56 protein-coding genes, 2 tRNA genes and 1 pseudogene (1 of these 59 only partly in view) are annotated in these 56688 nt (G+C 54.0%); 18 read left to right on the top strand and 41 right to left on the bottom strand.

The features are described 5' to 3' along the window. From Q8W24_RS09785 to Q8W24_RS09765, 5 genes are all read right to left on the bottom strand, one after another. A protein-coding gene (locus Q8W24_RS09785; RefSeq protein ID WP_305452381.1) for a GGDEF domain-containing protein crosses the window boundary here: on the bottom strand, positions 1–668 show its 5' portion. It extends 256 nt beyond the left edge of the window; 668 of the gene's 924 nt are visible here — the first part of the coding sequence; it begins with the start codon at positions 666–668; its stop codon lies off the left edge, out of view. A 310-nt stretch (positions 669–978) separates the two neighbouring features. Beyond that, positions 979–1734 carry a YciK family oxidoreductase gene (locus Q8W24_RS09780; RefSeq protein ID WP_303434063.1) on the bottom strand — a complete coding sequence of 252 codons (756 nt, stop codon included), beginning with the start codon at positions 1732–1734 and terminating at the stop codon, positions 979–981. 91 nt (positions 1735–1825) lie between these two features. Next, positions 1826–2485, bottom strand: a complete 660-nt coding sequence (locus Q8W24_RS09775) for an HAD family hydrolase (protein WP_305415507.1) — start codon at positions 2483–2485, stop codon at positions 1826–1828. Further along, positions 2482–3210 (bottom strand): bifunctional 2-polyprenyl-6-hydroxyphenol methylase/3-demethylubiquinol 3-O-methyltransferase UbiG, encoded by a 729-nt coding sequence (gene ubiG / locus Q8W24_RS09770; RefSeq protein WP_303434061.1) that lies wholly within the window; start codon positions 3208–3210, stop codon positions 2482–2484. Before ubiG ends, Q8W24_RS09775 begins: the two co-directional genes overlap by 4 nt. A gap of 33 nt (positions 3211–3243) precedes the next feature. Further along, positions 3244–4548 carry a TRZ/ATZ family hydrolase gene (locus Q8W24_RS09765; protein ID WP_305475186.1) on the bottom strand — a complete coding sequence of 435 codons (1305 nt, stop codon included), beginning with the start codon at positions 4546–4548 and terminating at the stop codon, positions 3244–3246. Between the two features lie 470 nt (positions 4549–5018). Here Q8W24_RS09765 and gyrA point away from each other — a divergent pair, with 470 nt between their 5' ends. From gyrA to pyrF, 11 genes are all read left to right on the top strand, one after another. Continuing rightward, complete coding sequence (gene gyrA, locus Q8W24_RS09760) at positions 5019–7712, top strand: DNA gyrase subunit A (protein ID WP_305415506.1); 2694 nt, start codon at positions 5019–5021, stop codon at positions 7710–7712. A gap of 59 nt (positions 7713–7771) precedes the next feature. Continuing rightward, positions 7772–8854, top strand: coding sequence for a 3-phosphoserine/phosphohydroxythreonine transaminase (serC, locus tag Q8W24_RS09755; RefSeq protein ID WP_303434058.1), 1083 nt, complete (start codon positions 7772–7774; stop codon positions 8852–8854). Positions 8855–8919: 65 nt separating this feature from the next. Then, the gene (gene pheA / locus Q8W24_RS09750) at positions 8920–10011 is read left to right on the top strand and encodes a prephenate dehydratase (RefSeq protein ID WP_305415505.1); all 1092 of its coding nucleotides are present in this window, start codon (positions 8920–8922) and stop codon (positions 10009–10011) included. A 112-nt stretch (positions 10012–10123) separates the two neighbouring features. Beyond that, a complete protein-coding gene (gene hisC, locus Q8W24_RS09745) occupies positions 10124–11236 on the top strand; it encodes a histidinol-phosphate transaminase (RefSeq protein WP_305415504.1) in 1113 nt (370 codons plus the stop codon). Further along, positions 11233–13482 (top strand): bifunctional prephenate dehydrogenase/3-phosphoshikimate 1-carboxyvinyltransferase, encoded by a 2250-nt coding sequence (locus tag Q8W24_RS09740; RefSeq protein WP_305415503.1) that lies wholly within the window; start codon positions 11233–11235, stop codon positions 13480–13482. The genes hisC and Q8W24_RS09740 overlap by 4 nt, the downstream gene beginning before the upstream one ends. Continuing rightward, a complete protein-coding gene (cmk, locus tag Q8W24_RS09735; protein WP_303434054.1) occupies positions 13475–14191 on the top strand; it encodes a (d)CMP kinase in 717 nt (238 codons plus the stop codon). The genes Q8W24_RS09740 and cmk overlap by 8 nt, the downstream gene beginning before the upstream one ends. 157 nt (positions 14192–14348) lie before the next feature. Then, on the top strand, positions 14349–16031 hold the full coding sequence (gene rpsA, locus Q8W24_RS09730) for a 30S ribosomal protein S1 (RefSeq protein ID WP_303434053.1): 1683 nt from the start codon (positions 14349–14351) through the stop codon (positions 16029–16031). A gap of 337 nt (positions 16032–16368) precedes the next feature. Beyond that, positions 16369–16680, top strand: coding sequence for an integration host factor subunit beta (ihfB, locus tag Q8W24_RS09725; RefSeq protein WP_303434052.1), 312 nt, complete (start codon positions 16369–16371; stop codon positions 16678–16680). A gap of 23 nt (positions 16681–16703) precedes the next feature. After that, on the top strand, positions 16704–16988 hold the full coding sequence (locus Q8W24_RS09720) for a LapA family protein (protein ID WP_303434051.1): 285 nt from the start codon (positions 16704–16706) through the stop codon (positions 16986–16988). Between the two features lie 9 nt (positions 16989–16997). Continuing rightward, positions 16998–18182, top strand: coding sequence for a hypothetical protein (locus Q8W24_RS09715; RefSeq protein ID WP_305415502.1), 1185 nt, complete (start codon positions 16998–17000; stop codon positions 18180–18182). Then, complete coding sequence (pyrF, locus tag Q8W24_RS09710) at positions 18179–18913, top strand: orotidine-5'-phosphate decarboxylase (RefSeq protein WP_305415501.1); 735 nt, start codon at positions 18179–18181, stop codon at positions 18911–18913. Before Q8W24_RS09715 ends, pyrF begins: the two co-directional genes overlap by 4 nt. A gap of 280 nt (positions 18914–19193) precedes the next feature. On the opposite strand, the gene Q8W24_RS09705 is transcribed toward pyrF, so the two are convergent. The 5 genes from Q8W24_RS09705 to purM all read right to left on the bottom strand — a co-directional run bounded on the left by Q8W24_RS09705 (position 19194) and on the right by purM (position 22582). Next, positions 19194–19269: transfer RNA gene (locus Q8W24_RS09705), tRNA-Asn, on the bottom strand. Positions 19270–19412: 143 nt separating this feature from the next. Next, positions 19413–19994, bottom strand: coding sequence for a dCTP deaminase (gene dcd, locus Q8W24_RS09700; protein ID WP_303434048.1), 582 nt, complete (start codon positions 19992–19994; stop codon positions 19413–19415). A gap of 26 nt (positions 19995–20020) precedes the next feature. Further along, positions 20021–20836, bottom strand: coding sequence for a DUF3108 domain-containing protein (locus Q8W24_RS09695; protein ID WP_305415500.1), 816 nt, complete (start codon positions 20834–20836; stop codon positions 20021–20023). Positions 20837–20864: 28 nt separating this feature from the next. Beyond that, the gene (gene purN / locus Q8W24_RS09690) at positions 20865–21533 is read right to left on the bottom strand and encodes a phosphoribosylglycinamide formyltransferase (RefSeq protein ID WP_303434046.1); all 669 of its coding nucleotides are present in this window, start codon (positions 21531–21533) and stop codon (positions 20865–20867) included. Next, positions 21530–22582, bottom strand: a complete 1053-nt coding sequence (purM, locus tag Q8W24_RS09685) for a phosphoribosylformylglycinamidine cyclo-ligase (RefSeq protein ID WP_305415499.1) — start codon at positions 22580–22582, stop codon at positions 21530–21532. The genes purN and purM overlap by 4 nt, the downstream gene beginning before the upstream one ends. Before the next feature lie 440 nt (positions 22583–23022). On the opposite strand from purM, the gene Q8W24_RS09680 reads away from it, so the two are divergent. Together Q8W24_RS09680 and hda are read left to right on the top strand one after the other, a co-directional pair. Further along, positions 23023–24033 (top strand): DUF2066 domain-containing protein, encoded by a 1011-nt coding sequence (locus Q8W24_RS09680; RefSeq protein WP_305475184.1) that lies wholly within the window; start codon positions 23023–23025, stop codon positions 24031–24033. Then, the gene (gene hda, locus Q8W24_RS09675) at positions 24033–24734 is read left to right on the top strand and encodes a DnaA regulatory inactivator Hda (protein ID WP_303434043.1); all 702 of its coding nucleotides are present in this window, start codon (positions 24033–24035) and stop codon (positions 24732–24734) included. Before Q8W24_RS09680 ends, hda begins: the two co-directional genes overlap by 1 nt. Before the next feature lie 239 nt (positions 24735–24973). On the opposite strand, the gene Q8W24_RS09670 is transcribed toward hda, so the two are convergent. Further along, a complete protein-coding gene (locus tag Q8W24_RS09670; protein ID WP_303434115.1) occupies positions 24974–26161 on the bottom strand; it encodes a pyridoxal phosphate-dependent aminotransferase in 1188 nt (395 codons plus the stop codon). A gap of 125 nt (positions 26162–26286) precedes the next feature. On the opposite strand from Q8W24_RS09670, the gene uvrB reads away from it, so the two are divergent. Both uvrB and Q8W24_RS09660 read left to right on the top strand, forming a co-directional pair. Continuing rightward, on the top strand, positions 26287–28317 hold the full coding sequence (gene uvrB, locus Q8W24_RS09665) for an excinuclease ABC subunit UvrB (protein WP_303434042.1): 2031 nt from the start codon (positions 26287–26289) through the stop codon (positions 28315–28317). A 99-nt stretch (positions 28318–28416) separates the two neighbouring features. Next, a tRNA-Val gene (locus Q8W24_RS09660) sits at positions 28417–28493 on the top strand. A 235-nt stretch (positions 28494–28728) separates the two neighbouring features. Here the strand turns inward: Q8W24_RS09660 and Q8W24_RS09655 are convergent. From Q8W24_RS09655 to Q8W24_RS09520, 28 genes and pseudogenes are all read right to left on the bottom strand, one after another. Then, entirely contained in the window at positions 28729–29442 is a 714-nt protein-coding gene (locus Q8W24_RS09655; protein WP_305475183.1) for a hypothetical protein, read from the bottom strand. Continuing rightward, a complete protein-coding gene (locus Q8W24_RS16915; RefSeq protein WP_370693319.1) occupies positions 29390–29596 on the bottom strand; it encodes a Com family DNA-binding transcriptional regulator in 207 nt (68 codons plus the stop codon). Before Q8W24_RS16915 ends, Q8W24_RS09655 begins: the two co-directional genes overlap by 53 nt. A gap of 176 nt (positions 29597–29772) precedes the next feature. Further along, positions 29773–30000 (bottom strand): hypothetical protein, encoded by a 228-nt coding sequence (locus Q8W24_RS09650; protein ID WP_305475181.1) that lies wholly within the window; start codon positions 29998–30000, stop codon positions 29773–29775. Continuing rightward, positions 29997–31763 (bottom strand): hypothetical protein, encoded by a 1767-nt coding sequence (locus tag Q8W24_RS09645; RefSeq protein WP_305475180.1) that lies wholly within the window; start codon positions 31761–31763, stop codon positions 29997–29999. Before Q8W24_RS09645 ends, Q8W24_RS09650 begins: the two co-directional genes overlap by 4 nt. Next, on the bottom strand, positions 31760–32494 hold the full coding sequence (locus Q8W24_RS09640; protein WP_305475178.1) for a hypothetical protein: 735 nt from the start codon (positions 32492–32494) through the stop codon (positions 31760–31762). Before Q8W24_RS09640 ends, Q8W24_RS09645 begins: the two co-directional genes overlap by 4 nt. Continuing rightward, positions 32491–33498, bottom strand: a complete 1008-nt coding sequence (locus Q8W24_RS09635; RefSeq protein ID WP_305475177.1) for a hypothetical protein — start codon at positions 33496–33498, stop codon at positions 32491–32493. The genes Q8W24_RS09640 and Q8W24_RS09635 overlap by 4 nt, the downstream gene beginning before the upstream one ends. Then, positions 33498–37031 (bottom strand): hypothetical protein, encoded by a 3534-nt coding sequence (locus tag Q8W24_RS09630; protein ID WP_305475176.1) that lies wholly within the window; start codon positions 37029–37031, stop codon positions 33498–33500. The genes Q8W24_RS09635 and Q8W24_RS09630 overlap by 1 nt, the downstream gene beginning before the upstream one ends. Next, a complete protein-coding gene (locus Q8W24_RS09625) occupies positions 37031–37417 on the bottom strand; it encodes a hypothetical protein (RefSeq protein ID WP_305475175.1) in 387 nt (128 codons plus the stop codon). Before Q8W24_RS09625 ends, Q8W24_RS09630 begins: the two co-directional genes overlap by 1 nt. After that, a pseudogene (locus tag Q8W24_RS09620) lies at positions 37414–40530 on the bottom strand (tape measure protein). Before Q8W24_RS09620 ends, Q8W24_RS09625 begins: the two are co-directional and overlap by 4 nt. 307 nt (positions 40531–40837) lie before the next feature. Beyond that, the gene (locus Q8W24_RS09610; RefSeq protein ID WP_305475169.1) at positions 40838–41614 is read right to left on the bottom strand and encodes a hypothetical protein; all 777 of its coding nucleotides are present in this window, start codon (positions 41612–41614) and stop codon (positions 40838–40840) included. Further along, positions 41614–41841: a hypothetical protein gene (locus tag Q8W24_RS09605; RefSeq protein WP_305475167.1), complete on the bottom strand. Its 228-nt coding sequence runs from the start codon at positions 41839–41841 to the stop codon at positions 41614–41616. The genes Q8W24_RS09610 and Q8W24_RS09605 overlap by 1 nt, the downstream gene beginning before the upstream one ends. Before the next feature lie 27 nt (positions 41842–41868). Next, on the bottom strand, positions 41869–42300 hold the full coding sequence (locus Q8W24_RS09600; RefSeq protein ID WP_305475165.1) for a hypothetical protein: 432 nt from the start codon (positions 42298–42300) through the stop codon (positions 41869–41871). After that, entirely contained in the window at positions 42293–42715 is a 423-nt protein-coding gene (locus Q8W24_RS09595; RefSeq protein WP_305475164.1) for a gp436 family protein, read from the bottom strand. The genes Q8W24_RS09600 and Q8W24_RS09595 overlap by 8 nt, the downstream gene beginning before the upstream one ends. Further along, the gene (locus Q8W24_RS09590; RefSeq protein WP_305475163.1) at positions 42715–42981 is read right to left on the bottom strand and encodes a hypothetical protein; all 267 of its coding nucleotides are present in this window, start codon (positions 42979–42981) and stop codon (positions 42715–42717) included. The genes Q8W24_RS09595 and Q8W24_RS09590 overlap by 1 nt, the downstream gene beginning before the upstream one ends. A 78-nt stretch (positions 42982–43059) precedes the next feature. Beyond that, positions 43060–43980 carry a Mu-like prophage major head subunit gpT family protein gene (locus Q8W24_RS09585; protein WP_305475162.1) on the bottom strand — a complete coding sequence of 307 codons (921 nt, stop codon included), beginning with the start codon at positions 43978–43980 and terminating at the stop codon, positions 43060–43062. Then, positions 43980–45197: a phage protease gene (locus tag Q8W24_RS09580; RefSeq protein WP_305475160.1), complete on the bottom strand. Its 1218-nt coding sequence runs from the start codon at positions 45195–45197 to the stop codon at positions 43980–43982. The genes Q8W24_RS09585 and Q8W24_RS09580 overlap by 1 nt, the downstream gene beginning before the upstream one ends. A gap of 46 nt (positions 45198–45243) precedes the next feature. Continuing rightward, on the bottom strand, positions 45244–45603 hold the full coding sequence (locus Q8W24_RS09575; RefSeq protein WP_305475158.1) for a hypothetical protein: 360 nt from the start codon (positions 45601–45603) through the stop codon (positions 45244–45246). 253 nt (positions 45604–45856) lie between these two features. Beyond that, positions 45857–46738: a hypothetical protein gene (locus Q8W24_RS09570; RefSeq protein WP_305475157.1), complete on the bottom strand. Its 882-nt coding sequence runs from the start codon at positions 46736–46738 to the stop codon at positions 45857–45859. 125 nt (positions 46739–46863) lie between these two features. Next, positions 46864–47322: a phage virion morphogenesis protein gene (locus tag Q8W24_RS09565; RefSeq protein WP_305475156.1), complete on the bottom strand. Its 459-nt coding sequence runs from the start codon at positions 47320–47322 to the stop codon at positions 46864–46866. A 38-nt stretch (positions 47323–47360) separates the two neighbouring features. After that, positions 47361–48242 (bottom strand): phage minor head protein, encoded by an 882-nt coding sequence (locus Q8W24_RS09560; RefSeq protein ID WP_305475155.1) that lies wholly within the window; start codon positions 48240–48242, stop codon positions 47361–47363. Beyond that, positions 48229–49809, bottom strand: a complete 1581-nt coding sequence (locus Q8W24_RS09555; RefSeq protein WP_305475154.1) for a DUF935 domain-containing protein — start codon at positions 49807–49809, stop codon at positions 48229–48231. Before Q8W24_RS09555 ends, Q8W24_RS09560 begins: the two co-directional genes overlap by 14 nt. Then, positions 49809–51359 (bottom strand): hypothetical protein, encoded by a 1551-nt coding sequence (locus Q8W24_RS09550; RefSeq protein ID WP_305475153.1) that lies wholly within the window; start codon positions 51357–51359, stop codon positions 49809–49811. The genes Q8W24_RS09555 and Q8W24_RS09550 overlap by 1 nt, the downstream gene beginning before the upstream one ends. After that, positions 51359–51943 carry a DUF3486 family protein gene (locus Q8W24_RS09545; protein WP_305475152.1) on the bottom strand — a complete coding sequence of 195 codons (585 nt, stop codon included), beginning with the start codon at positions 51941–51943 and terminating at the stop codon, positions 51359–51361. Before Q8W24_RS09545 ends, Q8W24_RS09550 begins: the two co-directional genes overlap by 1 nt. Before the next feature lies 1 nt (position 51944). After that, on the bottom strand, positions 51945–52238 hold the full coding sequence (locus Q8W24_RS09540) for an ArsR family transcriptional regulator (RefSeq protein ID WP_305475150.1): 294 nt from the start codon (positions 52236–52238) through the stop codon (positions 51945–51947). After that, positions 52238–52588, bottom strand: coding sequence for a DUF2730 family protein (locus tag Q8W24_RS09535; RefSeq protein ID WP_305475149.1), 351 nt, complete (start codon positions 52586–52588; stop codon positions 52238–52240). Before Q8W24_RS09535 ends, Q8W24_RS09540 begins: the two co-directional genes overlap by 1 nt. Then, positions 52588–52818: a TraR/DksA C4-type zinc finger protein gene (locus tag Q8W24_RS09530; protein WP_305475148.1), complete on the bottom strand. Its 231-nt coding sequence runs from the start codon at positions 52816–52818 to the stop codon at positions 52588–52590. Before Q8W24_RS09530 ends, Q8W24_RS09535 begins: the two co-directional genes overlap by 1 nt. Then, positions 52818–53144 (bottom strand): hypothetical protein, encoded by a 327-nt coding sequence (locus Q8W24_RS09525; RefSeq protein WP_305475147.1) that lies wholly within the window; start codon positions 53142–53144, stop codon positions 52818–52820. Before Q8W24_RS09525 ends, Q8W24_RS09530 begins: the two co-directional genes overlap by 1 nt. After that, positions 53141–53629: an N-acetylmuramoyl-L-alanine amidase gene (locus Q8W24_RS09520; protein WP_305475146.1), complete on the bottom strand. Its 489-nt coding sequence runs from the start codon at positions 53627–53629 to the stop codon at positions 53141–53143. Before Q8W24_RS09520 ends, Q8W24_RS09525 begins: the two co-directional genes overlap by 4 nt. 180 nt (positions 53630–53809) lie before the next feature. On the opposite strand from Q8W24_RS09520, the gene Q8W24_RS09515 reads away from it, so the two are divergent. The 3 genes from Q8W24_RS09515 (at position 53810) to Q8W24_RS09505 (ending at position 55590) form a co-directional block, all read left to right on the top strand. Further along, positions 53810–54163 carry a hypothetical protein gene (locus Q8W24_RS09515; protein WP_305475145.1) on the top strand — a complete coding sequence of 118 codons (354 nt, stop codon included), beginning with the start codon at positions 53810–53812 and terminating at the stop codon, positions 54161–54163. 144 nt (positions 54164–54307) lie between these two features. Then, positions 54308–54715 (top strand): hypothetical protein, encoded by a 408-nt coding sequence (locus tag Q8W24_RS09510; RefSeq protein WP_305475143.1) that lies wholly within the window; start codon positions 54308–54310, stop codon positions 54713–54715. A gap of 383 nt (positions 54716–55098) precedes the next feature. Continuing rightward, positions 55099–55590, top strand: a complete 492-nt coding sequence (locus tag Q8W24_RS09505; protein ID WP_305475141.1) for a hypothetical protein — start codon at positions 55099–55101, stop codon at positions 55588–55590. Positions 55591–55691: 101 nt separating this feature from the next. Here Q8W24_RS09505 and Q8W24_RS09500 read toward each other — a convergent pair whose 3' ends face one another. After that, positions 55692–56123, bottom strand: a complete 432-nt coding sequence (locus tag Q8W24_RS09500; protein ID WP_305475138.1) for a Mor transcription activator family protein — start codon at positions 56121–56123, stop codon at positions 55692–55694. Between the two features lie 20 nt (positions 56124–56143). After that, the gene (locus tag Q8W24_RS09495; RefSeq protein ID WP_305475136.1) at positions 56144–56590 is read right to left on the bottom strand and encodes a hypothetical protein; all 447 of its coding nucleotides are present in this window, start codon (positions 56588–56590) and stop codon (positions 56144–56146) included. Positions 56591–56688 lie beyond the last annotated feature (98 nt).

Below are 56688 nucleotides of genomic sequence, written 5' to 3'. Positions count from 1 at the left end.
CTGAGTAATACCAGAAACTCTTCCCCTCCAAAACGAAAGCACAGGTCCGTCTGGCGCATACAGTCGGTAATGGCTTGTACCGCGCTTTGTAGTACTTCATCGCCACTGTTGTGGCCATACTGGTCGTTAATCGCCTTGAAGTTATCCATATCGAGCATCAAGAGCGACAGTTGCTGGTTATGGCGATGGCTCAGTTCAATTTCCCGCTCCAGCGTCTGTTCCATGGCAATCCGGTTACCAGCTCCGGTCAAGGGGTCACGAAACGAGGCATCCCGTACTTTCTGATACAGCAAGGCATTACGCAGAGGATGGCGTAAAACCCCAAGCAGTACGTGCAAGCAGGATTGTTCGTGGTCATACAGGGGGGTGGCGCGAAAAAAAATCAGTTCGCCCAGGTCATCATCATGAAGATTCAGGGAGTGATTGACCCGGTGTGGGCCAACCCGCCCGAGGCAGACCGCCATAGGCAGGTCATACGAGCGATAGCTGATGCCATCAATAGGGATAGTGTTCTGGATATTCTGGAAGAAGAGTTCAATCAGCAGTCGCAGTTCCAGCGTGCTCTGGAGTTGCAGGGCGAGATGAAGCAGGGTTTCGGGTCGAATGGGGTCATCAATAACGGTGGCGTCGTTCGGCCCAGGCGGGTTACTGCGTTGTGATCGGTTCACCCCATCTTGCCTCTTGTTGTTTTATGACCAGATTATAGTTCATAAGCAAAGTTAATGCCTGAACTCTGGTGTTGATAAAATACTATATAACTCAATAACTTGTCTTTATAGCATCGGCTTTGCTGAAAAATACTCTTGGTTGGTGTCATTAAAAAGAACATATTTTTGACGCAGCAAGTCAATTTATTGTCAGTTGTTGACGTGGCGTGGATATAGAGAGCGGAGAGAATGGCGAGGGAATCGGAGCAAGAGTGTCTGACCGGAGAACACCCCGGCCAGACATCTCATTCAGCCTGAGTCCGCTAGTGGTCTATTCCGGGCGAAATGCGTGTTCGCCCTGGGCGTCCAGGCTCTGGCCATGAATACCGGTGGATGCCGGGCTCATCAAATGCAGGTACAACGGCATAATATCACTGGGAGGAGTTACATCGGCGGGGTTTTCAACCGGATAAGCGGCTGCCCGCATGGTGGTGCGGGTCGCTCCCGGGTTGATGGCATTGACGCGGATATTGCTGGTGTTTTCCAGCTCTTGTGCGAGTACCTGCATCAGCCCTTCGGTAGCGCATTTGGATACCGAATAGGCTCCCCAATAAGCGCGACCAACACGGCCAACGCTACTGCTGGTAAACAGAATGGCGGCATCGGCGGGTGCCTTGTGCAGCAATGGCAGCAGCTGCTTGATCAGTAAAAACTGGCTGTTGAGGTTAATTTGCATCACCTTCATCCAGGTGTCGGCATGGTAGTTGTCGATGGGGGTACGCTGGCCGAGCACACCGGCATTCAACAGCAAGCCATCCAGATGCCCAAAGTGGGTTTCGATCATCTCGGCCAACTGACGGTAAGGTTCTTCGTCGCTGGTTTCCAGATCAAACGGCATAACGGCGGCTTGTGGCAATTGCTCGGCTTCAATCAGGTCGTAGGTATCGTTCAGGGCTTCCTGGGTACGTCCCAACAATAAAACGGTGGCTCCGGCCCGGGCATAAGTCAGGGCTGCTTCGCGGCCAATTCCGTAGCCAGCGCCGGTGATCAGAATAGTACGCCCTTGCAGGGCTTGTGTTGCGGTCATGCGAAAATCCTTGGTCTGGTGGTTCGGGTCAGGGGGATGGCCTGGATCAACCGATACGCCGCCCTGGTGGTGCTGATCAACAGGGTGGCGGCTAGCGGCCGAGCAAGGTGATCAGTTCATCCGCGGTATGAATACTGTTATCGGCTTGCCAGCGCTGCGGGTCATCGTGGTCTTCTATATAACCAAACAGGGCGGCAATGGTGCGCATACCGGCAGCCTTGCCGGCTTGAATATCGCGCAGATGGTCGCCCACATACCAGCAGGCCTCCGGTTGCAGTTCCAGCTGGGCTGCGGCCAGCAGCAGGCTTTCCGGGTCTGGTTTGGCGATACGAACATCGTCGGCACAGACCAGTACCGGTGCGCTAATGGCCAGCTTTTCCAGCAAGGGAACAGCAAAACGGCGTGGTTTGTTGGTGACAATGCCCCATTGCACCCCTAGCAGTTGCAATTCATCGAGTACGGCCCGGAAGCCGGGAAACAAGGCGCTGGCCGTGGCAAGGTAGTCACCATAACGGTTGAGCAACTGCTCGCGGTAGTCACTGAATTCCGGGTGATCCCGGCTTATTTCCCAGGTGATTTCGGTCAGTGCCGCACCGCCATTACTGACTTGCTGGCGAATGGTTTTATGGTCCAGTGGGGGCTTGCCCTGTTCTTGTCGCAGCGAATTGACAACACCAAAAAAGTCGGGGGCACTGTCGAGCAGGGTGCCATCCAGGTCGAACAGGATGGCGTGTGGATGCGGCTGGCTCATACGTCGTCCTGTGCTGGCCGGATGGTGGTCATCAGGTAATTGACGCTGACATCCTGGTCGTTCAGTTTGTAGCTTTTGAACAGCGGGTTATAGGTCATGCCGGTAATATGGGTCGCTTGCAAATCAGCCTGGCGGCACCAGCGTGTCAGCTCACTGGGCTTGATGAATTTGGTGTAGTCGTGGGTACCGGCCGGTAGCATTTTTAACAGGTATTCCGCTCCGATAATCGCCATGCCATAAGCTTTGGGGTTGCGATTCAAGGTAGAGAAAAACACATGGCCGCCAGGTTTTACCAGGGTGGCACACGCACGGATGATGGAAGCCGGGTCGGGTACGTGCTCAAGCATTTCGAGGCAGGTGACGACGTCGAAACTGGCCGGTTGCTGTTCGGCCAGTGCTTCAACGGCAATGTGCTGGTAATCAATTTTGACGCCGGATTCGAGGGCGTGCAAACGGGCGATATTCAGCGGCGCTTCACCCATATCGATACCGGTAACCGTGGCACCGCGCTGGGCCATGGCTTCGCTGAGCAAACCACCACCACAGCCAACGTCCAGAACCTGTTTGCCAGCCAGTTCGGCAGCCTGGTCGATGTAGTTGCAGCGTAATGGGTTGATATCGTGCAGGGGTTTGAATTCGCTTTCCGGGTCCCACCAGCGGCTGGCCAGGGCTTCAAATTTGGCGACTTCGGCGTGGTCGACGTTTGCTGTACTGTGTTCGGTCATCATTGTTTCCTGTTGTCCCGTCGAGGTCTTGGGTTAATTCGGACGAATACGTTGTGACCACTGGCGCGCAGTGGCGGTCAGCTGGTCGATATCTATGTGGGTAAACTCGGCGTTATGCAACAGCGCCTGGCCAGCCACCCAGACATGGCTGGTATAACGACTGCTGTCGGTGTAAACCAGCTGGGATATTGGATCATACAGTGGTTGCTGTGATAGCTGTGACAGGTCAACTGCTTGTAAATCAGCCCATTTGCCAACTTCAATCGAACCGGTGTGCTGGTCGATGCCCAATGCCTGGGCACTGCCCAGCGTGGCCATATGCAAGGCTTGCAAGGCCGGTACGGCGGCGGCATCGGCGGCGACGGCCTTGGCCAGCATGGCAGCGGTTTTCATTTCGGCCTGCAGGTTCAGGTCGTTGTTGCTGGCGGCACCATCGGTGCCCAGTCCGAGCGGAATACCGGCCTGTAACAGCCGAGCCGTGGGGCAAAAGCCACTGGCAAGTTTCAGATTGGATTCCGGACAGTGGACGACGCTGGCACCGCTCTGGCGCATAAGTTCGAGGTCCTGGTCGTTGATCTGGGTCATATGGACACAGCTGACGCCAGGGACCAGAAAGCCCAGATCGAACAGGCGTTCGATAGGGCGCTTGCCGTATTTTTCCAGGCTGTCTTGCACCTCAAAGGCGGTTTCATGCAAATGGATCTGTACCGGTAGCTGCAGCTCATCAGCCATGGCGCGTACCTGGCGCAAAGGAGCATCGGAGACGGTGTAGGGGGCATGAGGTCCGAGTCCCAATGTCAGCAGGTCGTGCTGTTGGCACTGGGTATGGACTGCCAGGGCTTTCTGTAGATAGTCATCGGCGTTGCTGGCGTAGTTGGTAGGAAAATCCAGAACCGGCATCAGGTTAACGTGGCGCATGCCGACGGTCAGCGAGGCCGCAATGGCATCCTGCGGATAAAAGTACATATCGGCAAAGGTGGTGGTGCCGGAACGAATCATTTCCGCCATTGCCAGTTCGGTACCCTGGCGGACAAAGTCACTGTTCACCCATTGGGTCTCGGCAGGCCAGATATGCTGCTGCAGCCAGGTCATCAAGGGTAAATCATCCGCCATTCCCCGGAACAGCGACATCGCGGCATGACCATGGGCATTGATATAGCCGGGCAGCAGTGCATGGTGGGGCAATTCGATGGTTTGCCGGGCGTCACGCTCAGATTCTGACGACTCAATGGCTTCAATACGGCCGTTTGTTACAAAAACCGAAGCGTGTTCGATGATCGGTTGATTACCATCCATTGGCACCAGCCAGCGAGCGTTGAGGCGGAGGTCTGCAGTCATGAATAATCCTCATGTAAAAAGAGAGTAGATCGCCGTCAACGGTGGCGGGCACGAAGACGATTATATCCACCGCCCGGAGTGTTCGCGACCGCAGACTTGCAGAGTCCGCAAGATTGGAATCCAAAAGTGCGGTTTGGGCGGCCGTCAAGGGCAATGGGGCGCTTTTGCCCGAAAAGATGTTCGTTGCCGGGTATTTTGTTAATGCTGGGCTTGTGGTTGTTCTGAGACGCTTCTGGCAGGGAGTGTATTAGGTTATCGGGGCTTTTATGGTATGATGCGCGCTTTGTTTTGCGCTGCAAAATAACGCTGGTTCTGAACCAGTCTGTTGTCTGCAGCCAGGGCAGCGGTACGAATGGGTAGCGGTTGTGATTGCTGCCTGCTCCGGCGGTTGTTCTGTTAATCAATACAGTCAAGTGAATGCCATCGCCACGGTATGTGGCCAAGCGATACAGCACGGATCTTAATAGTCTATGGGTGAGTTAGCCAAAGAAGTTCTCCCGATTAACATCGAAGATGAATTGCAACAATCGTACCTTGATTACGCCATGAGCGTAATTGTCGGGCGAGCATTGCCCGATGTTCGGGATGGTCTCAAACCGGTGCATCGTCGTGTTTTGCATGCGATGAACGTACTGAACAACGACTGGAACAAGCCATACAAAAAATCCGCTCGGGTGGTTGGTGATGTCATTGGTAAATATCACCCGCACGGTGACTCTGCTGTTTACGACACTATTGTGCGTATGGCGCAGGATTTTTCCATGCGTTACACGCTGGTGGATGGCCAGGGTAACTTTGGCTCGGTCGACGGCGACTCGGCCGCAGCCATGCGTTATACCGAAATCCGCATGGATAAAATCAGCCACGACATGCTGGGTGATATCGAAAAGGAAACCGTCGACTGGGTGCCCAACTACGACGGTACCGAGCAGATTCCGGCAGTATTGCCGACCCGTGTGCCCAATTTGCTGGTGAATGGTTCCTCCGGTATCGCCGTGGGTATGGCAACCAATATTCCGCCGCATAACCTGACCGAAGTATTGACCGGTTGTCTGGCGCTGATCGACAACCCGGATCTCGATATCGACGCCCTGATGGAATACATCCCGGGGCCGGATTTCCCGACGGGCGCCTTTATTAATGGTCGTGATGGCATTATTGAAGCCTATCGCACCGGTCGAGGTCGCATTTATCTGCGTGCTCGCCACCATTTTGAAACCGACGAAAAGAACAGCAAGGTCAGTATTGTGTTCACCGAGATTCCTTATCAGGTGAACAAGGCCCGCTTGATTGAAAAAATTGCCGAGCTGGTCAAGGAAAAAAAACTGGAAGGCATTACCGAACTGCGTGATGAGTCCGACAAGGACGGTATGCGGATTGTGATAGAGCTGCGTCGTGGTGAAATGCCCGAAGTCGTGCTCAATAACCTGTTCGCCCAGACCCAGTTACAAGGCGTGTTCGGCATCAACGTTGTGGCACTGGTCGAAGGCCAGCCCCGCACGCTGAACCTGAAGCAGCTGCTGGAAGCTTTCGTCAAGCACCGTCGTGAAGTCGTTACCCGTCGCACCATTTTTGATCTGCGCAAGGCCCGGGAGCGCGGCCACTTGCTGGAAGGTCTGGCACTGGCACTGGCGAATATTGATCCGGTGATCCAGTTGATCAAGGAATCCACCAACGCTGCCGAAGCGAAGGAAAAACTGATCGTTACCGCCTGGCATCCGGGCGATGTCCTGGACATGCTGGAGCGAGCCGGTGAAGACGCCTGTCGCCCGGATGACCTGCCGGAAGAATTTGGCTTCCGGGATGGCAAGTACCATTTGTCGCCGGCCCAGGCACAAGCCATTCTGGATCTGCGACTGCAAAAACTGACCGGCCTGGAACATGAAAAACTGATCGAAGAGTACCAGCAAAAACTGGAAGAAATCGCCGAATATCTGGAGATTCTTGGTAGTGCCGATCGCTTGATGACAGTGATCCGGGAAGAGCTGGAAGCCATTCGGGCAGAGTATGGCGATGAGCGCAAGACCGAAATCATGGCGGTGAAGCGCGACCTGAGCATGGCTGACCTGATTCCGGAAGAGGATCTGGTGCTGACGCTGTCCCACAGCGGTTACGCCAAGACCCAGCCGATCGATGCCTATCAGGCCCAAAAGCGCGGTGGTAAAGGGCGTTCTGCCACGTCAGTAAAAGATGAGGACTTCATCGAACACCTGTTAGTGGTGAACAGTCACGATACCGTGTTGTGTTTTACCGATGCGGGCAAGGTGTACTGGCTGACGGTGTACAATATTCCGCAAGCCAGCCGTAATGCCAAAGGCCGTCCGATTGTCAATGTACTGGCACTGGATGAAGGTGAACGTATTACCGCCATTCTGCCCGTGGTCGAGTACCGTGAAGACAACTTTGTCTTTATGGCCACCGCTCGCGGCACGGTGAAGAAAACCTCGCTCGACCAGTTTTCCCGTCCACGCTCCAGCGGTTTGATCGCCTGTGAGCTGGATGACGGTGATCATCTGGTTGGTGTGGCCATTACCGATGGCTCGCGCGATATCATGCTGCTGTCTGATGCCGGTAAAGCGGTGCGTTTTTATGAAGGCCAGGACAGCGAAGGCAAAGGCGGAGTACGGCCGATGGGACGTACAGCCCGTGGGGTGCGAGGCATCACACTGGGTCAGGAGCAGAGCGTTATTGCACTGATCATTCCGGAAGAAAACGGTGCGATTCTCACCGCTTCAGAGCGTGGTTTTGGCAAACGCACGGAAGTGACGGAGTTCCCGACCAAGGGGCGCGGCACACAAGGTGTGATTGCCATGGTCACCAACGATCGTAACGGCCGTATGGTGGGAGCCGTGCAAGTGTTCGACGGTGATGAAGTGATGCTGATCAGCGATCAGGGCACGCTGGTGCGTACCCATGTCAACGAAGTATCACTGTTGGGTCGTAACACCCAGGGTGTGACCCTGATTCGTGTCAGTGAGAAAGAAAAGCTGGTCGGGCTGGAACGGATCTGTGATCCGGAAGATGATGAAGCCCTGTTGGCGGTATTGGCGAACGCTGATGACGCCGGCGATACGGCCGATCATAGTGATCAAAGCGATCAAGAAGCCGGTGTTGAAGACAATTCTGACAGCAATACCGACGACAACGGTGACGACGCAGAATAACAAGCTGCGTTCGTCTGGACGGGGCGCTCCGGCGCCTGCAATACAGAGCAATCAATCTGATGAACCGAGTGTTTAATTTTTGTGCTGGCCCGGCGGCATTGCCGAGTGCGGTACTGGAGCGGGCGGGTCTGGAACTGGCAGACTGGCATGGCAAGGGCTTGTCGATCATGGAAATGAGCCACCGCAGCGCTGATTTTGTTGCCGTGGCCAAAAAAGCCGAACAAGACCTGCGTGACCTGATGGCCATTCCTGACAACTATAAAGTGTTGTTTATGCAAGGTGGCGCCAGTAGCCAGTTTGCGATGGTGCCATTAAACCTGGCCAACGGCAGCGGCAAGGTCGATCAGATCGTGACCGGCCAATGGTCAAAAAAAGCGCTGGCAGAAGGCAAGCGTTTTGCGGATGTCCGGGTGATTGCCTCGACCGAAGACAATAAGTTTACCTCGGCGCCGGCACCATCAGAATTGGCCTTCAACGCCGACGCCGACTATGTCCATTACTGTCCGAATGAGACGATTGGTGGTGTGGCGTTTGATTATATTCCTGACACTGGCGACGTTCCTCTGGTGGCGGATCTGTCATCGGCGATTTTGTCTGATACGCTGGATGTCAGCCGTTTTGGCATGATCTACGCCGGTGCCCAGAAAAACATCGGCCCGGCGGGCCTGTGTGTGGTCATTATTCGTGATGACTTGCTGGGCAAGGCCCGGGCAACCACACCAACGATGTTCAACTACACCGTGTGTGCCGATAACGGCTCGATGTACAACACACCACCAACGTATAGCTGGTATTTGGCCGGGCTGGTGTTTGAATGGCTGAAAGAACAGGGCGGTATTGCGGCCATTGCGGCGGCCAACCATCGCAAAGCGGCACATTTGTATCAGTTTATCGATACCAATGACTTTTATGCCAACCCGGTTGCACTTCCCAATCGCTCGATCATGAATGTGCCCTTTACCCTGGCCGATGCGAATCTGGACTCCTTGTTCCTGCAACAGAGTGAAGCGGCCGGGCTGTTGAATCTGGCCGGTCATCGCAGTGTGGGTGGTATGCGTGCCAGTATTTACAATGCCGTTTCTGAAGCGGCTGTTGTTGCATTAACCGACTTTATGGCCGACTTCGCTCGTCGCCACGGTTAAGCTTGTACACTGGCTCGCCTGTCGGGTCAGTGATCCCATTCCAGATTAACGAAGCAAGGCAACTCATGAGTGAAGCTCAGGAACTCGAACAACTGCGCCAGTCGATTGACTCTATTGATCGGCAAATTCAGGAGTTGATCAATCAGCGTGCCCGCTGTGCCCAGCAGGTTGCAGAGGTGAAGGAAAAATACGCAGCGCCGGGTGAGTCGGTGATTTTTTATCGTCCTGAGCGGGAAGCACAGGTACTGCGTAATGTAATGGTGCGTAATACTGGCCCGTTGCCGGATGAAAATATGGCGCGCCTGTTTCGCGAAATCATGTCGCAATGTCTGGCTCTGGAAGAGCCATTGAATGTGGCGTTTCTTGGCCCGGAAGGGACCTTCACCCAACAGGCGGCAGTAAAACATTTTGGCCATGCCGTGTGCTGTCACAGCCAGGTCTCGATTGGTGATGTGTTCCGTGAAGTGGAAAGCGGTGCTGCCAATTTTGGGGTGGTGCCGGTAGAAAACTCGACCGAAGGCGTGGTGACCCATACCCTCGACAGCTTTTTTGATTCAAACTTGCAGATTTGTGGCGAAGTATCGCTGCGGATTCATCATCACCTGATGTCGCAAGACCCGGCCCAACCGATCGAACGGATCTACTCCCACGCCCAGTCACTGGGGCAATGCCGACGCTGGCTTGACCAGCATTATCCGGACGTGGAGCGGATTGCGCTCAGTTCCAATGCCGAAGCGGCGCGCCGTGCCAGCCTTGAACCGGGCAGTGCGGCGATTGCCGGTGAAGTTGCTGCTGATCTGTATCAGCTGGTTGTCTGCAGCGCCAATATTGAAGATCGCCCGGACAATACCACGCGCTTCTTGATTGTTGGCCGTCAGGCAACCCTGTCCAGTGGTGAAGACAAAACCTCGATCATGGTGTCCAGCCGCAATCAGCCGGGTGCCCTGTATCAGGTGCTGGAGCCATTTCATCAGGCCGGAATCAGCCTGACGCGTATCGAAACCCGACCAGCACGTACCGGCACCTGGAATTACGCCTTTTTTATTGATTTTGAAGGCCACAGTGACGACGCTGTGATCAGTACTGTGCTGGAACAGCTGCAACAGGTTGCGGCGGATTACAAATGGCTGGGTTCTTATCCGAAAGCCGTTCTGTAAGCGACCTGGTTACCGAGCCCTGTCTGTCCATCGATTGACGGGGTTGATTAAACAAGTGTTAGACATCTGGCCGTGCGGCTCCCTTGTCTGGCCCATGCTATGAGAGCAAATCATGAGTGTAGATTTTCAGCAGTTGGCCGTTGCCGGAGTGCGCGGTCTGAAACCTTATCAGCCTGGCAAACCGATTGATGAGCTGGCGCGTGAACATGGGCTGGATGAGGCCAATATTGTCAAGCTGGCCAGCAATGAAAATCCGCTTGGCCCCAGCCCGAATGTGATTGCCGCCATTCAGGGTCAACTGGCAGAACTGACCCGTTACCCGGATGGTGCCGGTTTTGACCTCAAGGCTGCCTTGTGTGAACGCCTGGGCGTGACCGCGGATCAACTGACACTGGGGAACGGCTCCAGTGATATTCTCGATTTTGCCGTGCGGGTTTTTGTCGACAAGGGCGATAACGTCGTTGTGTCGCAACATGCTTTTTCCATTTACGGTCTGGTGACCCGCGCCATTGGTGGCGAAGTGATCGAAGTGCCTGCCCTGAATTTTGGCCATGATCTGATGGCAATGGCGGCGGCGATCAATGACCGTACACGGGTTGTATTTGCCACCAATCCGAACAACCCGACTGGTACCTACAGTACCCGTGCAGAACTGGAAGCTTTTCTGGCAGCGGTACCTGAGCGGGTGCTGGTCTTGCTGGACGAAGCGTATTTCGAATATGCCGAAGTTGAAGACTACCCCAGCGGTCTGGATTACCTGTCACAGTATCCCAACCTGCTGGTCGTGCGTACTTTTTCCAAGGCCTATGGTCTGGCATCGCTGCGGGTCGGTTATGGCGTTTCCAGCCCGGTTGTGGCTGACCTGATGAACCGGGTTCGTCCGCCATTCAATGTGGATTCCTTTGCACTGGCTGCTGCCACCGCAGCGCTGAAAGATAGCGACTATCTGGCCAACAGTGTTGCGCTTAACCGTCAGGGTATGGCGCAGTTGGTTGCCGCGTTTGAGTCGCTGGGATTGAGTTATATTCCGTCAGTAGCCAATTTTGTGACCTTCAAGTTGCCTGCAGGCAAGGATGATCAGACGGTGAATCAACAGTTGCTGCAAATGGGGGTGATTATTCGCCCGGTCGCCAACTACGATATGCCCGGATACATTCGGGTATCGGTCGGAACGACGGCAGAAAACCAGACATTTATTGATGCGTTGACGAAGGTGCTGGCTTGACCACAGAGAATGGATTCTTTGTTCACCGGGTCGCGGTAATTGGCCTGGGGCTGATTGGTTGCTCCTGGGTCAAGGGACTGCGTGCCCAGGGGGGCGTAGGCGAGGTGGTCGGCTTTGATCGCAACCTCGATTCAATGGAACTGGCTTGCGAGACCGGCATTATTGACCGCTACGCAACCTCCCCCGGGGCAGCGGTTGCCGACGCCGATCTGGTGATTGTATCGGTGCCGATTTTATCGGTACGTCCGGTGCTGCAGGCATTGAGTGCGAGCTTGCCGCAGCATGCGGTGATTACCGATGTCGGCTCGGTCAAGGGGTCGGTTGCTGCAGATGTCAAGGCGGTATTCGGGGCCGGGTTTGGCCGCTTTATTCTCGGCCACCCGATTGCCGGTTCTGAACGCAGTGGGGTGGCCGCGGCGGATGAACATCTCTACTGCCGGCACAAGGTGATCATCACGACCGAAGCCCATACCGACAACACCGCACTGCAACTGGTCATGCAGGCCTGGCAAGCGGTGGGAGCCGACGTCGAAATCATGTCGGTGGATCATCACGACGAAGTATTGGCCGCGACCAGCCATCTGCCGCATTTGCTGGCCTATTCGTTGGTGGATACCCTGGCCAACAATCATGAAAACAAAGAAATCTTCAATTATGCGGCGGGTGGTTTCCGTGACTTTACCCGGATCGCTGCCAGTAGCCCGGAGATGTGGCGGGATATTTTTACCGCCAACCGGGAGCAATTGCTGGCAACCCTGGACCTGTTTAACAAAGACCTCCTGCAGTTACGTGAGGCCATTGTCCAGAATGACACCACGACCCTGATGGGGGTGCTGACTCGTGCCAAGGCTGCACGGGATCATTTTTCAAACATACTTGCCCGCAGGGCCTTTGTGGAACCTATGAAAACCAGTTCTCTTTCCTATCTGGTGCAACCGGCCAAGTGTTTGTCCGGCACCTTTCGCGTACCTGGCGACAAATCCATTTCTCATCGCTCCATCATGCTGGGTTCGCTGGCCAATGGTGTTACAGAAGTCAGCGGATTTCTCGAAGGTGAAGACAGCCTGGCAACCTTGCAAGCCTTCCGGGATATGGGTGTGGTGATTGAAGGCCCGCATCGTGGTCGTGTGACCATTCATGGTGTTGGCCTGCATGGCTTGAAAGCACCGGCCAATGCCCTGTATGTCGGCAACTCTGGCACCTCCATCCGGCTGTTGTCCGGTCTGTTGGCGGGTCAGTCTTTTGATGTCGAAATGAGTGGTGATGAATCCTTGAGCAAGCGTCCAATGGGGCGAGTGGCTGATCCGTTACGACAAATGGGCGCCATTGTGGAAACCGAAGAAGGCGGTCGTCCACCGTTAAAAATCAAGGGTAACCAGGCCCTGAAAGGTATTCACTACGTGTTGCCCATGGCCAGTGCTCAGGTCAAGAGCTGTGTGCTGCTGGCGGGTTTGTACGCCGAAGGCAGTACATCAGTGACGGAACCGGCACCGACCCGGGATCATACCGAACGCATGCTGAAAGGCTTTGGCTACGATGTGCAGGTGGATGGCAGCACGGTGACGATCCAGTCTGGCGGTGAATTGACGGCGACCAGTATTGATGTCCCGGCAGATATCTCGTCCACTGCGTTTTATATGGTGGGAGCCAGTATTGCACCGGGTTCCGATATTACCTTGCAGCATGTTGGTATCAATCCGACCCGTATTGGCGTGATCAATATCCTCCGTGCCATGGGTGGCAATATCGAGGTTATGAATGAGCGTGAAGTTGGCGGTGAACCGGTAGCTGATATCCGGGTACGCTCGGCCCAGCTCAAGGGTATCCATATACCGGAAGACCAGGTGCCGCTGGCGATTGACGAATTTCCGGCGATCTTTATTGCCGCCGCCTGTGCCGAAGGGGAAACCATCCTGACGGGAGCAGAGGAATTGCGCGTCAAGGAGAGCGACCGTATCCAGTCTATGGTTGATGGCTTGAATAGCCTCGGCGTTGCGGCGCAAGGCACTGCCGATGGTGCAATTATTCCCGGTTTTGGCCCTGAAGGCAGCTTTGGTGCTGGCGTGATCGCAAGCCATGGCGACCATCGTATCGCCATGAGTTTCTCAATGGCTTCATTGCGGGCAGAGGCAGCGATTGTTATTCATGACTGCGCCAACGTCGCGACCTCTTTCCCGGGTTATGTTGAACTGGCCAATAGCACAGGGTTACAGCTGCAAATACAAGGAGATGTGGGTGGTGACTGATTCGAGAGCAACGTCAATTCCGGCAGCAGTCCCGACGACGTCTGCGGTTATCGCCATTGATGGCCCCTCCGGTGCTGGTAAAGGCACCGTTTGTGCGCTTTTGGCTGAGCAGCTGGGCTGGCATTTGCTGGATAGTGGTGCGCTGTACCGGATTACCGGTCTGGCCGCCAGCCGCAAACAGATTGCGCTGGATGACGAAGTCGCTGTCGCCGCTGTCGCTGCGGTGCTGGATGTGCGTTTTGAACCACGCAGCACTGGAGTGCAGGTGATTCTGGAAAACGAAAACGTGACCGACACCATTCGCACTGAAGACGTTGGCAGCCTGGCCTCTCAGGTTGCGGCTTTACCTGCAGTACGCGATGCCCTGTTGCAGCGGCAACGTGACTTTTGTCAGGCCCCGGGCCTGATTGCTGATGGCCGGGATATGGGTACCGTGGTGTTCCCTCTGGCCGAAGTTAAAGTATTCCTGACCGCCAGCGCCGAAGAGCGGGGCAGAAGGCGATATGAGCAGTTGCTTGACAAGGGATTTGATGCTAGTTTACCCGCCCTTATCGAAGACATCCGAGCTCGCGATGAACGCGACAGCAACCGGGCTGTTGCTCCGCTGAAGCCTGCCGATGACGCTATAACCATTGACAGTACTGAGCTGACGATCGACCAGGTGTGCGGACACGTGGCAGATCTTGTTCGCAAAGCAGGACTGGTCTGAGATGAAATCCGGTACGTTTGCCAGCCCCCTGCTCTAAGGAATCAGAAGCGTACCAGGGTTTTTGTATGATTTGACCCAAATGTCTGGCCATTTGGAACGCGTCACTATTCCGTCAACCATTTCATCGGAATATACGCTTTTATATAGGTATTAATTCATGACCGAAAGTTTTGCTGAGTTATTTGAAGAATCCTTGAAAGAACTGGACATGCAGCCCGGTTCTATCGTCACTGGTACCGTAGTCGACATCGACAGCGACTGGGTAACTGTGAACTCAGGTCTGAAATCTGAAGCTGTTATTCCCCGCAGCCAGTTCCTGAATGAAAAAGGTGAACTGGAAGTTGCTATTGGCGACGAAACCCAGGTTTCCCTGGAAGCGGTTGAAGACGGTTTTGGTGAAACTAAGCTGTCTCGTGAAAAAGCCAAGCGTGCTGAAAGCTGGAAAGAGCTTGAGAAAGCCTTTGAAGCTGAAGAAATGGTTACCGGTATTATCAACGGTAAGGTTAAAGGTGGTTTCACTGTTGACCTGAAAAACATCCGTGCCTTCCTGCCAGGTTCTCTGGTTGATGTCCGTCCAGTACGTGACACAGCCCACCTGGAAGGTAAAGAGCTGGAATTCAAGGTTATCAAGCTGGACGCCAAGCGTAACAACGTTGTGGTTTCTCGTCGTGCCGTTCTGGAAGCTGCCAACAGCCAGGAACGTGAAGAATTGCTGGCTAACCTGCAAGAAGGTCAGTCTGTCAAAGGTATCGTCAAGAACCTGACCGATTACGGCGCATTCGTCGATCTGGGTGGTGTTGACGGCCTGCTGCACATCACCGATATGGCCTGGAAGCGCATCAAGCATCCAAGCGAAATCGTTGCTGTTGGTGACGAAATTGACGTTAAAGTCCTGAAATTCGACCGTGAACGCAACCGCGTTTCCCTGGGTCTGAAACAACTGGGTGATGATCCATGGGTCAACATCAATGACCGTTACCCTGAAAATGCCCGCGTTAAAGCCCGCGTCACCAACCTGACTGACTACGGTTGTTTCGCAGAGCTGGAAGAAGGCGTTGAAGGTTTGGTTCACGTTTCCGAAATGGATTGGACCAACAAGAACATTCACCCATCCAAGGTTGTTCAGGTTGGTGATGAGATCGACGTGATGGTTCTGGATATCGACGAAGAACGTCGTCGTATCTCTCTGGGTATCAAGCAGTGCACCATGAACCCATGGGAAGAATTCGGTACCAAGTGTAACAAGGGCGATAAAATCTCCGGCAAGATCAAGTCAATCACTGACTTCGGTATCTTTATCGGTCTGGACGGTGGTATCGATGGTCTGGTTCACCTGTCTGACATCTCCTGGAACGACACGGGCGAAGAAGCCGTTCGTAACTACAAGAAAGGCGATGAACTGGAAACCGTTATCCTGTCTATCGATCCAGAGCGTGAGCGTATCTCTCTGGGCGTGAAACAGCTGGAAAGCGATCCGTTCTCCGAGTTTGTTGCAGTTCACGATAAAGGTGCTGTTGTTGTTGGTAAGGTCATTTCTGTTGATGTCAAATCAGCGGTTGTTGAATTGTCTCCAGGCGTAGAAGCTTCCCTGAAAGCTTCTGAAATCAGCCGTGACAAAGTAGACGATGCCCGTACTGTGCTGAAAGAAGGCGAAGACGTACAAGGTGTTATCACCATGGTTGATCGTAAAAACCGTGCGTTGAGCATCTCTATGAAAGCCAAAGACAATGCAGAAGATCGTCAGGCTCTGAAAGAACAGCGTACCAAAGCGGATGCTGAAGTATCTGGACCGACCACCATTGGTGATCTGATCAAAGAACAGCTGAACCAGAAAGACTAAGGTCAAGCTGCTCTGAATAAAAACCCGCTTCGGCGGGTTTTTTTATGCCTTGTTATCCAGTTTTGATAGCAGGGCATTATTTCGGTATTGCTTGAGACGGTATTGCTTGAGACGGTATTGTTTGAAGCGGTATGGTTCCAGACAGTCAGGAAAGGTTTTCCTTGATTGGCAGTGCGCTTTTATGTCGATTAGCTATAGGGATTGTCTGGATATTTCAGGTAACATCGTGGATGAAATGGCTTTCCCATCTTTGAGTACATAAACAAACATCGAACGGTTGCATTTGTTGTCTGCTAACTGCATGATTTGACAACAGTTATTGTCATGCAGTCACCTCATGGAGGAAAACACTGTGACTAAGTCTGAACTGATAGAACGTATCGTCAGTCGTCAGCCGCAGTTATCTGCCAAAGATGTCGAGTTAGCCGTTAAAACGATGCTCGATTATATGTCGTTGAGCCTGTCGTCGGGTGAGCGGATTGAGATTCGCGGATTTGGCAGCTTCTCGTTGCACTATCGTGCACCGAGGATCGGGCGTAATCCCAAAACTGGCGAAACGGTCGAGTTGCAAGGCAAGTTTGTGCCGCATTTCAAGCCGGGTAAAGACTTGCGCGACCAGGTTAATGACAGTATCGACGGCGAACACTAGGGCCTTGTCGGCCAGGTAATATCATGCTGCAAAAAATCAGGATCGGCATAAGTCTGATCTCATTCCTGCTTATCTTTCTCTATTGTCTGACATTCGCGACTCGTAACAGCGAGTCGCTGGATGTGTTTTTTCTGGTAGGGGCTCCTGTCAGTCTGCCGGTTGCGCTGTGGTTTGGTCTGATGTTGGCACTTGGTTGTGCTATTGGCCTGCTGGCGGGTGTGATGTCCGTCTTATCAAAGAAACGCAAAATCCGCCGCTTGCAAAAAGCGCTGGATGAATTAGAGAAGCGATCTGGCAGGCTGCCCTAGGCTGGCATCATGATAGAATCCGTAATTGTGTTTATACTGGTGCTGGTAGGTACTGGCATCGGCTGGACACTGGGCTATCGTTCCGGTAAGGCTCGCCCCAAAAGTACACCGGTTGACTGGATTCCCAGTATCGATTTTATTCTTGCACAAAACACCGACCTCACTCTTAAACGTATTGTTAATGCCCAGACACTGGATGATGATTCGGTTGAATTGTTTCTCCGTCTCGGCTGTAGTTTGCGGGAAAAAGGCGAAGTCGAACGTGCTATTCACTTGCACCAGACCCTGTTTGCCCGGACTGACCTGAAGGGCGTACTGCTGCAAGAACTGGAGCTGGAACTGGCGATGGATTTTTCCATGGCGGGTCTGCACGACCGGGCGGAACGCCTGTTGCTGGAATTACTGGAGAGTCGTGGCCGTATCCAGGAAAAAGCAGCCATGGTTTTACTGGAATTGCTGGAAGGCGAGGGCGAGTGGCAACAAATTCTCGACCTGAATCAGGCCAAAAAATTACCCACTTCCCCTTTGTTACAACGCCGTGTGGCACATGCGGCGTGTGAATTGGCTGAACGGGTGGCAAGTAGTGGCAATTATGTTGAAACCCGTCAGCTGTGCCGCGCCGCACTCAAATCAGACAGTCGCTGTGCCCGTGCTTTTGTGGTGCTGGGGAATATGGCGTTTGAGCAAAGCGAACCCCATGAAGCGGTACGCTGCTATCTGAAAGCGCTGGATCATGATCCTGGCTCCATTATTGCCATGCTGGAACCGATGGTGAAGTCGTTCCGTCAGCTGGGCGATCCCCGTGGTTTGCTGGCCCACTTGCAGCGTCATGGTGAAGAGCTGAATTACGTGCCTGCTCTGGTGGCCCGTGCCGAAACCCTGGCCGATCTCGAAGGGGCGGACAGCGCCATCGCTGGATTTATCGAGGATCTTGAACGTTATCCATCCTATACCGGGTATGTGGCGATGTTGGGCTTGTTGCTGCGCCACAAGCAGCGTTTGACCGAGTCGCAGGCCCATGGGGTGTATGATATTCTCCACCGCATCGATACCGATGACCCGAGCTTTGTCTGCAGTCAATGTGGTTTCAAGGCGCGGGAATTCCATTGGCGCTGCCCAAGTTGTAAAAACTGGGCCAGCTTCAAGGCTATCACCTCTTCCAGTCACTCCTCCGTTGTTATTGAAGACCTATGACTATTGATTCTTTCCGTTCTGCTCCACCTGTTTCCGCTGCTGTAACTTCTCCTATCGTGGTGGCGCTGGACTACCCCTCATCGGAGGGCGCACTGGCAACCGCCAGATTGCTGGACCCTGCCAGTTGTCGGGTGAAGGTGGGTAAAGAGCTGTTTACCGCCGCTGGGCCGAGTGTCATCGAGCAATTACATGGGCTTGGATTTGATGTGTTTCTCGATTTGAAATTTCACGATATTCCCAATACCTGCGCCAAGGCTGTCGCGGCTGCGGCCGACCTGGGTGTCTGGATGGTGAATGTACACGCCAGTGGTGGTCGTCGCATGATGGAAGCCGCTCGTAATGAACTGGACAAGCGTTCCAACCCTCCGTTGTTGATTGGTGTAACGGTGCTGACCTCCATGGATGGCTCTGATCTGGCGGAGTTGGGCCTGACGGTGACACCGGAGCAGCAGGTAGCTCGACTGGCAAGCCTGGCGCAGTCATCCGGGCTGGACGGTGTTGTGTGTTCTGCCAATGAGCTCGCGGTTATTCGCCAGCATTGTGGGGCAGAGTTCAAAACAGTAACGCCGGGTATCCGTCCATCCTGGAGCACGAATCAGGATCAAAAACGCGTTATGACACCCGAACAGGCAATGGCTGCAGGGGTTGATTATCTGGTCATTGGCCGACCGATTACCCAGGCGGAGAATCCGGCTGCAGCGTGTCAGAAAATTCTCGATAGCCTGGCCTGATCGCTGATGTGTCTGCTGCTGGGAGTGCTTATGGATGAGCACTTATTCAATACGCTGTCAGTACTGTGATAGCGCAAGCGCTGCAGTAGATTTAACCAGACCCGCGGCGGAATGGGGCTGAGTTGGCGTAACAATCAATGACGACATGATCAATGACACTATAAAGCAACAACGGCAAATCGTCGGGATCTGTTTGGATATAGCAAGAAAGAAAACACAGATAGGATCAATCGAAGCAGGAATCGGCGAGAGCGATTAGCAGAACTTCATATTACTTGCCTGGCTCCCCGAGCTGGACTTGAACCAGCGACCAATAGATTAACAGTCTACTGCTCTACCAACTGAGCTATCGGGGAACATCAGCAAGTGGTGCGCATTATACGGAGCCAGCGGTTTGTGTCAATAGCCAAGAATTAAATAAACAAGAGAAAATTCAAGGCGTTAGGCGTTCTGCCGGAGCGTCGGTAGAAAGTATTCGACGCATCAGCAGAAGCCATCTTTAATCTTTGGCGATACGGCTGAAAACCACACCTTTCTGGTTTTTGTATTTGGCGTTTACCCGTTTGTTATACGGACGTTTGGCAGGGCTGCTGAGCGTCTCGAACGACAAGGCACAAATCACCATGGCTGGTCGTAATGCCAGCGGCAATTTGCCATTGTTATAAAACTCCAGAACGATCTGGCCATCCCAGCCCGGGTCGATGCGTCCGGCGGTCAGGTGAACCACCAGACCAAGGCGTGCCAGTGAGCTGCGACCATCAAGCCATCCAACCAAGTCGTCCGGGATGGTGACAGATTCCATGGTTGCTCCGAGTACCAGCTCCCCCGGATGGATATAAAGTGACTGATCATGTGCAATTTCGATTTCCTTGCTCATGATATGGTCGATATCGCGCTCCAGCTGTGCGCGTTCACCGGAAAGATCCAGGTGAGTGGCAGAGTTATTGCTGAAGACTCGAAAACGGTGGTCGAGGCGCAGGTCAACACTGATGCCAGCAATCGCATCGGGGCCTGGAGCTGGCTCGATAGTAATGCTGCCCTCACTCAGGCGCTGTTCAATGTCGGCATCACTTAATCGCATGGCGGTTCTCTGATTATTGGGTCGATTTACAGGTCGCTACTGACCAGGTCGATCTGATATTGGATTTTGCCTTTTTTGCGATCCACCAGTTTTACCAGCAGGTAACCCTTGTCTTTCGCCAGCCAGGCATAAATGTCTCGTTGATCATCACGGACTTGTTTGATCTTGATGGTATCCAGCACGCCAATTCTGGTTTTTAACGGCTCTTCCGCAACGATAACAAATTCATAATTGCGTACCCGGTTTTTCTCGAACACCTGATAGCTGAGTTGATCCTGACCACTGGCAAGATCCAGGCTGACTTGCAGCATATAGGTCAGCTTGTCTTGCAGCTTGTCTTGCCAGACATCGTTAAATTCACGCGACTGCAACGGTGAATAAATCCGCTGCCGGGCAGCGTCAAACTGATATTCCTGATCATCTTCCTGGATCAGTCCTGAGCCCCGGTAATGGTAGCTTTGCGGCTGGATAATGCCATCCTGCAGTGAAAAAACCGCCTGCTCCTGCACCGATGCGGCGGAGGCGTCAGCCTCAAAGGTCATCTGCCAGAGCTCATCCTGGCGCTGTACCAGACGGCGCTCAGCATCAATGTTGAAACTGAAAAACCCCCATTCGTAGCGACTGGTATATTGTGCCCTGAAGGGTTGCAGTGTGGCGTGTTGTACTGCTGGCAGCTCGTCTGGTATCGCGTTGTGCTCTGGTTGCAGTCCGACATCGTCCGTCGATGACGGGTAGGTGCTATCCGTGCTGTCCAGAGTAGGGGGCTGAGTGTCACCGTTACTGGCCAAAGCCAATAAGGGTGACAGTAGCAGAGTACAGGCCAGGTATTTGATTCGTCTCACAGATCATCCTCACTGCGATGGTGATTGATTACTGGGCTGTCAGTCTGAGTCCGGATGGCGGCAGAAGTTTACTATCAAGAGTGACACCTTTATCAGTCATCTCCAGTCTGCCTTGTGTACACCATTTGACGATGATTGGATACAACACATGCTCCTGGGCCTGTACCTTGCGTTGCAGGCTGGCGGCGGTGTCGTCTTCCTCAATGGGCACACTGGCTTGAGCGATCACTGGGCCACCATCCAGCTCTTCGGTGACAAAGTGTACGGAGGCTCCATGTTCTTTGTCACCGGCATCAATGGCGCGTTGATGGGTGTCCAACCCTTGATACAAGGGCAGTAGGGATGGGTGAATATTGATCAGGCGGCCGCGGTAACGACGAACAAAGTCGGCGGTCAGGATGCGCATGAATCCCGCCAGCACTACCAGATCCGGGGCAAGGTCATCGATGGCCCGCATCAGATGGGCATCAAATTCCTCGCGGCTGTTGAACTGCTGATGGTCCACCAGTACCACCGGAATATCGCGGTCGCGGGCATATTGCATACCCGCTGCCTCTGGGCGATTACAAACAACACCGGCAACCATGGCGTCAATATCGCCCGTCTGGACAGCGTCGGCAATGGCCAGCATATTACTCCCCGTACCGGAAATCAGTATCACGATACGAGGTTGATCAAGTGCCGAGTCGGTCATCATACGGTGCGGTGACCGATGAATTCCACGCTGGCTTCTTCATCGGTTTTTTCAACGATATTGCCAATAATCCAGGCTTGTTCACCTTCAGCGTTCAGCAGGGCGATCGCCTGGTCTGCTTTGTGTTCCGGCAAGGCGATGATCATGCCAACACCACAGTTAAAGGTGCGGAACATTTCTGCGGTGGCGACATTACCGGCTTGTTGCAGCCATTCGAACACCGCAGGCCAGCGCCAGCTGTTGGTATTGATCACGGCTTTGCAGTTGTCTGGCAAAACGCGGGGGATATTTTCCTGGAAACCGCCGCCGGTGATATGCGACAGCGCGTGCACTTCGGTGGCATTGATCAGTTGCAAGGTTGATTTGACGTAGATGCGAGTCGGTGCCATCAGAGCGTCGGCCAGCGGCACACCGTCGAGGTCCTGTTGCAGATCGGCATCAGCAACTTCAAGGATCTTGCGTACCAGCGAGTAGCCATTGGAATGCGGGCCACTGGAGGCCAGCGCGACCAGGGAATCACCGGCCTGAACCTTGGTGCCATCAATGATGTCGGCTTTTTCAACAATACCAACACAAAAACCGGCGAGATCGTAGTCTTCGCCTTCGTACATACCGGGCATCTCAGCGGTTTCACCGCCAACCAGTGCGGCACCGGCCTGTTCACAGCCGGCACCAATACCACTGACAACAGCTGCGGCAACGTCAACGTTCAGGTGGCCGGTGGCATAATAGTCAAGAAAAAACAGCGGCTCGGCACCAGAGACCACGAGGTCATTGACACACATGGCGACCAGGTCGATACCAATGGTGTCGTGCTTGCCCAGATCCATAGCCAGACGCAGCTTGGTGCCCACGCCATCGGTACCCGATACCAGAACGGGTTGATGGTAGCCTTGTGGCAGTTCGAACAGAGCACCAAAACCGCCAAGGCCGGCCATGACTTCCGGGCGGCGAGTGCGTTTGGCTACGTCCTTGATGCGTTCTACCAGTGCGTTTCCGGCATTGATGTCAACGCCAGCGTCTTTATAGCTTAGGGATTTTGATTCGGTCATTCGGATTCACAGGGTGGCTGCAAAGAAGCGGGGTATTCTAGCGATTTGTGTCCGCCACTTCACCTGCTGCGACAAAGAAATAGTACGACAGGCCAGTTAATTGGCGCAGAAGCGCATGGAAACCGGCTTTTGTTACGATCAGCATCCCCAGATCATCAAGTCACTGGCGGAGTTCTCTTGGGTGCGTGGCTTGTGCGTGGCACAATAGCCACTGTCCGATGTCTTGGTGTTGTTCCTGCTCCCGGTATTGTTGTTGTGATGGTTATGATGGCCGCAGTCAATGTGGGGCTATCAATAACGAAGCTTATAAGGCTTGCAATATAAGGCTTATAAACAGTCGCAGTACCGATAGTCGCAGCAACCCCTTTGGCGTCAGAGCAAGAACCCATGTTCGCGGTGGTTGTACGCCGTAAACCGGAATGACAAAGGAATTTTCACGCGTGCGCTCAGTCTTTCTGCGATTGATGTATTGTCTGTTGTTACTCTCTCCCGTGGCCTCTGCCGGGGTAGTAACGGATCTGTATCTGGCCTCTATTGAAGTGGCAGATAGAACGCCCGCGACGCGAGAAGCGGCGATGCCCGCGGCATTGCTGCAGGTATTGACCAAGGTGTCGGGCAAACCTGCGGCAGAGCTGAAATCTCTGACCGGTAAGTCATCGAGCCGTTATCTGGCCAGTTATCGTTACACCTCGCAGACGGATGGCGGGGCTCTGGTACTGCAAGCCATGTTTGCGACAGGCCCGGTCAATGACTTGCTGGCCCGTCATGGATTGCCGGTGTGGGGCAGTAATCGACCGGATGTCATGTTCTGGCTGGGGTTGTCTTATAATGGCAGCCGATCGGTTATCAGTGCCGATCAATATCGGGGCTGGCGCAATGTATTTGCACTGCACGGGATTCCAGCCGTCTGGCCGATTCAGGACCTGGACGACCAGATGGCGCTACCGGCCGAACGCCTGTTCGGCTTGTTCCGGGATGATATCCGGGCAGCTTCTGAACGCTATCACACGGATGCCATTGTTGCCGCCCGGATCACTCCGTCTGGGGATGGCTGGCGTGCGGATGGTTATCTTGAATATCACCATGACCACTTTCCGCTGGATATTCGCGGCAAATCGGAGTCGGCAGTTATTGCTGCACTGGCCGAGGCGGTGAGCGGCTATTTTTCCAGTCGCTACGGCGTGGTGACTTCAGCAGCCGATTTGGCAATAGAGCAACAGACGCTGACCATGCAGCAGGTTAGCCGCTACGACGATTATCGGGCTGTGTTGGCATTACTGGCTTCGGTATCCGGAGTAGAGCAGGTGTCGGTTCTGGGCGTTCGTGGCGACAGTCTCGATCTGGGGCTGACGCTGAATGCCAGTTGGTCGCAGGTGCTGACTAATATCCGTTTTGACCGACGAGTCAGTGATAGCAATTTGCCGGATACACTGCTCTGGATGGGGCATTAATGGTGACGCCGCACCCTCAGCTGACCTTGTCCGTCTATGTGCGGGATGATGCGCGCATTGCCAATTTTTATGCCGGACCCAACGAAGAAGTCATCCAGGCTGTGCAGCGCCAGTGGACGTTATCAGGAGACCCTTTCCTGTTCCTCTGGGGGGATTCCGGTTGCGGCCTGAGTCATTTGTTGCAAGCGGCGTGTCATTATGCCGATGGTCTCGGTCATCACAGTGTCTATCTGCCATTAAAAGAGCTGGTGAACTACAGCCCCGAGGTGCTGGATTCACTGGAACAATTACCCTTGGTGGTACTGGATGATATCGAGGCAGTACTGGGCCATGACGACTGGGAGCTGGCCCTGTTTCATCTGTTTAACCGGGTGCGGGAAAACGATGGCCATTTGTTGATCTCGGCACGTTGTCCACCTCAACAGCTGGCTGTGGCGCTGCCGGATCTGGGGTCCCGATTATGCTGGGGCGTGGTGTACCATTTGGCATTGCTGCAGCCAGAAGAGCGGGCTCTGGCGCTGGTCTTGCGGGCGCGGCAGCGGGGTATTTTACTGGCAGAAGACGTGGCGCGTTTTATCGTCTCGCGAGGGCCGGAACATATGGAAGGCCTGGCTGATATTCTGGATCGTCTGGACCATGCTTCGTTGACCCATCAGCGCAAATTGACCATTCCGTTTGTCAAGGAAGAGATGGACTGGTAACACAACCAACCCTGGCAAGGCCATATCGGTGCTGTTGGTGCTGGTGGTGCTGGTGGTGGAGTAGGTGTGCTGATGGTGCTGGTATAGGTGTGCTGCAGGTGTTGTTGGGCAGGATAAACAAGACGGTCTTGATAAAACGTTACAGCTAATTCTGAAAATTCAGCTATTGATGTCTGGCTGCCTTGTCCCCACGCCAGGCATGGGAACAAGGAAGACTGAAGCCAAAATACGTCGCCGGATCAGTTACCCAGCGCTTTTTGCAGGCGCGCAATGGCATCTTTCAACGTCGCCAGACTGGTTGCGAACGACAGTCGCATAAAGCCTGGCGAACCAAACGCCGACCCTGGCACCATCGCCACACCGGCTTCGATCAGCATCTTCTCTGCAAAGTCGATATCATTGGCAATGCCCATCGTATCCATCGCGCCCTGAAAGCTCGGGAACGCGTAGAACGCGCCATCCCCTTCAAGACACTCAACGCCGGGTAACGCATTTAATGCCGCTACCAGATAGTCGTGACGTTCCTTGAACGCAGCCACCATGGGTTTGACGCAGTCGTTACCGCCTCTTAAAGCGGCTTCCGCCGCCACCTGGGAGATCGAGGCCGGGTTTGATGTGCTTTGTGACTGGATCTTTTTCATCGCCCCAATCAGCTTGGCTGGCCCGGCAGCATAACCAATCCGCCAGCCAGTCATGCTGAACGCCTTGGATACACCGTTCAGAACGATGGTGCGCTCGTACAGCTCAGGGCAGGCGTTGAGAATATTGTGGAAGCCACACTCAGCCCACAAAATCAGCTCATACATATCATCGGTGGCGATCAGCACATCCGGATACTGTTGCAGCACCGCGCCGAGCGCTTTCAGTTCATCCAAGCTGTAGGCTTTGCCAGACGGGTTGGATGGGCTGTTCAAGACCACCAGACGCGTTTTGGGAGTAATGGCCGCATCCAGTTGCTCAGCCGTCATCTTGAACTGGTTGTCCATCGATGTTTCAACAATCACCGGCGTGGCTTCCGCAATCTTGACCATATCCGGGTAAGACACCCAGTACGGCGCCGGGATAACGACTTCATCGCCAGGGTTTAACAAGGCCAGGCTCAAGTTGAAAAAGCTTTGCTTGCCACCACACGACACCAGAATCTGATTTGCTTCATATTCCAGGTTGTTGTCGTTTTTGAACTTGCTGATAATGGCTTGTTTGAGTCCCGGCGTTCCATCCACAGAGGTATACTTGGTGAAGCCTGCATCAATAGCCGCAATAGCCGCTTTTTTTATGTGCTCAGGGGTGTCGAAATCCGGTTCGCCGGCGCCAAGGCCGATAATGTCCTTACCTTCTGACCGCAAAACCGCAGCACGATTGGTGACTGCCAGCGTAGGGGAAGGCTTGATCTGTTGAACGCGATCAGACAGTTGCAGGTCCAAAATGTGTATCCTCAAAACAGGCGTGATAGAAAATTGACAACCGGAGCAATGTTGCAAAATGATGAATTGTCCGGAATGAATGCCAAACTGCGGAATCTTACTAAATCTACTGACATACTGGAATCCCTATGAGCAAGACGTTTGCGCTCACGTCCAAATATTCCCCTGCCGGAGATCAGCCTGAAGCCATTCGGCAGTTAGTTGCCGGTATCAACGCCGGACTTCTCAAACAAACCCTGCTTGGCGTTACGGGTTCCGGTAAAACCTACACCATGGCCAACGTTATCGCCCAGTGTCAGCGGCCGGCGATTATCATGGCGCACAATAAAACATTGGCGGCGCAGCTGTACGGCGAGTTCAAGGAATTTTTCCCCGACAACGCTGTGGAATATTTTGTTTCCTACTACGACTACTACCAGCCAGAAGCCTATGTGCCCTCATCGGATACGTTTATCGACAAGGATGCTTCCGTCAACGAACACATCGAGCAGATGCGGCTGTCGGCCACCAAGGCACTGCTGGAACGCCGCGATGCCATTATTATCGCCACCGTATCGGCCATCTATGGCCTTGGTGATCCGGACTCCTACCTCAAGATGATGCTGCACCTGGTGCGTGGAGACCAGGTTGATCAGCGTACTATTCTACGCCGTTTGGCTGAGCTGCAATATACTCGTAACGACATGGATTTTCACCGCGGCACCTATCGAGTACGGGGAGAAGTGATCGACGTCTACCCGGCAGAAAGTGACGACGAAGCCGTACGTATCGAACTGTTTGACGACGAAGTCGAACAGCTCAGCAGTTTTGATCCACTGACCGGTGCCATACACAACCGCCTTGGCCGCGTCACGATCTATCCCAAAACCCACTACGCCACCCCGCGCCAGCGTATTCTCGATGCCATTGACGGCATCAAGGTCGAGCTGGACGAACGGCTGGAATACTACCGCAACGAGAATTTGCTGGTCGAAGCCCAGCGGCTGGAACAGCGCACCCGCTACGATATTGAGATGATGCAAGAGCTGGGGTACTGCTCCGGCATCGAAAACTACTCGCGCTACCTCTCAGGCCGAGAGCAGGGGGCCGCGCCGCCAACCCTGTTTGACTACATCCCCAAAGACGCGCTGGTATTTGTGGATGAAAGTCACGTTACCATCCCCCAAATTGGCGGCATGTATCGGGGCGACCGTTCCCGCAAGGAAACCCTGGTGCAATTTGGCTTTCGGCTGCCATCGGCACTCGACAACCGGCCGATGCAATTTGAAGAGTGGGAAGCCATCGTACCGCAATGCATCTTTGTCTCCGCCACCCCCGGCAATTATGAAAAAGAGCACCAGGACGCAGTGGTCGAACAGGTGGTGCGGCCCACCGGCCTGGTCGACCCGATTATCGAAATCCGCCCGGCCACCGGTCAGGTCGACGATGTGCTGCATGAACTGCGCTTACGGGTCGACAAGGGCGAACGGATACTGATTACCGTACTCACCAAACGTATGGCCGAAGACCTGACCGACTTCCTGTTTGAGCAGGGCGTGCGCGTTCGTTACCTGCACTCCGACATTGACACCGTCGAGCGGGTAGAAATCATCCGCGACCTGAGGCTGGGCGAGTTTGATGTGCTCGTGGGTATTAACTTATTGCGAGAAGGGCTGGATATCCCGGAAGTTTCGCTGGTGGCTATTTTTGATGCCGACAAGGAAGGCTTTTTGCGCTCCGAACGCTCACTGATCCAGACCATTGGCCGCGCCGCCCGTAACCTGAATGGCCGGGCAATACTCTACGCCGACCGGGTAACCGACTCCATGCGCAAGGCGATGGAAGAAACCGACCGCCGCCGGGAAAAACAGGTCGCCTTCAACGAAGAGCACAACATCACTCCCCAAGGCGTCTTCAAATCGGTTGAAGACATCCTGGAAGCGGCTCCTGCACCCGGTAAAAAAGGACGCAATGGCAACCGTAACCGCAAAGTGGCGGAAGACAAGCCGGATTATGGATCAGCCGACTGGAGCCGACTCACCGCCCCCGAGCTGGTGAAAAAAGTCGCCGAAGTTGAAGACCGCATGTTCAAAGCCGCCCGCGACCTCGATTTTGAAACCGCTGCCAAACTCCGCGACCAGCTCCACGACATGAAAGCCAGAATCATCGCCAACAGCTAATATAAAAAGTGGCAGCCGACCGATTTTCCCCTTTTTCGAAAAAATTCAGAAAAAGGGTTGCACGACTACAAAACCAGAAGTAATATGCGCGCTCTCTTTAGGACTATAGCTCAGTTGGTTAGAGCGCTACCTTGACATGGTAGAGGTCCCCAGTTCGAATCTGGGTAGTCCTACCAAGAATTCTTTTACAAATCAGCCGCTTACGAGCGGCTTTTTTGTGTCTGTCAGGCTGGTTTCGACGTGTTGGCAATTCGTTGGCAATATACAGTGGTTCTTGCAGCTCTTTTCCTGTTCTATTTTCGTCACTAATCATCTGATCAGGTAGTGAGTATGTAGCTGTCTGTCAAATGGACTTGGACACGTGTAGCGCGCCGAATCTTTTTAGATTTATAGACGCACAATATAAGACACTTATTTTTTGTTTTTTTCGGCTTCCAGTTTGGGATAAGGCTGGATTTTGAACAGCTTTTCATTCAACCGTTTTCGAGCTTTTTTGTTCAGAAATTTAACGTACCGAAATTGACGCATCATGTGCACATTGGCTCGATGCAAGTTGGCTTGAAGATGCTTGCCACGAACTCCACCTTTTCGGGTTTTTGCCAGTTCATGGTACCAATCACCGTCTAGTTCATAAAATCGGCTTAAGTGGCTCCCAACAAAGTCGAAGCTGCATGCTTGGTAGACAATTCCACCTTTGCCACAACGCTCATCAGCGAATGACTGTACCCATTGTACTGACGGGTATCGTTGGCGAATCAATTTGATGGCGTACCCTATGGCCCGGCTTTCGCTATTTTTGGGCATGGAGTCGTGAAGCCAGAGTCTGTTCAGTTCCATGTATTCACGATTGCCAGTACCAAGCACAACGCGCCGTCCACTGTTAGGGTTGAGGGCGTATCCCCATTGCATGACACCAACAAGGGTTCTGCCGCTCATAACCCCAAGGTGCAGGTAACTGTTGTTTACCCAGCGGCGGCTGTAGTGGTGCACTTGAACCAGAGTTCTAGCAAGCCAGCATGGAATAACTTCCACTCTTAATTCCGGGCAGCCATATCCAACATACTGACCTTCTTCAATCATTGCCGTGGGATTTCCACTTTTTATGGAAACGGGTGTTGTGGCCACAAGTCCTCCGGTGAGAGTTATTCAACTCATCCAACAGGTGCTCGCGGCGCTCAATATTTATGGTTCCACATCGTGGGCATTTTACTTCGATATGGGCTGTGCCGGTCATTCGGCATAGCAGCTTGTTACAGTGGGTGCAGCGTACTTCGTGCATGTGAATCACCAATGTTGTAGGCTGCCCCAGCTCGTCGACGAGCGGGAAGCCTTGGCTGATTCGCAGTGCTACATCGCTGCGGATTGGTGACGTTAACCCGGTGACCGCCGGGTTGGCGTCGCTTCCTTTACTGGCTCAGAATAAGTCTTGTGGGTTAAAAGCGGGTTTAAAGCGCTTTAAACCTCTATCTCGTAGTGCACCAAGTTCGGGACTTTCCCGATAATCCGTCTCTGTTGAATCAGTGCTGCATTTCCTTCACTAACTGTATCCCCTTGTACTCGTAAGGTATCGCCGCTGCGCAGGGTGACGGTGCTGGTGCCGTCGGTGTGTACGGTGGTGACGGTGACGATGGTTTTGGCACCGGGGGCGATGAGTTTGCTGAGTCGTGTCCATGGGTTGCTCATGCGGTGTAGTCCTCCCACCCGGTGGGTTGATCGAGTGTGACGGTTTGGCGAACCTTGGCATTGAGTCGCCCCGGTACGCTGACGGTGACGGCGGTGACGTAGCTGCGGTAGTCCCGGCTGCTGTCGGTGTGTTGTACGGCGACGTTCATGCCGGGCAGCAGGACGCCCGGTTCGTCGATTTCTGGGACGGGGAGTTCGAGGGTGTGGGTGACGCGGTCACCGCTGATGGCGAGTTCTGCGGTTCCGCGGCTGGTGTTGCATTCGATGGCGGTGATCCAGCTGTCGGTGACGTCGGTAGCCGGACTGTCGCCATTGGTGCCCTGGCGGGTGATGGTGGTGCTGACGCCGTCGGTTTCGCCGCTGACGAATACGGCGTTATAGAGTATGCCGGGGGCGTCGGCGTGTTGTTCGCTGGTGACCTGGCTCTCGTGGATCGTGGCGTCGGCGGCGATGGCGTAGAGATACCAGGGCATGGCGCTGAATCGGGGGCGGACGATAATGCTGTCGGTGGCTGGGTCGGTTTGGACGATGCCACCGGCGGCGCTGGCGAGGCGTTTAATCACGGCCATCGGCGCGAGGCTTTGGTAGCTGAACGCGGCGTTTGGTAGCGTCCAGTCCGGCAGATCGGTGACGTTCCAGTCGAGGGTGAAGCCGGTGCCGGTCAGTTCGGCGGTAGCGGCCTGCACGGCGGTGGTAGTGCCAATGCTTTTGGTGCGCGCCGGGGCGTAGGGGGCGGCGAGGTATTGGCTACGGCTGTAGCCGGTAACGGTAAATCGCTTGTTGAGCTGGTCGCTGACGGTTTTGGACTGGGCCGTTTTGGCGATGAAAAATTCCCACCGATGGCCGTTGATGATGATCGCCAGCTCTTTGCGACCGGTCGCATCGGGCGTGAGTAATGCGGCGCTGGCAGTGTTCAGCGCTTGGCAACTCAGCTTCCAGCAGACGGTATCGAGATCGGCGTCGATGCTGATATCAGCCAGTGCCAGCGGGGTTTGGTCTGGCAGTGTGTAGCATTGGACTGTGTTCATGATGATGTGTGTCTCTGCAGCGTTGGCGTCTGGCGCGGGGCCAGGTGTGAGTACGCCGAGCCAGTATGGGGTTTCGGTGGCGCTGGCATACTCGCTGATTGTGTCCCACGGTGCACCGATTGGCCGTCGGTGCTCTGGCGGCTGGTGATGGCTCAGGGCTACTCCGCTGAATACCGGCATTGGCGCGCGCTTGGTGAGGTCGGCACCACCCCAGTTGATGACGGAGTTGGGTATGTGCAGGCTGTCGTCAAACTCGATGACGGTGCTCAGGCTGGTGAACAGCTCGCTGTCCCGCAGGGCATCGGCGTCGGGTCGGACGGTATAGGGGTCGACAGTCAATATCGGGGTGCTGAGATGATGGTAAACGTAGCGAGTTTGGGTATGTGCGATCAGCGTGTGGTCGCCAGTCAGTGCCAGGCTGGCAGAGGCAATGGCGATGTCACTCCCCAGCTGCACGAACTCTGGCACGCCCCATCCGAGCGCGTGCAATTGCTGGCGCGATTCGGCGCTGTTGACTCCGGCACGATAGCCCAGGTGGTGCCAGGGAGGCTGTTGATACTGCTGACGGATCAGGGCACCCCGACCGCTGGCGGTATGAGCGGCAATATCAGCACCATTCTGCCGAGTAGGTGGCAGATAACCCGATACAGAGGCACCGTTGGCGACGCGCTGCGCGGTACTGGTGCTGGTATAGCGGCAGATTATCTGGCTGACAAGCGCGGGCACATAACTCATACGGAAAATGGCCCGGCCGATTTAGGACGCCAGAACGGCACGGCAACGAGCTGGACGTTGCCGCTGGTGACGCTGGCACCCTCTTGTGTTGGCCATAGCGGTTCGGTGCCCAGCGTGCCGAGATTGCCGGATACGTACACGTAGCCGTTGGGCGCTGGCGGGTGTACCCGATCGCCTTCACCCAGTGTTTTGCCGGTTTCAAAATCGACGCCGTAATCATCCAGCGCGGTCACGAGCATTTGTCCGCTGTAGCCCTGCCATTCCAGGGTGTAGCTGCCGCTGAGGTCGGATGTCGTGCTCGCGAGCAGGTAGACCGGATCTGCATCCAGCGCCACGGCCACGACCTGACGAGCGACACCGACGGATTCGATCCGGACGGAGCCGGTGAAGGTCTTGGTTTCACCGCTGCCGCCTTGATTACCACCGCTGGTGAAACTGATGGTCGCCTGACCTGGGTCGTAGACGTAGTTGTCGTGCCAGTAGAGGCCATCGAGCAAGCCATTTTGCACAGGGAATGCGATCAGCCTGTATAGCTGGCCGTCGACGATATTTGACTTGGGTATCGTCAGGGTCCCATCCAGTACAGCCAACATCAATTCGCTGCGCAGGCCGTTAAAAACCTGCATGACCCAAAAATCGGCATCATCAAACGGCAGATTGTGCGAAAGAACCACTCGTTCGACTGCGGCTACTGGATACGGGATTGATTGATCCGAAAACGAGATAATCACACCCAGTCCTCCAACGCCATGGAGACAATGATCCGAACTTCGCTGGGCAATGGCGCGATGACGCAGGATTTCCCCCCCAGCGTCAGGGGGTTAAAACAGCCGGTGCCGAGCCGGTCGGTAAAAACGCTGGCCGCGGATTTTGTGTATGCATTGCCAACGCCTGTAAAACTGTCGCTACTGAGCAGCATGGGCGCACGAGCGACCTGTGAAGTGTAGGTGCGAGAGGACGATGACGACGTCCATAACTCGACCGGAGAAACATCAAGATCCACCACACTGTCGCTGACACTTTTTCCGATGTCGCTATATGCCCCAGAGTAATACGGCAGTACGAGACCATACTGTGTAGCGGTGGTAATGGCGCCATCGGCGGCCCGCAAGGTCGTGATTTTGTTATTACTAGACCACACTTTATGGCTATAAGTGGACCACTGCGCCCCTAGCGCAAAAAAATTGCCGGTGGCGGGCGTCGCTATCGACCCCAGCCCGCGCAGGCTACTCATGGCCCCCACTGCCAACGCAAAGTCGATGCCGTTTGAGTTCCCGGGTGGGGTTGTCAGATACGATGATGCGTTGGCAAACCAAAATAGAGCGGTCTGCTCATTGGCGATGGCGACCCAATATCGCTGACCCGGCAGTCCCATTCGGGAGGTATTGGCGGTCATGGCGCTGACGTCGCTGATGGATACAGTACCGGACCGGGCATTGACGGCGGTCGTGGCGTCGACCATGGCGTCGGCAATAAACAGCGTGCAGTCAAAATAATCGGGGCTAGTGCCATCATCCTGTACCAGCCCGAGTACGCCGGATTCGGCGGCATTGGTGAATTGGGCGTGACCCAGGGTTGACCACTCGTCATAGACCACCGACCAGCCCGCGGCGGGCATACTGCCGTAACCATCAACCAGCACGGCTTTGGCGACGTTGTAAAAGGAATCGCTATCGACACTGGCATTCGGTGCACCGACGTCATCCCAGCGGTAGATTCTTGGTTCTGCGGCCATTAGTCAGCGTCTCCCATAAACTCGATATAGACGGATTGATTGGTCAGGCGTTGGTGGCTGGGTAATGTGGTGCGGATGGCCTCGACCGGTTCGGCCGCGGCGACGGTGTTGAATCGGATGGTGTTGCCAGTGACCCATCCGGTGCCGTGGCCATCGGCCAACAGGGTAAAATACGGGGTGTTGGTGAATGGGTTTATGGGGGCGCAGTCCAGATCTTTGGCGACGCCGGACAGTACGATGCCGCGTTGTTCGCCGATGACATCGAATGTGCTGGCCGATCGCCAGAGGATTTTCCAGCGCTCCTGTACGGCGCTGGTGTTGTCGACTTGTAGCGGGTAGTTGAGATCATCGTACTGAGCGACGGAGGTGTCACCGGCCAGGTCGTCGTCGAACACGCCCGATACGTCGATTTTTTGACAAAACAGCCCTTCTACCCGTACTTGCAGATCCCCCAACTCGACCACCGCGGATACCTGACTGCCGGCGGCGTAGTCGTGGGTGAGCTGGGTTAAAAACTGCAGCTGGCCATCCACCCGGGCCACGCCCACGGCGCAGAGGTCTTGCACGCGGTGGCTAACGGTCAGCGGCAGTGTGAGGCTGTTGCTGTCGGCGTCTTCAGCGCTGAACGGGTCGGCCAGTGTGACGATGCCGGTCTCTTTGTTGACGCTGTATTGGTCGGTGGCCAGTGCCGTACCGGCGGCATCGAGTATGCGCACCAGGGCCAGATCCGTTCGGCCACAGTCAATGGTTTGTGCGGCGGTGGGCGTGTTGATTTCGATGGCTTGTGTGTTGTGAACGAGGGCAAGATAACCGGCTTGAAAAATGGGCACCTTGCCGCTTGTGGGCAGTTTGACCGGATCGAGGCCGAGCAGATCGGGATCAACAGGGATGGTGGTATAGGCCACGGCGTTGTATGTCAGGGTACTGAGCAACACGGGCTGGGTGAATGACAGCCGGATGATGCCGCTGGATAGCTCTACCGTGCCGGTGGCGGTGCCGGGGTCGGTAGTGATGGGCAATACGCCCTCTACTGCGCCCGTGAGTTCCGAGGTCAGTTCTGTCAGTTGGTCGCTGGCGTCGAATGATCCGGCAATGTCGCCCTGGCCATCGCTGTCGGCTCGCATCAGGGCGGTATCGGAGGCACGGCGGGCCAGTATCTGGACGCCACTGGCCCGCAGCGGAGATGCCGGGGTGCGGAATACCAGCTCTGAGACGAGGCCACTGGAGCGCCCAGATGCCCCGGATTGCAGGGTGGTAGCCAGGGTGCTGATTGAGGGCTGAAGCTGGCTGTAATCCAGTTCGATGCTGCCGTCGGCGTGATTGATTTGGCCGCACTGGAGACCTGCCGCGGTTGTTGCTGACCAATTGCGGTACAGGTAACCATCGCCGCGATCGACCACTTGCACCCCATCAACCGTAAATACCTGAGCGCCGATCAGTAGCGGGGCCAGGCCGAGGTTAACGTCCACCGTGATCTGATTGAGCGCATAAACCATGCTGACCGGGCCGGGGGCCGTGTCGGTCATGCGGTAGTACAGAACGGACGTTTGACTCTCGCAGCGGTAGCTGTAGATCTGGGGCGTGCTGATCCAGTTCCAGGAACTGATTCTCACGTCGTAGGTGCCCATGCGCGTGAGACCGCTGATATCGATCGTCACCGCCCCGGTGCTGGCATTGATCGATCCGACCTGGCGGGTTTCGCCCTCTGCGGTGGTGTATACGTAGCCATCGGCCCGACCGTTAAATGTCAGCGTGACGATTGACCGGCGTTCGCGATCTGCGCCCTCGTAGTTGTATAGCCTCGGGATAGTAAAAACCGCCTCAAAATGCACGGTCTGCGGCAGTACGCCCGGTTCGGCCATCAGGCTCAGGCTGCCCCCGGTTTGCTCCGGCAAAACCTGGTTGCTGGCTGTCTCGTCCCCGGCGACTTGAGTGTATGCCACCGTCACTGGCCCATCGGGCAGGCTTGATGGGCTGAACGTCAGTTCGGTGCCGGTTATCTCAGCGCTGCCAGCGCCTGTCCAGGTGCCGTTGCTCAGTTCGGTCAGACTGTAGCTGCTGCCGCTGCGATCCCAACTGATTGCGGTGCTGCCAACCTCACGCTGCCCGGGCAGATCGACTTTGAGTTTGGTGGTTGGGGTGCCGGTGATCAGGGTCAGGTCGGCCACTGATCCCCAGGTGAATATGATGGCTGACCCGTCGTCAGGCTCCCCAGAGAGTACAAACGCAACGCTGCCGGTATCGTAGTTGATAGTGCCCGTCTCGCCCGCGTCACCACTGATAGCACCTGAGCCGTCATCGGACAGTTGATACCAGCCCCCGAGGTACAGGTAGTCGATGCGCAGGCTGCCGCGGGCCGGGATGGGTGAGAGCTGGTCGGTGTAGGTCAGCTGGCGATTGGCGACGCTGATGTCTACCGCGGCGGTGTATGGCGTTAAATCGACGGCGACGGCTGGGGTGTAGGTACCGCTGACGCTACTGGTCGTATTCAGTGAGAGCGTGATTTGGCCGGTGGCTGGTAGTACGGAGGCGGAGGATAGCCGCTCTGTCCCGCTGATCAGTTGCAGGTCGGTACCCACATCGTGATAGGTACTGCCGCCGATGGTGAGTGTCAGGCTGCCGGGTTTCCAGCCCGTCAGGAGGGTGCGAACAACGGAGCCGGACAAGTTGCCGTGGTTGAATGCCTGCTGGCTGCCGACCGCTTGAACGATTTGGGTGGCGATCCCTGGCACTTGATCGATCAGCGCCACTTCGCTGGTGACGACGGGCACCAGCGGGGCTTGGATGGTGTCCACCACAACGGCGGTATCGCCGGTGGTGGCATCTTCTGCCAGTTGGGTGATGCCGTAGTATTTTGCAGCGCCGCTGGCTTGTGTGGTGAGGATTCGGGTTGGATGTGAGGCGGTGGGCGATGGGTCCAGTCCTTCAAAATCACGCTCCAGTGGCTGGCTGATGCTGACGATAAACTGCCAGGCGCTGTAGTCGTTAAACTCGCCATCGGATACGTAGGTGTACACCGTTGACGCTGCGTCGACATCGGTGATTTTGACAAATTGCTGGTCTTCGGTGTCGATATCCTCCAGCACAATCACGGCACCAACTTCCGGCGCTTGGTCGGCCCGGTCGGCGTACAGTACCAGGGCGTTTTGACCCTCGCGCTGGGTGCCGACTGGCCGCAGGGGGGACTGGATGCCGATCACGACGTAACGTTCAATCTCGGCTTGGATTTGCGCCCGTTCGGCGTAGTGGTCTCCGGTTTTATACAGCAGTGTGCTGACGTTATCGGCGGCGGCATCTTCGATGATGGCGACGCGGCTGCCGAGCAGTTTGTCGGTGTTGGCGGTTTCGACTTTGGGGAAAAATCGGCGGATCGATACCCCGCCGCGGGCGAGTTCGGTGCTGTCGATGTCATCCCAGAGGTTGTTGATATCGCCGTCGGACAGCGGCGTGCCGGTCATCATGCCACCGCCGTCGGCGTTGTCGGTATTGCGTTCGGCACGCATCAGTTTTAAATCGGCATCGGTGATGGCCATTATTCGGACTCCGGATCAGGTTCTACGGTGATCAAGTGGATGGTTAGCTCGTACAGGGTGCTGGCGGTCGGGGTGGTTTCTGGGGCCAACGGTGTGGCGCTGATTCCGCCGCTGGCCAGATCGATCAGGACGGTGTGGACGGTGCTGTCATTCAGTGTCAGGGTGCGTTTTGTCAGGGGGCTGGATTCCAGCGCTTGCAGCGCGGCCAGGTCTGCCCGATGAATCCAGGCTCCGGTCAATACGATGGGCTGGCCGTAGCTGAGGGCCTGCACATCGATGATCAGTGCTCCGGAGACGGCGCGCTCTTGCGAGCTGGCCCAGGGTTTAAACGTGGTTTCGCCCGACCAGTATAAATTCGCTGGCAGGCTGATGGTGTCGAGCATCATAGACTGGCCCCTCTCTCGTAGGCGTCTTCAATCATTTCGAGCAAATCGTCTTTATCGCTGGCCAGTACCTCTACGGATCGACTGCCCAACTCTATGGTGACGGTCTCTATGGAGGCGCTGGTACTGGCGGTGGTGGTATCGGCGCTGCTGCTGGTTGTACTGCTGGCAGTGGTGGCGGTGTCGGCGGCGGTCTGGGATTTTTGCTCAGCACGGATTTTTTCCAGCGTTTTGAGCGAGTCTTTATAAGCGGCAATGGCGTCGGTGTTGTTGGCTGCTTGAGCCTCTTCCAGCGCGGCTTGCAGGTCGGCTTTTTGGGTGAGGTATTGGGATTCTTGATAGGCCTCGGTGTCGCCTTGCAGGCTGTAGAGCTGTTCGCGCAGTGATGTGAGGGTGCTGGTTGCGGAGTCGCTCATTTGATCCAGCTGGGATTGTGCACTGGCCAGCGCGGACCGCAGGGTGTTGAGGTTTTCGGCACCGAGCAGGCTCATGCTGCCAGTGGCGTTGCGAGCGCTGTTGATAAGTCGCTGACTGATGGATTCGCCATCTTCCAGCGCGGTCATGTAGTCCTGGAATTTCAACTTTTGTTGGCCGTAGGCGAGTATCGTTTCGTTTTTTGCGGTGATGACTGAGTTTTTCCAGCTATTGAGGCCGGTGGGATCGAATACTTGGAGGCTGTCTAGTGCGATGCGGCCCATTTGCTCGCGAGCGCTTTCCATGGATGCTTCGATGGCTTCCATTTCTGTCAGGATCGGGCCGCTGTTGATGCCCATTTTGCTGTCGAACATGACGCCCGCTTCGGCGCTGAGCGTTTGCATCTCTGAACGCACTCCGCGGAACCACGCGCCCAGGTCGTTGGTCAGGCCTTGTACGTCGCGGGCGCTGTTGGCGGTTTCGTCGGCCAGTTCGGCGGTGGCGGTTTTAGCGGATTTGGCCCCATCGGCGATGTGCTTGCCCGCGGTTTTACCGGCATTGCCCGCTTTGGTTTGTTTGCTGGTCAGGTCGTCGAGCAGGTCGGTCATTCCCAGTCGTGCGGCTTGGATTTCCAGCTCTGAGTCGACAATGCCGTCGTTGGCAGTGATGGCTTTTTCGGCATAGACCATAAACGCGGCATCGATGTCGGAGACGCTGGCGGTGCCGGATGTGCGGATGGTTTCAAACGCGGCTTTGGCTGCATCGGCGGTTTTTTGTAGCGATGCCTGACTGGTTATGCCCAGGGTTTCGAAGGCACTTTCCAGATCCGCGGTTTGCAGTGAGCCTAATAAGGTTTGCAGCTGCTCAACCGAGACGCCCGCCGATTCTGCCCCGGCCTCTATTTTTTCCATCGCGGTTTTGATCAGGTCGCCAAACTGGCTCCGATCGGTGGCTGCCAGTTCTTTTAGGGCGGCAGACAGGCCGTCATTGATTTGATCGGTTGTTAGCGTTCCTTGCTGTTCCGCATTTTGTAGCGCGACCGCCAGGGCGGCAATGCCGGTTTCCCCCTGTTTCAGGGCGGTGACTACCTCGCCCGACATGACGCTGGCGAGCTGGCTGTTGTCATCGATGGCGGTTTGCAGCTGTTCATTCACGGTCTGATAGGCTGTGCTCAGCTCCGCCTGAGTGTAGGACATTTTGGCAGCTTCGGCTGCCGCTGCACGGGTGACGGTCGTGCTTTCTGTCTGGCGCTGCTGAAATAGCCGGGCCGCTTCGGCCGCGCTGACGTAGCTGGCGGTTTGCTCATCAATTCTGATGGTGCCCGCGGCCAGGGCAGCTTCGAGGTCGCGCATGTTTTTAACTTGCACGCCGGTTTGCTGGCTGATTTCGGCGTATCGATCAGACAGCGCCTGTTGGGATTCGGCCAGCTGTTGGTTTACATCGGCCAGATCGGTGGTGGCGGTTTTGAGTTTTTTATAGGCGCTGGTGAGGTCGATCGCTTGGGTGATGGCCATGGCCATGGCCACGACGGCGATGGGGATGGCTTTGCCCAGGGCGGTCATGGCGAGCGTTGTGAGACCTGTCGCCGTCGTGGCGGCTGCCATGGCCGGGACGACTTTCAGGAGCATGGCAGCGGCGACGGCGGTGCCAGCAGCGCTGGCCACGTCTCCGATGGTACCCAGACTATCGGCGACGCCGTTGATGGCATCGACGGCCAGTTCGCTGGCACCGCTGGTTTCGTTCAGTTCGCCGATGAATATTTGCCACTCATTTTTCAATTTTTCGACCGAGGCACCGACGGTGGCGGGCATCTGGCTAAATTCGTCGTCGATAGCGGCGGCTTGTTCTTTCAGTGCCTTGACGACGATGTCGGTGGTCAGTTGGCCCTGTTCTGCCATGCCCCTCAGTTCGCCTGTGGTGACGCCGAGGCTGGCGGATAGTGCCTGGGACAGCCTGGGTGACTGTTCCATCACGCTATTAAATTCATCGCCGCGCAGCACGCCGGCGGCCAAGGCTTGTGACAGCTGGGTGATGGATGCGTCGGCTTCTTGCGCTGAGGCCCCGGATACGATGAAGGATTTGCTGATGGTATCGGTCAGCTGGGCCACGTCTTCCTAGCTGGTGCCCAGGTCTCGCGTGGCGCGGTAGAGTTTTGTATATAAGCCCGCGACGGATTCCAGCGCGGTGCCGGTGTTGTTGGCGGTGGTGCGGACGTCGCTTAGCCCTTGATGGAAGGCGTCACCTTCTCCGACCGCGAGTTTGATGCGGCTGGTGAGGTTTGAGTAGCCGTCGGCCAGGTAGCTGAGGTCGCGCAGCATGTCGACGCCCAGGTCGAGACCCAGAAATCCCAGAAAGGCGTTGCGGGCCTGGGCAACTTGGTCGGCGAGGTCGTCGGTCTCACTCCCCGCTCGTCTGGCGCTGTCTGCGTTTTGGTCCAGCTCGTTGGAGGCCTGTTCCACACGGCGGCGGAGGTCGTCATATTGCTGTTGGAGCGCACGGGTCTGATTGTTCAAATCGCGTTGGTGCTGATTGAGTGTGCGGGTACTCAGACCGGATTCGTTGAGTGTACCTCTCAGGTTTTGCAACCGCAGACGGTTGTTTTGATAGGCATCAGCGGCATCCCGTGCCGCTTGTCGGGCATTCTCAAAAGCCTGGCGCTGGCGCTGTGTCGGGTTTTCGGTGTTGCGGAGTGCTAGAGCCATTTCTTGCGTACGGGCCTTGGCCGCTTCCATTGCGTTTTTGGACTCGTCCGTTGCGCGGCGCAAGGTCACGAATTGGTCGATCAGTTCGCGTTTGCGGGCAGTCTCTTGCATGGTTTGAGACAAACTCGCAGTTTCTTCTTCAAAGTCGTCGGTCGCGGCCCCAGCGTCGTGCATTTGGCGGATCAAAGAAGTGATATTTTCAAGGCCGGTTTGCGCGATTTTCAGCGCTAACGCGACCTCCAAATTACTCGTCATGATAATGCTCGCAGGTGTGGTCAGTTTGGTGATGCATTCCCGTTACAGCGGCTTACACCTGCTGTACTTGATAGAATTTGCTGACGCCTGCGCCTTTACTGCCATCACTCAGCAGCTTGCCTTCCATAGCAACACTGGATAAAGAATCTCCAATCAACCCCAACTCTTTGGTCGCGCCCAGGTTTACTTTCCACAAATCCACCACACATGGCTTATCACCATCGGCTTCGTTCATGCCTCCAAAAGTAATTTCCCAGTAGCTAGTGCTGTTGGTCAGTGCTTGAACCTGGTTGTAAGCGCCATGACTGTAAGTCACCAGTAATGGCAGGCCATCGTCAGGAGTGCTCAATTCTTCAATAGCGGTGGCGATGGCCCCAGTGCTCAGAATAAATACACCTTCGCCACGTACCTCGTAGTCGGCCCCTTCAGTGTAGGTTGTATCCGATGGGTCACTGGTAACCACAACGCTAGCCGCACCAGGGTGTGCCAGCCTCAGCAATGCACCTTTGTGGGCGGTATGAGGTTCATCGGTCACTGTGCCGCTATTTACAGCAGTGGTGGTGCCTTTGGTGGCCAAGGCTAAGTTGTCGGCATTGAGGTCATGTAAGGTCATCGCCGTTGTAACGGAATTGATACGGCGGACCTCCGCATGCGTACCACCGCCGGGTTGGGTGTAGTCCTTTTGCTCCTGAACATCTTCATCGATGGTCAGTTTCAACTCACTGACATTGCCTATGGGGTAACTGGGTGCGCCGGTGACACCAAACTGTTTCAGATACACCTGGCCGGAACCTAAATACGGTTTATACACTTCGACACGTTGAGTCATTACTTGCTCTCCTGTTCGGTGATATTGCTGGTGGTTTGGGTGGTGGTGATGGAATTATCGGATGCAAAAGATGAAAGTGATTGAATCACCTGATGGTCTGACAGCCACAGGGCGGCGATGGGGCTAACGTTGAGTTGATCACCGGGTTTGAAGGTGCAGCCCTGATGGGTATGGGCCTTGGTAAGCGTGACGCTCTGGGTAGGTTGAGGATTGCTTGCTTTGGTCATGATCACTCCGGGCCTGAGCCTGTGTGATCAGGCCTTGGCGGTTAGTGTGGTTTCAACGGCAAACGCTAGCGGTAGGTATTGATGCCCGGTGCTGTAACTTGCCTGTGGTGCGGTTACCAAAGTAAGTGGTTTGGCCGCACCAGTGGGTTTAAAGCCCATTAATGCCGGTGCTAGCAGGCTAGCCAGCTCGGTGGCTTCAGATCGGGCAGCGGCCCCTGAACGGGTATTTCGGACATTACGCACAGCAATTACGGTTAACCAGGTTTGCTGAATACGGGCAGCACGGCCATCGGGGCGGGATTCAATGACGCGGTAGTTTTGATAGACCAAGTGAACGGCGGGTGTAGGTTGGCTGGCTTCGGTAGCACCAGCCAGATCGGTGGTGGTGAGAACGTGAGTACCAGCTGGTAGTTTGGCTTGCAGACGGGTTTTCAGTTCGGATTCAATGTTGTCAAACACCAAAGCCTCCTGTGCCGCGCACCCAGTCGTGACCTTGGTTAGATAGTTCAATGCCGTCCAGATCGTCTGATATAGGTTCGCTGGTTTCTGGCAATGGTAATGAGGCGGTACCTTTGGCAACCCGAGACAAATAGTCCACCCGTGCCTTGTAACGGTCTGCTACGTATTCCGGTACGCCGGAGCCATATAAATAGTAGCGAGCCATATCGGCGCAGACGGCTGTTAGAACAGCAGGGGTATCGGCTAATGGCAACTCGTAGCGACTACTGAGATAGGTGTCTATTTCGTTGCTGGCATCGTCAATAGCAATGGTTACCATGGCGCTGTCAGGATTGCCGGTGTTGGTAAAATCGGTGAGCTGGGTCAGTTCCGGTTCTCCAAACCGGGCGACCAGATCTTGCTGGGTGCAGTACATCAGGCGTCACCGTTTGGTGTCTTGTCACCTAGCAGCATGGCGGCATCCTCTGGGCTGATGTCCGCCTCTTTGGCGATCAGCGCCGGATCGTTGCGAAGGGCCTTGGCCTGATCGTCGCTCAGTGTGTCTAGCGGGATGATGGTGCCGGTTTCGTTGAAGCCAAAACCAGCGCGGCGGAACCGGCTGATGCCGCGAGCAGTACTGACTACCAGAGCCGGGATGGTTTTACCCTGAACGGGCTTTTTAACCGGGGTTTTATCGGTCATGTATTGCCTCTTTAATTGTGGTTGAAGATCATTCCGGGCGGAATTCCGATGGATGCCGGGGCAAGCCCGGCATGATGGTTACAGGGCGTCAGCGACCAGCAGCTTGACCTTGCCTTTCAGTTCGTTGTTTACGGCAGCACCGTTTTCAACCAGCAAGTCACGCTCCAGCAGTTTGGTGGCGGCTTCTTCCAGGCTGGCGGGCACGACCAGCAGGGTCGGCTTGATCTTCAGCTTCTTGCCACCATCACGGGTAAAGCCGCGCATGGCTGACCAGGCGGCCCACAGGTTGGCGGCGTTGAGGTCGTCTTTAACGCCGTAGGCCATTTGCCAGAATCCGAAACCGGCGTTACCGCGTAGGTCGGCACCGAACTGGAACTCGTTGCTGGTAAACACCGCCGGATCGTCCGGATTGAACAGAGTGGTCAGGTTCAGGTTGCGGCGGTTCTGCCAAATCAACGGTTTGATGGCGCGGCTGGTATCCAGCAAATACCAGGGTTCACCGGTATAGGAGCCGTTGACCTGCACGTTGGAGACCGAGGCATCGGTGCCGGTGCCATCGTGCGAATCATTCACAGGATGATCGGTATCGAAGAAATACTGACCGTCGTAACAGGTGGCGGCCCAGCCATTTGTCAGCAGAGCGAATACCAGTTCGTCCGGGAACTCCATCCCTTCGCGGGCCAGCTCCTGCACCATGGGCTTGTAGATGCCCAGGTTGTCGTCTTCGATATCGTCGCGGTTGACGGCAATGGAGCTTTCAAAGGTCTTGTTGGTGATGCTGTAACCGTGTTCTGTGATGGAATTCATCACACGATCGCCAACCCATTCGCGGAATCCTGGCATTGCACCCAGCCAGCCGTATGTATTGGATTTTGTGGTACTGGGCACCAGGGTCGCGACCTGGGTGTATTGCGGATCAACGGTTTGCAGGGCGTTCTGGAAATCCGAACGAAATGCCGTGCGCAAACTATTGAGCAGGGTGGTGGTGATCATAGCCATTAGTGGTTCTCCTCAGCTTTTGCTTTCAGAAAGTCGGCGTGGGAAATACCCAGCTGATCGGCGACCAGTTTTTCATCGGCGGTCAAGGCTGCCGTACCGGTGTTGGGTTCAGGCGGCGTTTTGTCACCAGCTTGTTGGACTTTCAAGGCGGCAATGGCCGGGCGCTGGGCCAGCATGGATTTCAGGGCAGTGACGCCTTGTTGTTTGCCAAAGGCTTGCAGGTAGTTGGTTTCGGCGGCCATGATCTTGCCGTCATTGGCTGCATCAGCAATGACCTGGTCAATCGTCAGCACGCCATTCTCAGCACGCAGGGCAGCCAGCTCGGTGACAGCGGCATCGTAGGTTTGGCGCGGGACGTACTGTGACAGGTTCACTTCTCCGGTTTTCTGTGCTTTCAGCGCGGCCAGGCCGGTTTCCAGCTCAGACGCCTTGTTGGCCTTGGCGCTCAGCGCTGCCAAGGCGGTATTGGCGGTTTTACAGTGCGCGGTCAGCGCGGCATCGGAGAGATCGCCAGGTTCAACCTCAATGCCCAGCGTTTTCAGCAGGGCGCGGAGTTCTTCGTTCATGTGGGCACCTTTGGGGGTCGTGTCAGGGAGAAAGGGGTGGGCATCCTGCCCGGCATGTCCATATCGGTTGGAGAGCGCGGCGATGGCGTCCATGCCATCGAGGGCGGGATCGTTGGTTAGCGCGACATGCAGCAGCTTGACCGGGCGACCGGTCATCTTGTCGTAGGCGAACACACTGCTAATAAACTTGTATTCCTCGCCCTGGATGAAATCGCGGGCGCGGGGCGTCCAGCGCGCCAGAGCAAACAGGCCCCGGCCCGGTTCGTAGGTAATAGAAGAAGGATCGATCCAGCCGGAGGCCGGGGCAGCATGGCCGGATTCGGCGGCATAGAGGGTTTGGTGTTCGTAATCCACCACGTACTGGTTAGTGCGCTGGCTGGCGTTCGCTTTCAGTGACGCCCAGGCAATGTCGTCCAGCAACCATTGGCCACCAGGTACGTCATTTGGGCGACCATCCGGCGCGCCAAAATAGCCATCGGGTAGCAGTTGGATGCGGTACAGGCCATCTGAACCGGGGCTGACCCCGGATGCCGGGCTATCGATCAGCGCGCTGCAAACCGCCAGACCCAGCGATTGGATTGATGGCTGATTGCCTGCTGCGGCCAGGGCCGCAATGGCAATCCGGGGTGAGATGTTCGTTGGTGTTTGCATGTGGCCATGATCAGGCCACGCGCGAGAGGGTTGGGATTAAAGCGTTTTAAAGGTCAGCGAGTGCCAAGGCATCCGCGTTGTACTTTTCCTTTAATTTTTGTTTGGTCTGATCATCAATGTTCTTATCAGCAAGTTGCTTAGCTATGTTTTTCATTCGTTTTCTAATACGTCTTCGCAAATTTTCACTTTCTGGATTGGTTGCGAAATGCGAGGTATGAAAGCGAACTAAAGCCTCAGCTAGTAGAACTCCGATAACAGGAGAAACGACAGGTACAACTTTTTGCCAATCTATGGAGTCATCCAATCCAACGAGAACGTACGAACCTACAGCAGAGATTGCTGTTGCCAGCGTGACTTTCCATCCGGCTGAATCTTTAGGAACTGCAATGCTAGAGTTATCACTCAAGGTTTATCTCCTTGCGTGTTCCATAATTTTCCAGAATCCAAGCATCCAACTCTGCATCAGTTTTGAGACGTTTTCGAACTTTGACCCATCTTCCCTGAGAATCCTTAATCTTGAATTCATACCACGTGCCAAAGAAGTAAGTCAGTGAACACTTAACCAGCTTGTAGCACGTAACGAATGAGACTGTCAGGACAATCAGCCAAGAGAGTATGTAAATTAAATCGATCATTCTTAACTCCCCCGTTCATGCTGATCAGACCTCGTAATAGACCCGCTCGATTTCGTAAGTAGTAGTCTTGGTGCCAGCCTGAGTTTTGACTCTTGTGCCAAGAAGAACGAGAAACTCTTTTCCATATAGTTGAGTCTCTTCTGAGCTCTTTAGCCGCTCAATGAACAGATCATCTTCCATTTTCACCGTTAGATCACCATCTTTGTGGTCAATCTTCCATCCAGTTTTCTTTTTGACGTTGGTAGCGGTGAATTTGACGCGCGATTCAACCGCAGAATAGTCCTCTTCTGCAAGCTCGTTTCGTTTGATTGACACGTAGGACAGAGACTTTTCTTTAGAAATCTCCGTTTCGTCAGCGCTATCAACTGTAGACTGAAATTTGACGACTGTAGTTCCTTTGGATTGCAGCGGGGCACGAATGAGCCCTTCTAGACCACCTCGGATTTTTTTGTTAATTGCCAGTTTTGTAAGCCGTTTAGGAAATGATCTGGTACGGCCTGATGACGTCTTGATTTCGGTTCCATCATCTGTGTCCGATACTGATTCGACTTTCTCTCCTTTTAGCCAATCCAGCAATCCAAGCAAGCCACCAAGGCTGCCAGCTGCTGCGCCTCCTTTCAGGAATCCAATCATTTCAACGATGTTCTTGGCATCCGAGACCAATTGAAAGACATCCACTTCAAAGCCAAAAGAGCCTTCTATGAATTTCGCGTTAACCTTCACATCAATGGAGTCCCTGCTACCGTTAACCTCTTCATTGGCCTCGTACAATACCTCTCCAAGCGCGCTCAGAGCTCTGGCAAAGGTAAAGATTTGAATTTCATGATTTTCATATTCAGCGCCGTCGAATACGACCTTGAAACTAGTTTTAGGCGGGGCATCTGCGACAGATTGGGAGGTCGACATTTTCAACTTCCTTATTGTTGATAATAATCACGCCATTTAACCCCCCTTTAAATCCTCACACAATCCTTTTTCTGTAACTATCCGCCCCGTTGCCGCCCTCCGCCGCTTGCGCGCCTTGTCGCCCCTTACAGTCCGCCTCCCAGATACCCCAGCACTATCTCGATAATCTCCTGTTCGCCTTCCGGGCTCAGGCCAAGGTATGGCCGTGCCGGTATAGCTGCCGGGCCGGGTTTCATTCCGGGCAGTCCACCAAACTGGTGGATGGCGGCGTAGATCTTGTTGGTGCCGACGGCGGCGTAGTCTGGCCCGTATTCGTTTTGGATGGAGCTGGCCAGTTGGCCGCTGTCTTGTAATAACTGGCCGCCGCTGCGTTTGGGGTTACGTTGTAAATAGCTGGGGCTGAAGGTTCGCCATTTTTTTCCGGTGGCAGGGTCGGCTTCATCGGCAAATGCCTGTTCTACCTGGTCTGCCATAATGCCTGCAATTTTTCGCATGACCGGGGCGGTATCCTGCACGCGCTGCTGTAGTTGGTTTATTACATCCAGCACTTGGGTGCTGTTGTTGGTGACTGAGATGGTGATCATTGGCTGGCTCTAATCAGTTTGAGGAACAACACTTTCAATCAGCCCAGGGAATTAGCGAACAACCGCCGCAGCTGTACACTAAAGGTTAGCGGCAGGGCGTCCAGCTTTTGTTGTGCCTGGCGTAGCAGTTGTTCTTGCCACTGGTTGGCGGCTTGCCCTACGTTATACGACCAGCCAGCGCCCGGCGTCAGCTTGGTTTTACCGTCGTCGTAGCGGGTGCGCTGTTGCTCGAAAACCTCGCCGGTGCGCGGGTTGGTGCCGACATCAATATGTTCGGTAATCAAATGGCCTTCGCTGCTGTCTACCGTCAGGCCCATTTGTTCGACCTGTTTGGCGGTTAAGGCCCGTACCCGGCAGCGGCAGCCCCAGTCGTTTGGCGGATATAGCCATTGCCAGATAGGGTCGTCGCAGCGGAATACCTTGCCGTGAAATTTACGATGGCCTGGGCGGGTACGGCTGTCGCGTATGGCTATGTATTGCCAGTAGGGACGGTCTTTGGCGTTGTCCAGCTGTTGTTGGTAACGTCCTGCCTGGTAACTGGTTTGCAAATTGGTGCGATAAATGGTTTTCAGCCGGTGGGGGCTGCCTTCTTGAACGACTTCGGTGTTGCCCTGGTTATCAGTAACGTATTTGACGCCCCACCATCCGGCTTTTTTCAGTTCAGGGGTGACTGCTCGGACAAAGCTCTGCTCGGTTAATCCTTCTTTTAATACCTTTAAAATGCCATCGCGCAGGGTTTGTAAAATATCCAGGCGGGCCACTTTAGCGGTGGTAAATGCCTGAGCGTGCTTTTCTTGCCAGACGTCTTGCCAGTTCCAGCCGATGGCGTAGCCTTTGGATTCAAAGTAGGCGATGGCATCGGCTGGTGGAAGGCTGATGGCATACCCCAGATCAATGGTGGCCATATTACTGGTTGGCATGCAAACGGCCCCATATATCCCCCACAAACATTATGCGCGCCAGAGTTTCTTCTATTTGGAGGTCGTCCATATCTGGGTATAACTCGGCCAGTTTGGCTTCGGCCCCGGCGGGATCGGTAGCTAGGGTTTCCAGCAGAGGCGATAAAAGCGCTTTCATTTGTTGGTTAAGCTGGTCGCTGGCCAGGCTGGCTAACAGATTGTCCAATGCTTGTTCTTCCGGCTCAGCCTGCTGGCGCAATACTGCCAGTCCGGCTCCTTGTGGTGGCCGTATCGCTGGTTGCAAAGTTAAAGCGGCCTGGGTATTGCCGCTGACTTCGGTGGCGGACAAAACAGGTTCATTTTCCTCAGGCTCTGGAATTTGTAGTTTGTCGTGAGCCCAAGCGGTGGGAATGGTCATGCCCATACCGACCAGTTTAGGCAAAGCCTCGGCGTACAGAGTGAGATCTTCTCCTTCGGTGACGTCGAATTCCAACCGAGGGTGGCGCTTGGGGTCACGATAACTTTTGCAGTTTAAGGCATATAAGGGGAACACTAGGTCACGGGTGAGTGTAGCGGCTAGCTGTTTCAAGTCGGCGTCGCGCAGTTCTTCCCGCACTTCGTTGTGAATTTTGCCGAGGGCATTGGTGTTAGTGCCGTCGCCGGTACCACTGGTCAATGTGCCCCCCAATATGGCTTTAGACTGGCTGCGCTCAGCCCAAGCGATCATGGCTTGATATGGGTCGCTGCTGCATTTGGCGGCTTCTTGAAACTCTATGTCCATACCTCGTGGAACAATGCCTCCGGCGTTGTGACCGATGCTCATTACGGCTTGTAGCAGTTTGGCTTTTTCTTGCTTGCTAGCGCCGTTGGGGTATTTGCCCAGCCGTAACGGTAGTCCATAGATTTCCAGAAATTCGGCAAGATCCCGGACGCTGTAGTTTTTGAACAGATAGGGCCAGGCCAATATCCGTACCAGACCGGCACGAGCCAAGTAGCCGCTTTTGGATTTGGCTATATGGCTTACCCAACCAAAGGGTTGTAGTGCTTGCCCTCCCGAGGTGGTATCTCGTAGGCGCAGTTGGTTGTGGTTGTCGGGGTGGGCTTGAAACCAAGTTGCTGGTTGGTGAATGTAACCGTCGGGTAGCCACAGGTTACCGTTGCGCTGCCAATCCAGTTCGCAGCAGCTGAATACTTTCAGGATGGCGTCGGTCAGGTCAAAACGCATGTCGTCTAACCAGGTGAAGCTTTCTAGCCATTGTTGAATTTGGGCGGCATCGGCTTTTTCAGTGGCATTGGCGTTGTTTGGTGGTACCACTTGAAATTCAATACTCAAGGTAGCGCGGCGGCGCTTTTGCAGTTCGCTGAATACGTGGGCGTCTTTTTCTTCAATGTCTTCGGCTAGTGCACATTGAGCCATTAAATTGCCTTGTTCGGCTTCGCGCATCAAGGCGGCCAGCCGTGTGGGGGTAAGACCATTGGATGGGTGTTCGTCCCATTCGCGTTTGAGATGGCCAACGCTGGCGTCACCAGTCTGTGGTGTGGCAAAACCGAGGGTTTTAACGGCCCGGCCAAACAGGTCTTTTAGCATTACCAGGCTCCTTTTATCGTGAGTGGGTTGTCTGGCTGGTCTTCTACGTTTTCCACAGAGGGCGACCAGCGGTCTTGTTTTGATGGCATTGGGGTGAAGTCGATAGCAGCGCCTTCCATCCAGCTGGCGCGGACGGCCATGACTAACGCAACGGCGGCATCGCCATGACGGGTTTTGCCTCCACCTTTCTGATCGCGACCTTTATCTATTTTTGGGATGCCGTTGACTACCTTGATTTTGTTGAGGTCGTCTAGCATGTCCTGGTGCTGGGGGATGATCAGGTTGCCGTCTTCAAATTCAGCTTTTAATTTGGGCATCCATTCTCGGTACCAAGGATCGCTCAGCATTACTTGGTCAATGGAATCCTGACCATAACGCAGCGCGGCGGCTTCTGCTAAATAGCCGCCATTGCCTGTAGCGTCGAAGGCTCCGGCTTGAAAGCGTGGTAAGCCGTCCAGTAAAAAGAACAGAATCTGGCGTTGGGCCTCGTAGGTCAGGTTCCATAACTCAATCAGCCATGGTATTCGCTTGGTCAAATCGGTATTGATGGTTAATGGCGCAAATACCGAGAGGTCACCTTTGCGAGCAAAGTCTTCGCCAAAACAGTGGTTGGTGTCGGGCAGTTCTGACAGTAAGAATGTTAGCTCATCCTGGCACCAGTCATTGATCCAGTCTGAACGACGACCATCGCTCCAGGTTTCAAAACCTGCTGGGGATTGAACTCGTAAAATGGGAATATTAGGCTGCATGGCTTGTTGGACATATACCCGCTTGATATAGGTGCCACCGGACTGCTTGGGTACGCAGAAGTATTCTTCCAGGGCGTCTTCTTCGCTGGCGGTATCTCGCAGCAGGTCAGCTTTCCACCGATCTTCTTCGGCTTGATTCCATGTCTTGCCCAAGCGCTGGCAAATACGCTGGTACAGCCCTTCATGGCAGGCGTCGTCCAAGGTAATGCGGTGGACGCTGTAGCGTTTTTTGCCTGCACGGCTATCGTTGATCAGCTCGTTAAAGAGGTTTTCAACGCCGTTATGAGTGCTGATCAGCCGGACCTTGGCACCCCACATAGTGAGTGCCAGCGCGGCTTTAAGTACCTCTGCCAAACGGTCGTGGAAAGCGGCCTCGTCAATCGTGACGTTGCCTTGCATACCCCGCAGGTTGGATGGGTTGCTGGACAGCGCCTGTACTTTAAAGCCGCTGGCAAAGTACACCACGAATGTCAGAATCTCTTTGCCTTCCTGGCCATCGTCAATGAACAGTTCTTCCTGAATTTCTCCAGCGGCTTTGTTAAAAGCCGTGGCCCACATGGCCACGGCGTCGATAAACTCGCGGGCCATTTCTTTGTTAGAACCAACGTAAAAATGGTTGGTGCCTCCGGCGGACTTGGCAGCACTGGCAGTTAACGTGGCATCTGCAGCTTCGGCCCAGGTGATACCGGTTCGGCGGGATTTTTCAGCAATTTTTAGCGGCGATTCGTCGCCGATCCAGCGCTTCTGATAGCCCAGTAGCAGCTCGTTATCATCGTAGGGGATAAAGGCGTGGGCGTTCATCACGCAATCCCCAGAATATCGTTTTTGATGATCGTCACTGCCTCACGGGTCAGACCAGCGGCGGTGGCGACTTTTTCTGCCGCTTTGGCGGCTTCTTCCGCGAAGGCTTTGCGGATCTCTTTCTCTCGCTTGAGGCTGTCCATGCTGGCTTTTTCCAGCCGTTGGATGGTGAGGGCAAGATCTTTCAGCATTCCTAGAGATGGTGGCTCTTGTTCACCATCTTCGTTTTCCTGTTCTTGTGCGGATAGGGCTAGGTCAAACGCCATTGAGCGGGTCATCTGAATCAGTAGGTTGCCCACTTGCCCTGTGGGTTTGTTGCCCAAACGGGATACCCAAGCATCGGCGACGGCATTTGTTTCGCGCATTTTTTTGCCGATGCGTTCCATTTGGGTGGCGTAACGATTGAGGCCGCTGCGGCTGATGGCGTCTTCGCCGAGGGTGTCTAGCTGTTTATTAACCTCGGCTAATATCTCAGCTTGGCTAGTACCATTGTCACGTAAAGCGGCATCCAGAAAACATTTTACTTGCTCCGGCAATTGTTCAATTTTGCTGGGGCGGCCACGGGTTAACCGTTCTTTTGCCATTTCATACTCCAGGCCGTGGCTGACCAATACCGGGCACCCGCGCGCGGCCCTGGGCAACGTCGACACCACGGCTGGTGATTGTGGCTACGTCGGTTGACAGCACTGATTCAATGTCGATCAAACCCTGTTCACTGAGCCAATAAAGGTGGGTTTTCACCTGGTCACGGCTGAGCCGATGGCCATAGGCATCCAGCATTTTATTGATGATAGAGTCATTCGCAGTGCCGTTCACGTCAGTCAGACTGCGCAGAATAACCAAGCGTTGATCTTGGTTCAGCAGATCCTGATAGGCCATCAGTGCCCCCGGTTGTTAAGAAGGTGGTCGTTGATCAATTGTAGGGTGTGATTCATTTGCTTTAACTCGCCACTCATGGACTTGATTGAGTCGTTCGCATCGTTCACACGTGCATGCAGGCCTGCCATGTCACTGTGTGTTGGCAGGTGCTCGATGTCTTTTTCTACACGGATCACACGGTCATCCATGTCGTTAATGGAACGGGTCAATTCTTCACGCAGTTCTTTGATCGCAGAGGTGTTGGCTTTCTGGCGGTTGGTTAACCAGACGTACAAAAACACCGCACCGGTGATCAATGCCTGTATGGCTTGTAACCAGAAACCCAGTGCCTTGTAGTCGAGTGTTTCCATCAGCAGTGATCCTGAAGTTCATGAAGGGCTTGGCAGTCAATACATCGGGCTGCATGGGGTTTGGCGGCCAAGCGCTTTGGAGAGATTTCACAGGCGCAGTCGATGCACATGACAATACCATCCTGAATCCATTGTTCGGGTTCTGGCACCTGCCGTGAAAGATGATTGGCAAGCGCCTGTTCGCGCTGTAATACTTCAATCTCTTTGGCGGCATCGAGTGGGTCTGTCATCACAAGTCCTTGTTGCTCTTCGTCAGGCTCTTGTTGCTCTTCGTCAGGCTAGTGGGGCGTTTGTCGAGAGTGAGTTGGTATTCCTTGGCTTTTGCCAGGCGTTGCTGTTCGAGCATGGATGCGATCAAGTCGACGGTTTCATCCACGATATCGTTGGTGCTGAGCCGCTGAATCCAGCGCAGGCCATTGATGGTCAGTCGAGTCAGTAAGCGCTCAAGCACCACAGCCCACTGGACACGGCCCAGTACGGCTTGTGCGGTATCAATGATCAGGTCTTTCGTCACGGCCGATAGCAGTGGTTTGGCAATTGTGAATAACCAGTTCATTGGACCTCCAGAATATTTCCCATAATGGGTTGATAATTGTTGCTGGCCCATTCAATGACATCGAAGCCTGGGCAGGTTTTACTGGAATATTCGTAATGGCCGTTCACTTGCGTGATCATCAGGCCGTTGCCGGGGTGGAGCAGCATTAGTACCAGGGCGCGTAGTGCACTCCATTGCTCTTGGGTAAACTGATCACGGCCAATCAGACAAATACCAATACTATTGAGGTTGTGGCCGGAAACATGTGCACCGGTCTCGTGCAGTGGTCGGCCTGGTCGGATGCAGCCATCCACTTCGATGACAAAGTGGTAACCGACTGCGGTCAGTTGGGGTTGATGCTTTGGGGCAATACTGATATCACGGGAGAATCCGCGCTGGCGATGCCATGCGTCCACATCTTCAATAGTGTTGGCGCGGCCGTTGGGAACGTCCGCGCAGTGAATGATTATGGTGTTTATGTGTGAGAGTTTTCGACGAATCCCCATTACACGCTCCTAGTTTTGGTCTGTCTGTAAAATATGGAACAGCAATAGGCGATAGGTTAAACACAGAGGTTACTGTGTGGGATTAAATAGAATTAAACAAAGTAGAATGGGCAGTGCTTGAAATAAAATTAATTTTTATATTTATTCGGATATAATTATTTTAGAGGCGTTAGATATTGTATGTTAAAAAATAGAAAATGGTTTTCTCATCAGAATTATATGCTTTTGGCAATAATTGTTATTGCCTTTTTTCTTGTAGGGTCTTATTCTATCAATTTCGTTATGAGAGGAGGGCAATATCTCCCATCATTGGATTCAGGTGATTGGGGCGCGCTGGGTGATTTTTTTGGTGGGATTCTTAATCCTATTGTTGGTGTAGCCGGCCTCATTCTTTTAATCGAAACACTTAAGCAAAATAGTGAAGCTTTAAAAATTAGTTCAGATGAATTAGCGATGACTCGAGAAGAATTAGCTGAGACAAAACGTGTGCAGCAGGGTATGGCGGAGACTGAGCGTAAGAACCTTGAATTATAGAAGGACTTGATATCGTTAAAAAACATATATGAAATTCTTGACTCAAAAGGAAAGGACTGGGCTAATTTTAGCAGCTACAAGTTCTACTTTTTTGAAAATCGATCAAATAGTTTTAATAATATAATTTTGGATAATTCAAAATTTATGTATAAAGAAATAATTGAAATACCAAGTTGTTTTCCTGCTCATAGTAGATTTTTTGTTACGTATGAGCAATGGGCGGATATATGTAATTTTATTTCAATGTCGTTACATATGATTCGTGATGTTTGTTTCTATTTGGATAGGTTGAATGATATTTTGGATAGACATGATATAGTAAAAGGGATCTCTTGTTTAGAGTGGGCGCAGAGAGTCGAAATTTATAAAGATGTATTGGAGTATCTTGAGAAAATAATCGACGGTATTATTCACGAGCCTCAAAAATCACAGTCTGAAAATGAAGAATATAGTTTTTTGAAGCCGCAAGGTGATAGTGTTTATGATTTTTTAATGGATAATGGGGGGTGTGAAAATCAAATCCTAGAAATAAAAAACTGGACGCTAAACTAAAAAATCCCCCGCTATATTATTGAAAAATACTTAACCAATCAAAAAAATATGGTATAATATTTTCTTGTATTAACATCCATAAGAGGTTTGAGGATATGAAAAAAACAATCCCTAATAATGATTTTATAAATAACATATCTGTATCTTTGAGATCAGAATATTCACTTGACAAAGGAGAAGCTTTATGGTCGTCGTCGTCCGATACTCCTTTTTGGAGTGTCTCTCTGCAAGCGATGCGTGTCTCACTCCAAAAAGGAGTATCATCTTATATCATTTTTTGTTGATCTTGTCAAGCTTGATTTTCTTCTTTTCTGTTGTCAAACCTTCCTTCTTTACACTTCCTGGCTTAAGCTGTTATTCCTCTATTGATCATGGATGACGATATGAAATTCCTTATCTTCTTGCTTGTTATTATGCTGTCCAGTCAAGCCTTTGCTGGTTCAGGGTCTTACCATGTTTGTACCGATGCTCGGGGTCATAAGACGTTCAGCAGTGAGCCATGCGCTGCTAACCAAAAGTCTGAAGTAAAAACATACAAAGTTAGTGATGGCGTTGCTTCAACAGCTAATGCTCGTCTATCGACAGATAATCCAAGCTATCAATCCATGCGCATCAGTAACCGTCGCTATGAACTCGAACGATCCATCAAGAAAAGTGAGCGTGAGCTGGAGGGTCTTCAGGGGCAGATGGACAGTGAACTAGCCAAGCTGAAGAAGAAACAAAATTATGCCAACAACAATCTTGCAGGTGCAACTTATAGGCAAAGTCTGGCGACTGAAATGCAGTCAGTAACAGAGCAATACAAACTCAGGATTGAGTCAGTGCAAGATGAATTAAACAGGCAGAGATTCGAACTGTCTGAGTTGTCAGAATAATCCAGCCAAAGGATGGCAATAAAATGATGGAACCACCGCCATAGTTGACCGCACATCACTCGGATAACGTTAGATGGTGGCGATACTTGTTTTACTTAATGTCAAAACAATCCCGGCTGTACCCGCTTCCGGTGCAACCCGTGTTGCTTGCTGACAATTGAACATACTTGCTGCTGGGTTAATCCAAATTTTTCCGATAACTCTCGGCTGTTTCCTCCTTTGTACTGGCTGTAAATATCCATATCACGCAGGGCCAATTTGAGCCGCTCAGCGTTGGGGAGGTAGACCATGCGACCGCCAAAGTAGTTGGCCTGATGAGCCACCAGACGGCGGGCTTTTTTTAGTGCTTGCCCGTCTGTTTCTCCCATGCGTTTCAGTTCGCTGGCCATAACGTCGACTAGTTCTATCAGTAATTTGGGCCAAGCATGTTTGGCGGCATCGTCACCTTGGGGCAAGTTATCCAAGCGTTGTAATGCTTGTTCTAGCATGTCATGGTCGTTTTCAAACAGGTCGTGGTTGTCGTCGTTTTTCATAGTGTGCTCCTGTTTTTCTTTTACCAGGTTGTGTCGTTGAGTCGATCGAAGGATGCGGCGCTGGATAGGTAGTTTGAGTCCGCTGTTCGCATTGCGCGCTGTTCAATTTTCCCCACACCATTGGCAACGGTACTTTCCAGCACTCGCTTCAGGTAGTTGTGATTGCTTAGCGGTTTTACCTGGCCGGTTTCGCGTTTTGTGCGAATACTTTCTACGGTGTCTTGTAGTGCTGGCAGTAGCCATTGTGGTGCTTCCAAAACTAATACTTCATTCAAGAGCTTTAATGCTCGGTCGTTTGAGAGGTCGCGGCTGGTACTGCGAAATAAACCGAGGTATGCCGTCAATGCTGTGCGGGTAGGAGCATCGTATTGAAATAGTAATTTGGTCAGTTCATGCCCGGCCTCATCTTGGCAAATTTGTTCCAGGCTGAGGCGGTGATGGCAGTTTGGGCAGCGGCCTACTTGCATACGTTGCCCTCTGTATCGCCCACGATAACAGACATGGGTCGCAGCTCCATGCGGCTCGTGGCGTAGTGCTCCGAGTTTTTGATAGCCAGTTTTTCAAA

The organism is Oceanobacter sp. 4_MG-2023, from assembly GCF_030689165.1.
Classification (GTDB): domain Bacteria; phylum Pseudomonadota; class Gammaproteobacteria; order Pseudomonadales; family Oceanobacteraceae; genus Oceanobacter.
This window is presented reverse-complemented; position numbering and strand designations above follow the sequence as displayed.

Coding starts and splice junctions, on each gene's coding strand:
- Q8W24_RS09540 (WP_305475150.1), bottom strand. CDS start 52,238: ATGGCCTATCAGGATCTGCTGAACCAAGATCAACGCTTGGTTATTCTG.
- dcd (WP_303434048.1), bottom strand. CDS start 19,994: ATGCGATTAAGTGATGCCGACATTGAACAGCGCCTGAGTGAGGGCAGC.
- Q8W24_RS09650 (WP_305475181.1), bottom strand. CDS start 30,000: ATGAGCAACCCATGGACACGACTCAGCAAACTCATCGCCCCCGGTGCC.
- Q8W24_RS09715 (WP_305415502.1), top strand. CDS start 16,998: ATGATAGAATCCGTAATTGTGTTTATACTGGTGCTGGTAGGTACTGGC.
- Q8W24_RS09605 (WP_305475167.1), bottom strand. CDS start 41,841: ATGACCAAAGCAAGCAATCCTCAACCTACCCAGAGCGTCACGCTTACC.
- Q8W24_RS09535 (WP_305475149.1), bottom strand. CDS start 52,588: ATGGAAACACTCGACTACAAGGCACTGGGTTTCTGGTTACAAGCCATA.
- Q8W24_RS09595 (WP_305475164.1), bottom strand. CDS start 42,715: ATGTACTGCACCCAGCAAGATCTGGTCGCCCGGTTTGGAGAACCGGAA.
- Q8W24_RS09645 (WP_305475180.1), bottom strand. CDS start 31,763: ATGAGTTATGTGCCCGCGCTTGTCAGCCAGATAATCTGCCGCTATACC.
- Q8W24_RS09550 (WP_305475153.1), bottom strand. CDS start 51,359: ATGAACGCCCACGCCTTTATCCCCTACGATGATAACGAGCTGCTACTG.
- Q8W24_RS09625 (WP_305475175.1), bottom strand. CDS start 37,417: ATGATGCTCGACACCATCAGCCTGCCAGCGAATTTATACTGGTCGGGC.
- serC (WP_303434058.1), top strand. CDS start 7,772: ATGAACCGAGTGTTTAATTTTTGTGCTGGCCCGGCGGCATTGCCGAGT.
- hda (WP_303434043.1), top strand. CDS start 24,033: ATGGTGACGCCGCACCCTCAGCTGACCTTGTCCGTCTATGTGCGGGAT.
- Q8W24_RS09720 (WP_303434051.1), top strand. CDS start 16,704: ATGCTGCAAAAAATCAGGATCGGCATAAGTCTGATCTCATTCCTGCTT.
- pyrF (WP_305415501.1), top strand. CDS start 18,179: ATGACTATTGATTCTTTCCGTTCTGCTCCACCTGTTTCCGCTGCTGTA.
- ihfB (WP_303434052.1), top strand. CDS start 16,369: ATGGAGGAAAACACTGTGACTAAGTCTGAACTGATAGAACGTATCGTC.
- purM (WP_305415499.1), bottom strand. CDS start 22,582: ATGACCGAATCAAAATCCCTAAGCTATAAAGACGCTGGCGTTGACATC.
- Q8W24_RS09580 (WP_305475160.1), bottom strand. CDS start 45,197: ATGCAAACACCAACGAACATCTCACCCCGGATTGCCATTGCGGCCCTG.
- Q8W24_RS09585 (WP_305475162.1), bottom strand. CDS start 43,980: ATGGCTATGATCACCACCACCCTGCTCAATAGTTTGCGCACGGCATTT.
- pheA (WP_305415505.1), top strand. CDS start 8,920: ATGAGTGAAGCTCAGGAACTCGAACAACTGCGCCAGTCGATTGACTCT.
- uvrB (WP_303434042.1), top strand. CDS start 26,287: ATGAGCAAGACGTTTGCGCTCACGTCCAAATATTCCCCTGCCGGAGAT.
- Q8W24_RS09765 (WP_305475186.1), bottom strand. CDS start 4,548: ATGACTGCAGACCTCCGCCTCAACGCTCGCTGGCTGGTGCCAATGGAT.
- Q8W24_RS09780 (WP_303434063.1), bottom strand. CDS start 1,734: ATGACCGCAACACAAGCCCTGCAAGGGCGTACTATTCTGATCACCGGC.
- Q8W24_RS09570 (WP_305475157.1), bottom strand. CDS start 46,738: ATGTCGACCTCCCAATCTGTCGCAGATGCCCCGCCTAAAACTAGTTTC.
- ubiG (WP_303434061.1), bottom strand. CDS start 3,210: ATGACCGAACACAGTACAGCAAACGTCGACCACGCCGAAGTCGCCAAA.
- Q8W24_RS09775 (WP_305415507.1), bottom strand. CDS start 2,485: ATGAGCCAGCCGCATCCACACGCCATCCTGTTCGACCTGGATGGCACC.
- Q8W24_RS09520 (WP_305475146.1), bottom strand. CDS start 53,629: ATGGGGATTCGTCGAAAACTCTCACACATAAACACCATAATCATTCAC.
- Q8W24_RS09560 (WP_305475155.1), bottom strand. CDS start 48,242: ATGCCAACCAGTAATATGGCCACCATTGATCTGGGGTATGCCATCAGC.
- Q8W24_RS09515 (WP_305475145.1), top strand. CDS start 53,810: ATGTTAAAAAATAGAAAATGGTTTTCTCATCAGAATTATATGCTTTTG.
- Q8W24_RS09565 (WP_305475156.1), bottom strand. CDS start 47,322: ATGATCACCATCTCAGTCACCAACAACAGCACCCAAGTGCTGGATGTA.
- Q8W24_RS09635 (WP_305475177.1), bottom strand. CDS start 33,498: ATGGCCGCAGAACCAAGAATCTACCGCTGGGATGACGTCGGTGCACCG.
- Q8W24_RS09525 (WP_305475147.1), bottom strand. CDS start 53,144: ATGAACTGGTTATTCACAATTGCCAAACCACTGCTATCGGCCGTGACG.
- purN (WP_303434046.1), bottom strand. CDS start 21,533: ATGATGACCGACTCGGCACTTGATCAACCTCGTATCGTGATACTGATT.
- Q8W24_RS09610 (WP_305475169.1), bottom strand. CDS start 41,614: ATGACTCAACGTGTCGAAGTGTATAAACCGTATTTAGGTTCCGGCCAG.
- Q8W24_RS09500 (WP_305475138.1), bottom strand. CDS start 56,123: ATGAAAAACGACGACAACCACGACCTGTTTGAAAACGACCATGACATG.
- Q8W24_RS09555 (WP_305475154.1), bottom strand. CDS start 49,809: ATGCTAAAAGACCTGTTTGGCCGGGCCGTTAAAACCCTCGGTTTTGCC.
- Q8W24_RS09530 (WP_305475148.1), bottom strand. CDS start 52,818: ATGACAGACCCACTCGATGCCGCCAAAGAGATTGAAGTATTACAGCGC.
- Q8W24_RS09510 (WP_305475143.1), top strand. CDS start 54,308: ATGTATAAAGAAATAATTGAAATACCAAGTTGTTTTCCTGCTCATAGT.
- Q8W24_RS09505 (WP_305475141.1), top strand. CDS start 55,099: ATGAAATTCCTTATCTTCTTGCTTGTTATTATGCTGTCCAGTCAAGCC.
- Q8W24_RS09630 (WP_305475176.1), bottom strand. CDS start 37,031: ATGGCCATCACCGATGCCGATTTAAAACTGATGCGTGCCGAACGCAAT.
- Q8W24_RS16915 (WP_370693319.1), bottom strand. CDS start 29,596: ATGCACGAAGTACGCTGCACCCACTGTAACAAGCTGCTATGCCGAATG.
- Q8W24_RS09495 (WP_305475136.1), bottom strand. CDS start 56,590: ATGCAAGTAGGCCGCTGCCCAAACTGCCATCACCGCCTCAGCCTGGAA.
- rpsA (WP_303434053.1), top strand. CDS start 14,349: ATGACCGAAAGTTTTGCTGAGTTATTTGAAGAATCCTTGAAAGAACTG.
- Q8W24_RS09590 (WP_305475163.1), bottom strand. CDS start 42,981: ATGACCGATAAAACCCCGGTTAAAAAGCCCGTTCAGGGTAAAACCATC.
- gyrA (WP_305415506.1), top strand. CDS start 5,019: ATGGGTGAGTTAGCCAAAGAAGTTCTCCCGATTAACATCGAAGATGAA.
- Q8W24_RS09545 (WP_305475152.1), bottom strand. CDS start 51,943: ATGGCAAAAGAACGGTTAACCCGTGGCCGCCCCAGCAAAATTGAACAA.
- hisC (WP_305415504.1), top strand. CDS start 10,124: ATGAGTGTAGATTTTCAGCAGTTGGCCGTTGCCGGAGTGCGCGGTCTG.